This is a genomic window from Shinella sp. M27 (assembly GCF_049199905.1).
GTDB lineage: Bacteria > Pseudomonadota > Alphaproteobacteria > Rhizobiales > Rhizobiaceae > Shinella.
The window spans coordinates 1-57,671 of sequence record NZ_JBLZPK010000019.1 but is presented as its reverse complement, the minus strand read 5'-3'; the positions used below and the strand labels follow the sequence as shown (position 1 = coordinate 57,671).

Below are 57,671 nucleotides of genomic sequence, written 5' to 3'. Positions count from 1 at the left end.
AATCGACGCCCTGCAGGCTGAGATCGCGGAAAGTACCCATGCCGTTGATACCACCGCCGACGATCAGGACCGGGATATGCCCAATCCGGCGCAAGGCCTCCAGCTGGGCTCCACGGGTGGTCACGGTTCCAGTCATGGGGCTGTCTTCTCTTCATGCCGTTTCATGATCGTGTCGATCGCGTCGCAATATCTGCCATAGCCGGTATCAAGTTTCGCGACGGCATCGCCGGGGTGATAGATGCGCAATTGCGGCGTCGTGCGCCGACCCGCCTCCTCCCAACCGCTATAGACGCCCACGGCGATCCCTGCGGCGATGGCTGCCCCAAGCGCACCGGCTTCGGGCATTTCCGGCACCTCGACGCGGCGGTTCAGCGCATCGGCGAAGAGTTGGCCGAAAAAGGGATTGCGGCTGCTTCCGCCCGTCAGACGCACGCGGCCGACCTCCCCCTGCGGGTCGATCAGATCGATGTGATGCCGATGATTGAAGACGATGCCCTCGGCGACAGCGCGCAGCATATGGCCACGTCCATGCCAGCCCCGCAGCCCGAGAAAGGCCGCCGGCACGTCCTCGGCATGCGGAGAGCCGTAGAGATAGGGAAGATAGATGATGTCGGATGGATCATTGGCGATGGCATCCAGTTCGGCTTGCAGCATGGCGAAGGGATCCCCACCCGCCAGCGCGTCCCGTGCAGCTATATGAACGAACCAATCGAGATTGGCGCTGGAAGCGGGCGAAACTGACATGTTCATCCATTGCCCCGGACGCAATCCGTTACGCGCATTCCATCCGATCGAGGTTTTTGGGGCATCGACCAGCATTTCGTTGATCGAATAGGTTCCCGCGATCACCGCGATCGTTCCGGCTTCCGAAACGCCAGACCCGACCGCGCAGGCGGTCACGTCGTGCAGACCCGCCGCAACGGGCGTGCCGACGGCAAGACCCGTGGCTTGCGCAGCCTCTTGGGTGATATGTCCCGCAATGTCACCCGGCATGATGACGTCCGGCAGCGCGGCGGCTATGGCGCCGAGGCCGAAAAGGTCGAGCGCCTCGTCGCTGTAGCGCTGCGTTCGTATATCGGTGAAGGCGACACTGGCTTCGGTGAAATCGGTTGCCACCTTGCCGGTCAGGCAAAAACGCAGCCAATCCTTGCAGGACAGGATGGCGGCGATACGTCCGTACCGTTCCGGCTCCTCTTCCCGCAGATAGGCAAGCAGGGGCGCCGGGGATGACGGAAAGGGACGCTGCCCGGTCAGGTCCAGCGCCCGCGCCGACCCGCCCGTCTCGTCCCAGCGCCGCAGCAATGCCTGCGCCCGACTGTCGAGCGACGTGGCTGCAAGGCCGAGCGGCGCACCGGCGCGGTCGAGCAGGTAGAGCCCGTCGCCATGCCCCGCCACCGAAACGGCGACCGGACGAACCTCGATGCCCTCGCTCGCGCTTGCCCGGTCCAGTGCCTCGCGAATAGCCGCGGCGGAGGCTTTCCAATGGCCTGCCATATCCCGCTCGACATGACGGGGCATGGCCTTGATCTGCGCGATCTCGCGCCGGGCAAGCGCCACGACCGTTCCATCGTCCCGGAAGACCACGGCCTTGGTGACCGTCAGACCGCTATCCAGTCCCAGAAGATACGCCGTCATGTCAGGATTCCAGCCGTGCGTGGCGCAACCTCTCCTGCAGGCTCGCCAGGTAGATCGCCACCAGAAGCACGGCACCGAAGACGACCTGCCGGATCGAGGGCGGCACACCGTGCAGGTTCATGAGGTTTTCGATGATCGAAATCACCAGCACAGCCGCGAAGACGCCACCGACGTTGCCCTTGCCGCCGGTCATGGCCGTACCGCCGAGAATGGTGCCGGCAAAGACCATCATGATATCGCCCTGCCCCATATCGGCCACGACGGATTCCAGACGGCCGACTTCGAGCAGGCCGCCGAGCGAGGCCAGGAAACCGGCGATAACGAAGCAGACGATCTTCGTCCGCTCGATGTTCACGCCGGCCACGAAAGCGGCATGCTCATTGTTGCCGAGCGCGAGAATATCCTTGCCGAGGCGGTGGCGATCGATCAGCAGCCAGGCGACGAGGAAGATCGCGATCCAGACCAGCACGGCCACCGGCAGGATGCCGAACAGCTTTGCCGAGCCGAGATAGACATAACCCTCGGGCAGATAATAGATCCCCTCCGGGATCAGGTAGACCACGATGCCGCGCATCAGCAGCATCGTGCCGAGGCTGACGAGGAAGGAGCTAACGCGAAGCTTGACGGAAAAGACGCCGTTCACCAGTCCTGCCAGCGCGCCAAACAGCAGCGTAGCGAGCACGGCGAGGATGGGGTAGCTCTCCAGGGAGAGGCTCTGGAAGAACAGGACGATCGCCAGTGCCGGCGCCAATGCGAAGGTCGATTCAAGCGACAGGTCCACATTCGCGGTCAGGAGGACAAAGAACAGTCCGAGCACCATGCAGCCGAGCGGGGCTGCCGCCCACATGACGTTCAGAATGTTGCGCGCCGACAGAAAGCCCGGAACCGCCAGCCCGGCCAGACACAACAGCGCAAGCAGGGCCCAGATCAGATGCTTTTCCAGAACGAGAAAAATGAATTTGTTCACCGAAGTCATGCCGGCACCTCAACACCCTGTATCGCCTTGTAGATTGTATCGACATCGAAACCCGGTCTGCCGCGCTTCAATTCCCGAACCACCCGTCCCTGATAGAAGATCAGAATCCTGTCGCAGATCTCGGCCAGCTCTTCCTCGCTTTCCGAGATCATGATGACGCCCGCGTCCCGCGACAGGTCCTCCCGGATCATCTTGAGAATGTCCGGCTTGGCGGAGATATCCACGCCCCGCGTCGGCTCGTTCAGCAGCACCAATCGCGGCGCCGTCAGCGACAGGCGTCCGAGCAGGATCTTCTGCTTGTTGCCGCCCGACAGGCCGTCGATGGGCACGTCGAGACCCGGCGTCTTGACCTTGAGGCGCGTGACGATGGATCGCGCAACGGCTTCGCATTCGGCGCGGCGCACGAAGCCCAGCCGGTTCGTGAGCACGGGAAGCCCGGCGATTATCGCGTTTTCCAGCACCGAGCGGTTCTGGATCACCGCCTGCTCCTCGCGGTGCTTGGGCAGGAAGGAAACGCCGGCCGTCTGTGCTGCCTTGGGGCTCTTCAGATGCACGGCCTTACCGTCCATCGCGATCGATCCGCTATAGTTCGGGACCAATCCGTAGAGCGCCTCGATGGCCGCATCCTTGCCGGAGCCTTCCAGCCCGGCGAAGCCCAGCACCTCACCGCGGTGCAGCTGGAAATCCAGATGCGCGAGCGAGCGCCCGGCCTTCAGCGCCTGCACCGTCAGAACCGGTGCGGCTGAAAATTCGGGCTGGTCGGTATAATTGATCTCGGTGCGGGCAACATCGCCGACGATCCAGTCGGCCAGTTCCCTACCGGTCGTCTTCGCCGTCTCCAGCGTCGCGACACGCTCGCCATCGCGCATCACCGAAACGCGGTCGGTAAATCCCATGACTTCGCTGACATGGTGCGAGATCAGGGTGAAGGACAGGTCGGGCTGGTCGGTGATCAACCGGCGCAGAAGGCGCAGGAGGCTTTCCTTGCGCTCGCTGGTCAGGGACGCGGTGATCTCGTCCAATAGGATGGTGCGCGCCTTTTCGATGAAGACGGCCCGACCGAACGCCAAAAGTTGCTGGGTTTCAAGCGGGAGGTCGCCCATGCGGTCTTCCGGCCGGGCCCGCAGGCCGAGCTGCCCGATCACGTCGGCCGACTGCCGGCGCGTTATGGCGGGTGACAGGAAATTCAGACGACCGCCCGGATGACGGCCCATGAAGAGATTGTCCGCGACCGAAAGGTCAGCAGCAAAGGCCGGTTCCTGGGTGACGAGCGCAATACCGAGTTTCTTGGCTCGCGAGGGCCCGGATTGCGACGGCGTCAGAGCACCCCGATCGGTGACGATCTGCCCCTGGCTCGGTGCGAGCAATCCGGCCACCAGGGAAACGAGCACGGACTTTCCCGCGCCATTCTTGCCGATCAGGCCATGTATCTCGCCCTTACGGACGTCGAGATCAACGGAATCGACGGCCAGAACGCCCGGAAACCGGCGTGTCACACCTTGCACGGCAAAGCTCAGCAAAGGGTCCAGTGTCATGGAAACTCCTGTTGAGAGGACGACTGCGAGCGTCTGCACGCTCGCAGTCTCAACACAGTTACTTGCCGAAGTCGGGCATCTTGCCTGTCTGCTCGACCGTCATCTCATTCGCCCAGTTGCGCGGATCGTCGTAGTTCGCATCACCCGGCACGCTGTAAGCCTGTGTCTGGTACCATGAACCCTCGATCGCGTCGGGCGTCAGCACTTTGACAGGCGCCCAGACCGGCTCCTCGCCCTTGAGCAGCACATTGGCCTCGTCCGGCAATGCCTTGCCCGACATCAGCGTGTAGAGCGTGCGCATCGAGATGATGCCTTCGCCAGTCGCGGGCTGAACGGAGATATGGTCGATCTCACCGCGCGCCATCGACTGGAATTCCGGCACCGTACCGTCGATCGTGGCGACCGGAATATGCTTGGGATCGTCGATCGGGAAAAGCAGCTCCTGCGCCTTGAAGGCCGGCACGGCACCACCGATACCCATCGTGCCGTCGATGCTGGCAATACCCAGGATCTTGTCGGCGCCTTCGCGCGAGATCACGTCGTCGACGATCTTGCGCGCCTTGCCGCCATCGCAGCCTGCTTCCTGCTCGACGATCTTCACGCCGGGATACTTGGCGGCGATCGGATCGAGCGCAGAGCGATAACCGGTATGGCGGGCAATATCGAAGGAGGCGGTGATGATGCAGCGCAATTCGATGAAGACACCGCCCTTCTCGGCCCAGCCCTCGCCGCGCAGCGTGTCGAGACGCTTGATCAGGGCCTCGCCGCCCAGACGGCCTGCCGTCTCGTTGTCGAACGCGACGAAGGTCTGCTTCACGCCGGGAACCCAGGCATTGGTCGTTACGACGGGAATGTTCGCTTCCTGCAGCTGCTTGACGATGCTGCGCATCGCTTCACCGCGCCAGGAGGTCAGAAGGACGCCGTCAACGCCGCTGTCGAACTGCGCCTGAAGCGCCTTCAGCTGCTGTCCGGCATCGTTTGCGCCGAAGACGTTGAAGGTGATCGTATCGCCGCTTTCGGTCTGGATGCGCTTGGCTTCTTGCTGCTGGCCGAGCGCGACGCCGTTGAAATAGATGTCGTTCGGTTCCCAACGGATAACCGCAACCTTGTAGTCCTTGGCCATGGCGGCGCCTGCCATCAGGCAAAGTGCCGATACCGCCGTCAGTCCCTTCAAAAAGCCTCGCATCATATCCTCCTTTAGTGCTGGTGCTTGCTTCACAACCGGATCATCCTGCTGTTGCTCCTCGATGGCGGCTCACGCCGCCTTGTTTTTCTGGTGTTGCGCTCCTCCCGGCTCAAATGACCCGGTCATTGCCGCCATCCACCGGAATCTGCGCCCCCGTGGTTCGGGAAAACGTGCTGTCGGCAAGCGCTGTCACAGCGCGGGCGACATCCTTCGACGTCACCTCCGTCCGCATCAGGTTGCGCGCCTTATATTGCTCTACCGTCAAACCATAGCGCCGCGCCGAAGTGGCCAGCGCCTCCGGTGTCCAGAGGTCGGTATCGAAGACGCCATCGGGGTGAATGACGTTGACACGGATCCCCTCGGGAGCGAGTTCAAGGGCTGCCACGCGCATCAATTGCGTCAGTCCCGCCTTCGATACAGAATAGGCAGCAGCACCGGCACCAGGCGCCGGGACGTTGCGCGAGCCGATGAGAATGACGCTCGGATCGACGCCGTGACGCAGGAACGGGATCGCCTGCTTCAGGAGCTTGCGGTGCGAGGTCAGATTGACGGCCAGCGATGCATCCCAGGCCGCATCCTCCAACACTTCGATATTGGCGCCGGCGCGGAAGATCCCCACATTGGAAACGAGGATGTCGAGGCCGCCATAGTCGGCTACCACCTGTCGGAGAGCAGCGCTTACCTTCGCCTCGTCCGTCAGTTCGACGAGCAAGCTGTCATATCCGGGGCGGTTCATGTGATCCTTCACGGCAGGATTAATATCCAGCCCCACCACGACGGCACCACGGTCGCGTAATGCTTCGGCCGTCGCGCGCCCGATGCCCGTTGCGCAACCACCCACAACCGCAATCTTGCCCGCCAGCGGCGGAAGCGCACCCTGGGCGCGGAGCTTGGCCTGCTCCAGCTCCCAATATTCAAGCGCGCGCAGGTCGCCTTCTTCCAACCCTTGCCAGCCGCCAAGACGGGCGGCGAGCCGCAACGCCCGCAAATTGGCCACCGCCACATCCGCCGAGACCCGCGCGCGTGCCAACGTCGGCCCGAAACTGCGCACGGCACCGTCAGGAAGAATAGCCCAATGCGGATGCGGTGGCAGGGGCGTCAGATCCGCATCGTCACCGCGCGCGACATAGGCCTGATATTCGGCAGCAAAATCATCGAGCGCCTTTTGCGGTTCGTCGTTGATGGCCGCGGGAAAGGGCTTGTTGTGGATGACATGTTCCGGTGTCAGCGTGCCGTGACGTGAAAGGCTGATGACATCGGCGATTTCCGCGACGGGCAAGCCTGCCGCTGGACGCGAAATCATGGCACGTCCGGCAAGGCGGCTCGCTGCGCCGCGCAGCCGGGCAATGATAGCCGGATCGGTTTCGATCGGCGGGGCGGCCGGCAGGGACGGAATACGGCCGGCAAGCCAATCCTCGGCGCGTGCGCAGATCGCCACCATACGGTCATAACTCTGGCGGGCCGTATCGCCCCAGGTAAAGACGCCGTGATGTTCGAGGATGATGGCATCGGCCTCTGCGAATTCCGGCGAAAGGATCGCCAAGCGCATCTGCCGCGCCAGGTCGAAACCCGGCTTTACATAGGGCAGGATCATCACGCGCGGACCGTAGATCTCCCTGAGCAGCGCCGTGCCGTTCAGGCTGTTGGAGACGGTGAGCACGCCGTCCGCATGGGAATGATCGACATAGGCCGCGGGAAACAGCGCATGGACAATGGCTTCGATGGACGCCGCCGCCGCTTGCGGATCGAGGCGCGCACGCTTGACCTCCGCCACCATATCGCTGTCGGACAGCGTTTCGAGTTCAGCCAGGGCGAGCACGGCGGGAAGGTCGAGCGCGGTGAAGCCCTCTACCCCCATCGTGCCCAGATCAAAACCGCTGGCCTTGACCCAGATCACCTGCTGCTCAGCTCCGAAACGGTCGGTGGCGACACCCTTGTAGGACGTATTGCCGCCGCCATGCAGCACCATGGCGGGATCACGCCCGATGAGCCGTGACGAGTAGGCCCGCAACTCCAGGCCGGTTGCGGCCTCGCCTGCCTCGGCCTCGTTCCAGAGATTTTCCATACGTTGATCCTTGATTTCCTGTTGCCGGGCCGCGTGGGCCCGGCTCCCCGCTCATTTACGGTGACGGCGTCAAGCCGCCGCCTTGCCGTGCAGGTCCTGGAAGAGCTCATAGCCTTGCGCGCCAGTGCGCCCCTCGTGGACGACTGCCGCCAGCGCGGTCAGCATTGCCACCGGATCGGTCGACTGAAAGACGTTACGCCCCATATCCACGCCGGCCGCACCTTGGTCGATGGCGCGGTAGGCCATTTCCAGAGCCTCGCGTTCAGGCAATTTCTTGCCGCCGGCAATCACGATCGGGACCGGGCAACCAAGCGTGATGCGCTCGAAGCCCTCGTCGACATAGTAGGACTTGACGAACTGCGCGCCGATTTCGGCCGCGATGCGCGTGGCCAGACCGAAGTAACGGGCATCGCGCGCCATGGCCTTGCCGACGCCGGTGACGGCCATGGTCGGAATGCCGTAACGCGTACCGGCATCGATGAGCTTAACGACGTTGGCGATGGACTTGTGCTCGTACTCCGCGCCGATATAGACCTGCGCGGCCATGGCCGAAGCGCCGAGGCGAATGGCATCGTCGATTTCCACGCTGACAAGCTCGTTGGAAAGCTCCGTCAGGATCGAATTGCCTGCCGAGCAGCGCAGCACGACGGGCTTGAGCGCCTCCGGTGGGATCGAGCTGCGCAGGCCACCACGGGTGCACATCAGCACATCGGCATGGGTGGCGAGCGGAGCGATCGTCAAATCGAGACGTTCAAGGCCGGTGGTCGGCCCTTGGAAATAACCGTGATCGAACGCCAGCATGACCGTGCGCCCGGTATCTGGACGAAATACCTGCGAAAGCCGCGCCTTCATGCCCCAGTCATGATGGGCATTGCCCTTCAGGAAAAAGCGCGACGTGTCCGCCGGCCGGTCGCGGCCCCAATCCTTGCCATCCTTGATATCGTCCAGATCTGCCATGTCATCCTCTCTTGTGCCGCCTTGCGCGGCCGTCTGCTGACGCGCGTTTCCAAGGCCGCGAACCGATAGGCCCGCGCGCTGGAAACATGTTTTTTCGCCTGTGGGCGAAGATTTAGATTTTGCTGGTGGCCTCCCACCCCGATGCTCAATTCCTAGCAGGCCTGATGAGAGATATCAATTATTTTGTTATCTTTATCGGAATTTATGTTGCAATGCGACATTTTTGAAATCTGCAATGTGAGAACCAACATTTACACCGTGAATAAGGATCCGCCGAATTCCAACGCAACACGTTGTAAATAAAGTATTTTCGCCGCATATTTTGAAGATTTTAGAAATCAATAGACAAGGCAGCGAAATTGCTTGATACAGAAAATGTTAAATTCAGCAGGAAGCACGATGGCAGATCATAACAATTTCGATGCCGACGCCGACGCCGCATCCTCAAAGGCGGAACGGCGGCGCACGAAAATCATCCAGGTGCTGATGAGCGGATCATCGACACTCATCCGCGATCTGGCTGAAATGCTCGATGTCAGCCTCATGACGATCCATCGCGACCTTTCCGTGCTGGAAAAGGAAGGTCTCGTCCGACGGTTGCGCGGCTCGGTTTCCGCAGAAAAATCTCTGCTGTTCGAAAGCAGCTACAACTACCGCGGCCGCAAGAACGTGGAGGATAAGAAGCGACTTGCGCGGGCGGCGCTTGCCCATCTGGAGCCCGGCAATGCCGTAATGATCGACGACAGCACGACGACATACCATCTCAGCGAATTCCTGCCCGAGGTCGCGCCGTTGACGGTTGTCACCAATGCGGCGCCAATCTTGGAAAGGCTCCGCCATATGCCCGAGATCGATCTGGTATCGACCGGCGGGCGCTATCACCCCGGCTACAACGGCTACTTCGGCGCCAACTGTGAAAAAGCCATACGCTCCTACCACGTCGACGTGGCGATCCTGTCCACCACAACGATCCAGGGCCTGTCGCTCTACACCCCGGACGAGATCGTGGTTCGCGCCAAACAGGCGATGATGCACGTTGCAAGACGGCGCATCTTGCTGGCCGACGGCACGAAATTCCAGTTCAGCGCGCTGAACTATGTTGCCGAGATCACCGATTTTGACCTCGTCATCCTCACAGGTGACATACCGCCGGACAAACTGGACCTTATTCGCGCCTCAAAGGTGCATGTCGAGATCGTCTGATCTGCTTTTCCGCTTGAAAGGATACGAACCGTCGCGCCAAGCTACCTTTTGATAAAGCACCATTCATTTCCGATTTCCGGCGCAAGCAACCTTTTTGGAGCCAGCTTGCATATCGCCGTTGCGATAGTCGGTACGGCTGTTTCCTCTCGCCAAAATTAGCCGGTGTACGCGCTAGGCGACTAGACACAAATCAGCCGAGCCTCCCGTCGATCGCCGCTTGAAATTGGTCTGCCCCGCGAAGAATGATTCTTTTTGAAGTATGGCTTATGAGCTTCAGAAGGACATTGAAATGGCGGGGAAAAGACACAGGGCAGAAGAGATCGTCACGAGGCTGCGTCAGGTTGACGTGTTGCATGCCAGGGCAATTCGATGGTGGAAGCGATCCGGTCGATAGGCGTGACAGAAGTTACATACTACTGGTGGCGGACCATTCCCGTAAACGTTTAGGCGAATCCAGCACTCAACAGCCCCCAGACCCCCGGGCGTGCGTCGCATGCCGATTGGCCGACTATACCTAGGGGGCCAAGTCATGACGTATTCGTCAAGATGTAGGCCGGCTTTGGGAACCAATTCACGTCGCGGGGCATTGTCAGCAGCCATTCCAGCAATAGCTAATCAAATCGAGGCCGCCGGCATGCAGTCCATCTCGTCGAAGGGCCTTTCTGATAGGTCACTGGTCGCTCTCGCCGTCCTCAATTTTTTTCTCGCCGATGCGCGTGACGGCCTTGGCCCCTTCCTCGACGGTTTCCTCGCGACCAAAGGATGGTCACCGATGACGCTGGGCTTCATCGCGACCTTGGGTGGTGTGCTCGGCATGATCGCGACGCCGCTGTTCGGCGCATGGGTCGACGCATCGAGGCACAAGCGCATGCTGATCATCATACCCGTAGTGCTGGTTACCGCTGCAGCGCTCTGGACCCTTTCGAGCCCGGACAATGCGTCTGTCTTCGGCGGGCAGTCTGCGACAGCGATCGTCGGCGCGGTCATCGGGCCGGCGCTTATGGGGCTGACACTTGGCCTGGTCGGCGAGCAACAGTTTCCCCATCAGGTCTCGCGAAACGAATTCTGGAACCACTTGGGCAACGTTGTGTCGCTTGCCGGAATCTATTTCGCGACGTTGATGTTCGGTCTGACCGGGATCGTCGGACTGATGATCCTGACCGCTGCCGCATCGGTTGTTGCGGTGTTGGCGATAGACCCCAACCGGATCGACCACGCCGTTGCCAGAGGCCTCGGGCACGACGACGGGACGCCTGGACCGTCAGGGTATTCTGTTCTTGTCGGCAGCAAGGGGCTTATCTTGCTTGCCGTCGTGCTCATGATCTTCCACTTCGGTAACGCCCCGATCAGCCGGCTGATCGCCCAGAACTTCTCGATCCAGCTTGGAACCCCGTTTCGTACGACGGCGATCATTACAGGTGTCGCGCAGCTTTCAATGATCGCGATGGCTTTGGCGGCTCCAAATATGATCCGCCGCTTCGGCCTTGCAACGGTGTTCGTGATCGCACTGCTGGCCCTGCCGATCCGCGGAGCGATTGCGGGCTCGTTCACGTCCTATGCATCGATCTTTCCGGTACAGATCCTCGACGGGATCGGTGCGGGGCTTATTGGAATCGCAACCCCCATCGCAGCGGAACGCATCCTGTCGGGTACCGGCCGGTTCAATGTCGGCCTTGCCGCGGTCATGACGGTTCAGGGGATCGGCGCCTCATCAAGCAACGTCGTCGCCGGTTGGCTGACAGATATCGGTGGCTATGGCCTCGCCTATTGGGTTCATGGCGGGATCGCCGCCGTTGCACTCGCAGCGTTCATCGCTGGCCGCAAAAGCATTGCGCCGGATCCTGCGAATGGTACTTCCGAACCTGGCGATGTATCCGTAACGCCCGGTTCGGCTTCAATCTAAAGAGAATATGATGCAGGCATCAACGCTGACCTGGGCAATCGCCGGGATGACCGCATTCGGGGTGATCACCCGGCCCTTTGCCTTACCGGAGGCCATCTGGGCCGTGCTTGGTGCGCTCCTGCTATTGGCTCTTGGGTTGATCGGCCTCCCCGAGGCTTGGGCAGGCGTCGTCAAGGGCCTTGACGTCTACCTTTTTCTGATCGGCATGATGTTGTTGTCGGAGCTCGCCAGGCGAGAGGGGCTTTTCGACTGGCTGGCCTCGGTGGCGACCGCCCATGCAAAGGGATCGCCACGACGCCTGTTCATTCTGATCTATTGTGTCGGCATCGTCGTGACGGTGTTCCTGTCGAACGACGCGACCGCCGTCGTGCTGACGCCCGCCGTCTATGCGGCCTGCCGGGCAGCGCGGGTTAAGGACCCCATGCCGTACCTGCTCATTTGTGCGTTCATCGCCAACGCCGCGAGCTTCGTGCTGCCGATCTCCAATCCGGCAAACCTCGTGATCTTCGGGGGCGGAGCGATGCCATCCCTGTCAAAATGGCTCGCAATGTTCACGCTGCCATCCATCGTTTCAATCGTCGTTACGTTTATTGCGCTTTACTGGACGCAACGGCGCGTCATCGCTGCCGACGCGGTGGCGATGGAAGTGGAGGACATCCGTCTGACGATGACCGCAAAGCTCGCGGCGTTCGGATTGTGCGGAACTGCGCTTGCGCTTCTGGCGGCTTCGGCGCTCGACCTTGACCTGGGACTGCCGACATTCGTGGCGGGTTGCCTGACCACGGCATTGACTCTGCTCGTAACCCGGCAAAATGCTGCTGGCACGCTGAGGGATATCTCCTGGAGTGTACTCCCACTTGTCGCAGGCCTGTTCGTTGTCGTCGAGGCTTTGAATCAAACGGGGATGATCGATAATCTCGCGTACTATCTCTCCGAAAGTGCGACGAGCGCGCCGCTGCAAACTGCGGCAGCCGCCGGTGCGGCGGTGGCGCTGGTGTCCAACCTCGTCAACAACCTACCAGCGGGACTTGTCGCCGGCAGCGCCGTTCAAGCGGCAGACATATCCGACAAGATCGGCGGCGCGGTGCTGATTGGCGTCGATCTCGGTCCCAACCTTTCGATCACCGGATCTCTGGCAACGATATTGTGGCTGACCGCGATGCGGCGCGAAGGCTTGCGCATCGGTGCCTGGAGCTTCTTGAAGATCGGCGTCGTGGTGATGATCCCGGCCCTGATCCTTTCCCTTGCCGTCCTCATCCTTCAGTAAGGCGCCGGTCTTCTTTCAAAGTGGCGCTCAGTTATCCGCCACGCAGCGTCCCAGTAATCAGCCGCCGTTACTTCTTGTGGCATTCCTGCTCATTCACGGTGTTAGGCGTTCCATTAAGAAATCGGGCAGCGCGCCATGCGCTTCGGAGATCAGAGCGAGTTCGCTTTCGGAACTGGTTGCAAGCACGCCCGTGCGAACAAGGCACGACGTAAGGCCCGCGCCGACTGCGCCCGCGATATCGTGTTCGATGCTGTCTCCAATGCAGACAATGCGATCCGCAGCGATGTTGGAGATCAGGGACTGGGCGTGTTGGTATATTGCGGGGTAGGGTTTGCCGAACCAGCGGACGGGGCCGCCGAGTGTCTCATAGGCAAGCGCGATGCTGCCGGCTCCAGGCGCCGTCCCGCCGCCCATTACGAGTTTGTGCCGATCAGGATTCGTACAGTAGCAGAGGACCCCGCGTTCCGCGGCGGGCCTTAGTCGATCACGATAGGTCGAAAACGGAACCCTCTCCGCTTCACTTCCTGAGATGATGACGATATCGGCGCGCGTTGCATCCTCTGTACTTTCAAAGCCGAGCCGTTCGGCAAGATTGCGATCACCCCCGCTTGAAATCGTCAGACATCGCATAGCGCCGGCGTTTCCGCCGGTCTCATTGGCAAGGATGCTGTAGGCGACGTCGCCGGAGGTCAGAAAATGGTCGAAACCTGCCCGGTCGAACCCGAGTTTGACCAAGCGCTCGGCGTTGTATTCGCCACTGCGGCCGGAGTTTGAAAGGATGATGACGGTTTTTCCGAGCGCCTTCAGATGGCGTAGTGCTGCATTGGCGCCGGTATATGCGCCTTCGTCGTCCCGTAGTACGCCGAACTGATCGATGAAGAAAGCGTCATAGCGCGCCGCCAGGGCGGCAAAAGTGATGTGCTGTACGGTCCTCAAAGCCACCGATCCTTTCCGGCAAGAACAAGCGAAGCGGTGCCGACGGAGGCTTCGGCCGAGCGCGCCGAAAGAAAGGGAACCGCAAGCGTATTTTCCCGCATTCGCGTCCAGCCTGGATTGGCTGCGCCCCCGCCGACCGTTCGGACGGACAACAGTTTTGGGCCGCCCAGCTCAGCAAGCCTGTCATAACCCGATTTTTCGATGGTGGTTATTCCCTCGAGAATTGCCTGGAAGAAGATGACATCATCGGCCGGGCGTGGGCTCAGCCGGGGCGGGTAGGTGGGATCGTTGACAGGAAAACGCTCGCCTGCTGTCACCAACGGGTAGTAGTCGAGGCAGCTCGAAACGTCCGGCTGCAGTTTCGGTGTCATGGATTTCAGTTGGTCGTCGTCGAAGAATTTCCGGATGACCGCGCCGCCCGCGTTCGATGCGCCGCCGGCAAGCCAGAAATCGAGGATGCGATGCGAGTAAATTCCAAAGTTGGCAGCATTTATGGGTTGCGCGCATGCGAGCTTCACAACCAGTGTGGAGCCGAGTGCGGTGACGCCGTCGCCGACTGTCGAAGCGCCCGTTGCGAGGAACGAAGCGCAACCGTCTGTGGTCCCTGCGAAATAGCGGCATCCCGGTGGCAGGCCGAGCGCAAGCCCACTCGCTGTGATCGTCGACAGGGGTGAACCGGCTCGTTTGACCGCAGGCAGCAGGGCGATGTCCATTCCACAGGAATCCAGCCAGTCGGGCCAACACTCGGCAGCAAGATCGTAACCGGTCTTGAGTGCGTTGTTCTCGTCACTCGTCGCGCTGGCGAGGCCAAGAGCCATCAGGATCCAGTCGGCCTGGTGCACGATTGCGTGCACGCCAGATCGACGGGAAAGGTGGATCGCGCGCGCGAGCGCGGAGGTCGCCCCTCGCGCCGGACTGTCCGGGGGCGCCTCGGTGTCAATGCGCTCGACAATGGTGCGGTCGGGGCAGGGATCGTTGTACATCATTGCCTCGCCCACCAGCATCCCGCGGGCATCGATCGCGACGACCGTCCCGGACGTGCCGTCAACGGCGACGCCTTCGAGTGACGCGAAGGTGTTGCGCGAGGCAAGCTCGGCAAGGCAAGACTTGGTGCCGCTCCACCAGGTCGAAGGCAATCGCCCGGCTGCGGCGTTCGGGAATGGGTAAGCAGCGATATCAATCAGGTTGCCGTCGTCGGACAGCAAGGCGGCGCGCACTCCGGAGGTGCCAAGGTCGATGCCAAGTGCGACGGCGGGCTTTCTATCGGTACTCATGCCTGTTTGCTTGCCTTGCGGTCGAGCGCCTGACGATATTGTTCAGCCTCCCAGTGGGTCAGTTCATGCTCCTGATCGGGGCTGAGATAGGCCACCGATGCGCCATCTGGAATGCGGGAGACAACTTCTGCCAGGCAGCGCGCCATCACGCGCCCGCCCGTAGTCAGTTCGTTGGCCAGCAGTACCCCGCGGCCGGGTGCAAGCAGTATCTTCGGGACTGGAAGATTGCGTGAGCGGCGTGCTTCCTTGTAGGCATTTACCGTCTCTCCGTCGGCGAGCACTCCGATCTCGGTACCAAGGAAGATGACGTGATCTGGATAGAGTGAACCGCGCGTCGCGAAGGCCACGTTGACCTGGCTGAGTGCGGTCTTGTGGCTGCCGGCATCCTCGGCCACGTGGAAGTCCGAACCGTTCGCGAGAGCTTGCAGCGCAACCTGGTCGACCTGCGCGCCCGCACGCTCCTTGACGGATAGCGCGGCGGTAACGCGGGCGATGCGCTCACGCACCTCCTCCACTGTCTTGCCGGTTACGATAATGCCGTGGTTGTAAAGGATCAGCACGTCCGGTCGGTTATCGGCAACGCGGTCGATTTCGTAAGCAAGTGGCGTGCCCGGACGACGGTATGGAATGGTCGCCCAGGTCAAGTCGGGAAGTTTCGCCATGTGTTCCGCAATAACGGCTTCCCGGTTTTCGAGCACCGAGAGCGCAATCGCGTTGACACAGTGATAGTGGGCAACGACCGCCTGTGGCAGGGCGGCGTGAAAACTGGTCTCGATCGAGGGGCGCAGACCGGAGGCATTCAGTGCCTGAACGATAAAGTCGGTTGCCTTTTCGGCACTTGGGTCGCCGGCCCGGAGCGCCGCGACCAGCGGCGCCACGGTTACGGGCACCATGATGTCGCGCTCACCGGCATGGGCAAGCCAGGTGCCGGACGCCTTTACCCACATCATGTCATCGCGCTTGAATGAGGTGTTGCCGCCAGCACCTTGCGTCTTCAAAACGTCACTGCCGATTTCCCTCGAAAGACCGAGAAACGCGTCGAAGGCCGGAATGTCTTCCGCCCGAATGCCCGAAGCCATGCTGGCCTCCTCCTCTAGAAAAACCTGTCAGCCATCGTCGGCAATTCGCACCATGATGAGCAAACTTTTCTGTAGATCGTATTGATATGATCGAATGTCGTCAACAGTGAAGAAAATACGTCACATATCTTGATCGCATCGTATTAGTGTGATTATCTTCGTTCATCGGCGAGGGAGACGCCGGAGAGGAGCACCCGTGAACGACACCGAGCGCCACAAGGCTATCATCGACCTTTTGCGGGAAACGCCCTTTGCTTCGGTGCGCGATCTTCAGGAGCGTCTCGGCGCATCTCCCGCCACGATCCGTCGTGACATCGACAAGCTTCATGAATTGGGCCGGGCCCGGAAGGTCTATGGCGGGATTTCCGCCAGCGAGGCGGGCGACAGTGGTCGCCTTTCAGCAAGGCCTTACGACGAGAACCGCGACATCGCGGTCGAGGCAAAGCGGGCAATCGCCGCCGCCGCTGCGGATCTCGTGCGCGACGGTGATTCCATCATCGTGCATGCCGGCTCGACATGCTATCAACTGGGCACTCTCCTGGCGCGGCGCAATCTTCGTGTCTGGACCAATTCGATGCCGCTTGCCGCTCATCTTGGCGAGCATGGCACTTGCCAGCTGTCGGTCGCCGGCGGTGAGCTCTACCGTGAGCCGGGCATAATTCACGACCCTTCGGTGGGATCCCCTGGCTTCTTCGCCTCGCGGTTCTTTGTCGGCACGCAGGGCATCAGTAGCAAGGGGCTGCTCGAGTCCCATCCGTTGCTCGTCAAGGTCATCGGCGAGCTCGCGGCCTGCGCGGATGAGATCGTTCTGCTGGCCGACAGCCGGAAGTTTTCGATCCAGCCGCGCAACATTGCCCTGCCTTTGTCGCGCATCGGAACGATCATCACGGATGACGGCTTGACCGATGCCGCCGCCAAGATGATGGAAGATGCCGGCGTCAGCATCGTGATCGCAACCACCGGGGGGGCAAATTGAGCCAGTTCCCCATCGCCGTCTTTGATCTCGGTAAGACGAATTCCAAGCTGTTCATCGTTTCGGCGGAGGGCCGGGTGATCGATGAGGCGCGAACCCGGCCCGTCTGGCGCGAGCACGCGGATCTGCGCGTTCTGGATGATGTCGCTTTCTTTCGCTGGATGGAGGATGAGCTGGCGCGGGCAGTTGCGACGCACGGTGTCGATCGCATGATCTTCTCGGGGCACGGTTGCACATTTGCGCTTGTTGCGGGCGATGCGCTCGTTCACGCAATTCTGGACTATGAGCAGGAGCCGCCCGCCGAGATCGCCAGCCATATCGACGCGATGGCGCCCGAATTCAACGAAACCTATTCGCCGCCGCTGCCGCTGGGTTTCAACTATGGGCGGCATCTGCTGTGGCTGAACGAGCGGGACCCGGGGCTCATCGCCAAGGCTGATGCCATCCTCGCCTATCCGCAGTTCTGGACCTGGAAGTTCTCCGACAGGCTTGTCTCGGAGGTTTCCTATCTCGGCTGCCATTCCAATCTTTGGGCGCCGCTGCAGGACGATTTCAGCAGCCTCGTCCATCGCATGGGCTGGCGCGGCCAGATGCCGGAATTCGCGCGTGCTGGCAGCGTTATTGGCGCGCATACGGTGACGCTCGACGACGGGCGCAGCACGAAGGTCGCGGTGCATAACGGCGTGCATGACAGCAATGCCGCGCTTTACTTCTACCGCTCGCTCGGCTTCTTGGATTTTACGCTTATATCGACCGGCACATGGGTCGTCATCTTCAATACGGCAAGTCCGCTTGAAAAGCTCGACGCCGCGCGCGACATGTTGGCCAACGTCACCGTCGACCATCAGCCGGTCGCGACCATCCGCTTCATGGGCGGTCGGGAATATGATGTGGCAAGCGGGGGCTGGGCACAGCCGGTTTCTCCGGAGGCGGTGGCGACGGTGATCGCCAAGCGTGCTTTTGCCTTGCCATCCTTCGCGCTTGGCGGCCCGATGCCTGGCCATGAGGGACGTTTCGTTGGCCCGGCGGTCGAAGGCGAGGAACAGGCGGCGGTCGCCATGCTCTATGTCGCGCTGATGACGGATCTGTCTCTCGACCTCATCGGCTCGACCAATGCGATCGTCATCGACGGCGGCCTTGTGAAAACGGGACTTTATGCCCCCGTTCTCGCGACGCTTCGCGCGCATCAAACCGTGCACACAAGCGCCAATCCAGAGGGTAGCGCCTTTGGTGCCGCCGCACTTGTCTTCGACGCGATTGGTCGAAATCCCTTCGTCAACGATTGCGTGGTCGCCGAACCTGCACGCATTCCCGGTCTCGACGAATACCGGCGGGAATGGCGGCACCAGGTCGATGCCATGGCATCGGGTGAATGGGCCTCGCGAAAGGAGAAGCGTGCATGACGGCAGCGGCGAACGGGCAGCGCGCGCTCCTAGAGATGCGCGATATCAGCAAGACCTTCGGTGCGTCGAAAGCCTTGTCGCAGGTGAGCCTTGCGGTCCATTCCGGCGAAGTGCACGCTTTGATGGGCGAGAACGGCGCGGGCAAGTCGACGCTGATGAAGATCCTGTCGGGCGCTTACACGGCCGATCCGGGCGGCTCGGTGCTGATCGACGGCGAGACGGTGGCGCTCGGCGACCCGTTGAAGGCCAAGGCCTATGGCATTGCGGTCATCTATCAGGAACTTTCGCTCGCGCCGAACCTGACGGTGGCGCAGAACATGTTTCTCGGAAACGAGCCGTCACGTTTCGGCGTTGCCGATCGCGCGGAAATGCGCCGCCGGGCAGAACCTATTCTCAAGCAGCTAGGCATCGGTTTCGACGCCTCCCGCCGCGTCGCGGAGCTGTCGCTCGGCGAACGGCAGATGGTGGAGATCGCGCGCGCGCTGACCACCAATGCCCGCATCATCGTCATGGACGAGCCGACGACGTCGCTGACAAGCCGCGAGACCGACAGGCTGTTCGACGTCATTGCCCGTCTCAAAGCCGATGGCATCGCCATCATCTATATCAGCCACCGCATGGAGGAGATCTATCAGCTCTCCGACCGGGTGAGTGTGCTGCGTGACGGCGCCTATGTCGGCACCCTCGACCGTGCGGATCTTTCCGCCAGCAAGCTCGTCTCGATGATGGTCGGCCGGGATCTCTCATCCTTCTACAAGAAGGAGCATCGGCAAGGCGCCGGCGAACGCTCGGCGGTGCTTTCGGTCGAAAAGGTCGGCGACGGCAGCAAGGTGCATGATTGCTCGTTCGAGGTGCGCGCCGGCGAAGTACTCGGCATTGCGGGCCTCGTCGGCTCGGGGCGCACGGAACTGGCGCGCCTCGTCTACGGCGCCGACAACCGGACGTCCGGCGAAGTGATGCTGAATGGCAAGCCGCTTGCGATCAGCTCGCCACGTGACGCGCTGGATGCGGGTATCGCCTACCTCACGGAGGATCGCAAGGCGCTCGGCCTGTTCCTAGACATGTCGATCAGCGACAACATCAATATCGGTGTGATTGCCGATGATGCGAAGGCAGCCGGGGTGCGCAACTTTGCGCGAGCGCAAGAACGGGCATCACATTCGGTGAAGTCGCTCTCGATCCGCACAGCCAGTACGCAAATCAATGTCGGTGCTCTGTCCGGGGGAAACCAGCAGAAGGTGCTGCTTGCGCGTCTGCTCGAGACAAGGCCCAAGGCCATCATCCTCGACGAACCGACACGCGGCGTCGATGTGGGCGCCAAGTCGGAAATCTACCGGATCATCGACGACCTCGCACAGAACGGCATCGCGATCGTCGTCATCTCCAGCGATCTGCCGGAAATCCTCGGTATTGCCGATCGTGTGCTGGTCATGCGTGAGGGGCGGATCGCCGGTGAAGTGACAGGTTCGGCAGAAGTGCCGATCGAGCAGGAGGCGATCATGGCGCTTGCGACCGGCTCAGCCGGCCATGCAGCCTGATTGCGAAGACAGAAACGAAGAAGACGGGACGAAACCATGAGTGCGAGCGAAACCGAACAGGGCCGGATGGAAAAGCTGAAACTGCGCTCGACGCTGACGGCGCTCGGCATGCTGCCGGTGCTTGTACTGTTGGCCATCGGCTTCCATGTGCTCAGCGGCCGGTTCCTTTCGGTCAACAACCTGTCGATCGTCATGCAGCAGGCATCGATCAACACGGTGCTGGCCGCCGGCATGACCTTCGTCATCCTGACGGGCGGTATCGACCTCTCCGTCGGCTCGATCCTTGCCGCCTCCGCCATGATCGCGGTCATCGTCTCGCTGGTGCCGGATCTCGGCATGCTCGGTATTCCCGCGGCGATCGTGGCCGGGTTGGCCTGCGGTTTCCTCAACGGCGCGATCATCGCCTGGCTGCAGCTGCCGCCCTTCATCGTGACGCTCGGCTCGCTCACCGCCATCCGCGGCGTGGCGCGCCTGCTCGGCGGCGACACGACCGTCTTCAACCCGGACCTGCCGTTCGACTTCATCGGCAACGGCTCGCTGTTCGGTGTGCCGTGGCTCGCCGTCATCGCGATTGCCACGATCATCTTGTCCTGGTTCATCCTGAAGCGCACCGTGCTGGGCACCTGGATCTATGCCGTTGGCGGCAATTCCGAGGCCGCGCGGCTGACCGGCATCAAGGTGCCGCTGGTGCTGCTCTTCGTCTACTCGATGTCCGGCCTGCTTTCCGGTGTTGGCGGCGCCATGTCGGCAGCCCGCCTCTATGCGGCCAACGGCCTGCAGCTCGGTCAGGCGTACGAACTCGATGCGATCGCCGCCGTTATCCTCGGTGGCACCAGCTTTGTCGGCGGTGTCGGTTCCATCTGGGGCACTCTTATCGGCGCGCTGATCATCGCGGTTCTCTCCAACGGCCTCATTCTGGTCGGGGTTTCGGACATCTGGCAGTACATCATCAAGGGCCTCGTCATCATCGTCGCCGTCGGCCTCGATCGCTACAGGCTCAAAGGGCTTAGCCGGACGTGAGGTCCGGCTGAACGAACCGGTCGCAACCGGAGACAACGGCGCGACAAGCGCCACCAAAGGAGGAAAACATGCGTCTTATGTCAAAGTTGCTCGTCGGCACCGCCATGGCTGCCGCGCTCGCCATGCCCGCAGCCGCCAAAGACCTGAACAAGATCGGCATTTCGGTCGGTCTGCTCGGCAATCCGTTCTTCGTCGCCACGATCAAGGGCATCGAGGACCGCGCCAAGGAGATCAATCCGAATGTCGAAGTCATCTCCGTCTCGGCCGACTATGACCTCAACAAGCAGGTCTCGCAGATCGACAGCTTTATTGCCGCCGGCGTCGATATCATCATGCTGAATGCCGTCGATGCGAAGGCAATCGCACCCGCCGTGAAGAAGGCGCAGGCCGCCGGCGTCGTCGTTGCCGCATTCGACGTCTCCGCGCCGGGCGCCGACGTCACCGTCATGACCAACAACGTCAAGGCCGGCGAAGAGGCCTGCAACTACATCGCTGAAAAGCTTGGCAACAAGGGCGATGTCATCATCATCAACGGCCCGGCTTCCTCGTCGATCCTCGAACGCGTTCAGGGTTGCAAGGATGCGCTCGGCAAGCATGCCGACATCAAGATTCTGTCCGACGACCAGAATGGCCAGGGTTCGCGCGATGGTGGCCTTGCCGTCATGCAGGGCCTGCTGACCCGGTTCGACAAGATCGATGCCGTCTTCGCGATCAACGACCCGACAGCGATCGGCGCCGAGCTTGCCGCTAAGCAGCTAAACCGCAGCGAATTCTTCTTCACCGCGGTCGATGGCGCGCCGGATATCGAAACGTCGCTCGCCAGCGGCAATTCGATGATCAAGGCGTCGGCATCGCAGGACCCCTATGTCATGGCCGGCCAGGCATTGAAGCTCGGCGTCGAGGTTCTGAACGGCACCAAGCCGGCTGAGCCGGTCGTGCTGCTCGATCCGCAGCTCATCACGGCAGAAAACGTCAAGGATTACAAGGGCTGGACCGCAGCCCGCTAACTCTTCCTCCCAGATGGACGGGCACGCAGGCGAAAGCGGCGTGCCCGTCCGACCTTCTTCCAATCGATTTCAGAAAGTAGCCGGGATCATGTCGAAAATCGGTGTCCATTCCTTTGTCTGGAGCGCAGGCTCTTCACGCGAGGAGCTTGAAAAGGCGCTCGAGAACACGCACCGGTTGGGCTACAAGCTCATTGAGTTTTCTTATCTTGATCCGCAACAGGTCGATGTGAAGTGGCTTGCCGGCCGCATCCGGGAACTCGGCCTCGACGTGGCGATTAGCATGGGGCTTCCGCCGGAAGGTGACATTTCTAGCGATGATCTCTCGGTCGTCTCAAACGGCGTCGACATCCTAGACCGTGCGGTCGCACTGGTGCGCGATCTCGGCGGCACGAAATTGGCGGGTATTCTCAGTTCCGCTCATGGCAAGCTGGAGCGTAGTCTCACCCGGAAGAACTGGGACACGAGCGTCTCAACCTTGTCGAAGGTTGCCGACCGGGCAAAGACTGCAGGCGTTACGCTCAACCTCGAAATCGTCAATCGCTTCGAGAGCAATATGCTGAATACTGCAGCTCAAGGTCTTGCGTATATCAACGACACTGGCGCTTCGAACGTGTTTCTGCATCTCGACACGTTCCATATGAACATCGAGGAGGCCGATGTTGGCCTAGCCATCCGCCATGCCGCTGACAAGATCGGCTATATCCATATCGGCGAGAGCCATCGTGGCTATCTCGGCACTGGTACAATCGACTTTGCGACGATCTTCGATGCGCTGGTCGCCATCGGCTGGGACGATTACGTCACCTTTGAATCTTTCTCTACGACCATTGTAGACAAGGACCTTTCGCTGAAAACGGCCATCTGGCGCAATCTTTGGGATGACAACGTCGCGCTTGCCCGGCACGCGCATCGTTTCATCGAACTCGGCATGGATACAGCTCGCCTTAAGAGCAAGCTTGTTAGCACGCCTCATCTTCCCGCCTAGCCGCGCCTCGGTGGTGTTCGAGCTTACGGCTGAGAACCATGTTCTCAAGACGGCAATGGCTTCGGCGTACCACCTGCGCGGTGATGGATGCCAAGTCCGGAGGCATGCAGAGCATCGGAAGCGAGAGTGCTCACACGGCAATATGTGAAGTCGAAGGATGCGACACAAAACTGTTTTGCATCATTTCCACTAGCGAATGGCTTGTACCTCCTCGATCAGCCAATCCCGGAATCGTGCGAGAGCGGGATTGCCGTTCATGCTCTCTTTGGTGCAGATGAATTTGTAAGATTCTTCCGGCTGAAACATATCCTCGGAGAGGATGCAGAGCGTACCCCGCGCGACGTCCGCCTCCACGAAGGCGCGATGCGAGAAGCCGATGCCGTGGCCGGACCGGGCGGCAGCGAGCAGTGTGTGCTGGTCGTCGAAGAAGAGGTTAGCGATCGTGCGCGTTTCCTGCAGGTTGTTGTGAGCGAACCAATTTTTCCAGTCGCTCGCATCACGATAGTGAAGGCGCGCGACGTTTTGGCTAAATAGAATGTCGGTGTCGGGTTCGACGCTCGCCAGCAGGGCTGGGCTGCACACTGGCACAAGGCGCTCGCGCAGCACCTCAATCGCATGTTGGCCCGCCGGCGGGTTGAGGCAGTACTTTATCTGCGCGTCCTCGCGCTCTTGGCCGCCGCTTCGTTCTTCCAGGTTAATGAGATGGAGCTGAATGCCGGGGTTCTGGGCAAGAAAAGCTGCCATACGGGGCACGAGCACCTCCATTGCGAAGAACGGGCCGGTCCGGATGCGCAGTATCCTCGTATCGTTCTCCTGACCAATAAGCGACAGGGCGTTGGCGATTTCCTCAAAGGCACGCGCGCAGACATCGAGCAGGAGGCTGCCTTCCGAGGTGAGGCTGACGCCGCGCGCATTGCGCTCCAGTAAGCGCCGGCCCAGCCGCTCTTCGAGGTGCTTGATCTGGTGGCTCACGGCGCCCTGGCTGACGGCAAGTTCGTTCGCCGCCGCCGTGAAGCTTCGGTGGTGACCCACAGCCTCGAAGGCGCGGAGGGCGCGCAGGTTAGCGAGCTGCTTTCGGCGTTGGCGTTCGGTCATTGGACATGAGAAAAACTAATGATCAAGAATATATCTTTTGCATTGTTGCGCCGCTATCTCAACAGTAATTCTATGGGGGCAGAATGAAAATGGACTGGATGCCCCATTTCTGCGCGCCTCTGAAATTTCAATGTTTTATTTCCGACTTCGGTGCCTGGCGTGCCGGGTGGAGCGCGTGTGGCAGGCAATCCGGCAGCAAAGAAGAACGAGGGAACGATGATGAAAAAAATGAAGCTTTATGCATGCGCAGCGATGGCGCTCGTGCTGACCGGCGCGCTTTCGGCGAAGGCAGAGACAATCCGCATGGGAGCAGAGGGCGCTTACCCGCCCTTCAACTATGTCGCCGAGGATGGCCAGCTAAAGGGCTTCGACATCGATCTCGGCAACGCGATCTGCGCCGAGCTGAAGGCTGAGTGCGAATGGAGCGTCAACGAGTGGAGTGGCATCATTCCAGCACTCCAGGCCAGCAAGTTCGACATCATCGCCTCCTCCATGGCCATCACCGACGCGCGCATGGAAAAGGTCAGCTTCTCCGACCCCTACTACTTCAACACCATGCGTTTTGTAGCGCTAAAGGAGCTTGGTCTTGCCGACGTCAAGCCGGCCGCGGCGAAGGACCTCGTAATCGGTACGCAATCCGGCTCGATTGCCGTCGACATGCTCAAGCAGTTTTTCCCCGACAACGAGGTGAAGCTTTATCCGACGCTCGGTGAGGCCTTCCTTGATATGAAGAGCAGCCGCCTGGACCTTCTGGTTGAATCCAAGATCGCCAGTGCCGACTGGCTGGCGCAGGACGAGGATTGCTGTGTTTTCGTGGGCGAAGAGTTCCTGCAGGACGGCACGCTGGGAGCTGGCCTTGCTTTCCGCAAAGATGACGATGCCCTGCGCGAACGTGTGAACGCCGCCCTCGCCGAACTCGTGAGCAATGGCACCTACGACACGATCCGCAAGAAGTATTTCGACTTCGACATCCGTCAGAAGCCGAAGAATGCGAGCGAGCTCTTCGGCAAGTAACCCGATCCAGACAGGCGTAAACTATGGCAAGGCCCGGCTGCGGGCTTTGTCTGCCGTCAGCACGTGCCGAGACAGGTCATGGACATATTATCCCTTCTAGTCATCGGGCCTGGCGGCTGGGGTGACGAGATTTTGTGGGGTCTCTGCGTCACCCTCGCCCTCGCCCTTGCAACCTTTCCGGTGGCCATCGTGCTGTCCTTCGCGATCCATTGTGCGCGCTCCTCGTCGCTGGCGCCGGTGCGGATCGTCGGGCAGGCCTATGCGACCGTTTTCAAAAGCCTGCCGGAAATTCTGACGCTCCTTATTCTCTACTATCAGGCGCAGGCCGTGCTGAGCTGGCTGGTGCGACGTTTCCTTCCGCAGGCCGACCTTTCCATCAGTCCCTTCTTTGCCGGACTCGTGGCGCTGAGCCTTGTGATCAGCGCCTATGGCAGCGAGGTCGTGCGTGCGGCGATGAACGCCGTCGGCAACGGACAATTCGAGGCTGCGGCTGCACTCGGTCTCTCGCGAGCAAGATCCTTCCACAAGGTGATCCTGCCGCAGCTCTGGCGCCATGCGCTGCCCGGCTTCGGCAATCTCTGGGTCATCCTTCTCAAGGATACCTCCCTCGTTTCCGTCATCGCGCTGAGCGATCTCACCCATGTCGCGGTCATCGCGATCAATACGACGCGCGAGCCGTTCCTGTTCTATCTGGCCATCGGCACAATCTATGTCGGGCTGGTGACGCTGTCCTCTCTGGTGCAGAAGGTACTCGAAGGGCGGGCTTCGCGTGGGTTCACTGCCGCAGGGGGCCAGCATGCTTGACCTTTGGCTGGACAACTGGACGCTCTGGCGCGATGGACTCTTCACCACGATCGGCCTCACGGCATCCGCCATCGTTCTCGGCTTCTTCCTGGCGGTGCCGATCGGCGTGGCGCGCTCGCGCGCAACGGGCCTCCTGGGGTTTCTGGCACTCGGCTACGTCAATGTCCTGCGCGGATTGCCCATGCTGGTGCTGCTCTTCCTGATCTACTACGGTGCCGGACAATTCAGCGGCGAACTGCGGCAGGCGGGGCTCTGGTGGTTCTTCCGCGACGCCTATTATTGCGGCCTGCTCGCGCTTATCCTGAACACTGCCGCCTATCAGGCGGAGATCATCCGCGGCAGCCTCGATACGATCTCCCGCTCCATTCTGGAAACCAATGCCGCGCTCAACCTTACCCGCTGGGTGGCCTTCCGGCGTGTGCTCTTGCCGATCGCCCTTTCCAAGGCCCTCCCGGCACTCGGCAATGAAGTGATCCTGCTGCTGAAATCCACATCGCTTCTGGCTGTCATCACGGTGTTCGATCTGATGGGCCAGGCGCGCTTCATCTTTTCGAAGACCTTCGATCTCAGCGTCTACTACGTTGCAGCTGCCCATTATCTCGTCGTCGTGCTCTTCATTGAATGGGGTGTGCGGCGGATCGAGACCCGCACCCCCTGGGTCGCTCGGTAGGAGAGAAGTCATGGAAGAGCTGCCCGCCGTCCGCTTCGAAAAGCTCAACAAGTTCTATGGTGCATTCCATGCGCTGAAGGATATCGAGCTTGCGATTTCCCCTGGAGAACGCATCGTCCTGTGTGGGCAGTCCGGCTCGGGCAAATCGACGCTCATCCGTTGCGTCAACCGGCTCGAAGCCCACCAGTCAGGTGCGCTGACGGTGGACGGCATCGTGCTCGACGACCGGCCGGCGACCGTACGGGCCGTGCGAAACCGCGTCGGCATGTGCTTTCAGCATTTCAACCTCATCCCGCATCTCTCCGTGCTCGGCAACTGCACCCTCTCGCCCATCCATACCCATGGGGTCGCACGGGCGGAGGCCGAGGCGTTTGCCATGGAACTGCTTGCCAGCGTGCGCATGGACGGGCACGCCGGCAAGTTCCCCTACCAGCTTTCAGGTGGTCAGCAGCAGCGGGTTGCCATAGCCCGCAGCCTCTGCCTCAAGCCCCAGGTCATGCTGTTCGATGAGCCGACCTCAGCGCTTGATCCCGAGTCGATTACCGAAGTGCTCGAGGTCATGGCCAAGCTCGCCGCGAATGGAATGACGATGCTGTGCGTGACCCACGAAATGGGATTTGCGCGCCGCATCGCCGACCGTATTGTTTTCATGGAAGGGGGCGAGATCGTCGAGGCCGTTGCTCCCGACACTTTCTTCAGTCCAAAGGCCGCGCTCCGTTCTCGTCGTTTCCTCAGCCGCATCGCGCATTGAGGTTCGCCATGGAGCGCCCGACACCAAACTCATTCGTTTCGTCATTGTCTGCCGCGTAACGGCAGGGAAGGGTTTTCATGTCCTATCGTGTCGCTATCATCGAGTTTATCAACGAATCTAATACCTTCACTTTGAACCGGACCGGTATCGAAGATTTTCACGCGTCGCATTATTTCAAGGGTGAGGAAATCCCGCACAATTTCGAGGGCACGGGTTCGGAGGTCGGCGGAGCAATCGAGATTGCGCGGGAAAAAGGCTGGACGCCGGTCTACATCGTCGCGGCACATGCTGAGCCGAATGGTATCATCCGCGAGGAGGCGCGCGCCGAGATAACGCAGGAATGCCTGTACCGACTGCGCGAAAGCGGCCCTTTCGACGGGATATTCGTCGCGCTGCATGGCGCCATGGTCACCGAGACGGACGAGGATGGCGACTGTCAGTTCCTTCGGGAGGTTCGTTCCGTCGTGGGTGACGACATCCCGGTGGCCATTACACTCGATCTCCACGCCAATGTGTTCGACGACCTTGCGGCGCTCGTGCAGATTTCCATCTCGTTTCGAACCTATCCGCATGTCGATATGCGGGAAGTCGGCGTCAGGGCTTGCGTTCTGCTGCACGACGCGATGGCTGGCGAGATTGTACCGAAACTCGCCATCGCCCGCCCGCCCATGCTGCTCGGCTGCGACGACGGGCGCACCACCGACAACGGTCCGATGTGCCGCCTTCTTGAAAGGGCTGATGCCGAAGCTGCGGCACCAGGCATCCTCAATGTCTCGGTCAATGCCGGCTTTACGGATGCCGATGTCTGGGCCGCCGGGCCAAGCGTCGTCGTTACATATGATAGTGCGGTTGCGCAGACGGAGGTGGCAGAGCGTGTTGGCGAGCGCCTTTGCGCCGCCATCTGGTCCTACCGTCACGAATGGGCGCAGCCGGTGCCGCTTGTCGAATGTATCGCGGCGCTGAAGGATGCCGACCCTGCGGATGGCATTGTTGTGGTGGCGGACTTTTCCGACAATCCGGGCTCGGGCGCCTACAGCGATTGCACCGCACTGATCGCGGCCATGCTGCAAGCGAAACTATCCAATGCCGCCGCCGGAGCATTGCTCGATCCAGAGGCTGTCGCGGAGATCGCCGCAACCGGTGTCGGGGATGACATAACCGTGACGATCGGTGGGCGAAAGGACCCTACAGTCGGGGGAGGCCCGCTGACGGTATCAGGCAGGGTGATGGCCATCAGCGATGGCCGTTTCGTATTCGAGGGACCTATGTTTACCGGGCTGCCGGGTACCTGTGGCCGGAGCGTTTGCCTGCGTGTCGACGGCATCGATATAATGATCGTTTCGGAGCGCATGCAGATGCTGGACAAGAACATCTTCCGCGCGGTGGGCATCGAGCCAACGGAAAAAGCGATCCTTGCGGTGAAGTCAATGCAGCATTTCAAGGGCGCCTTTGGCCCGATCGCGGCCCGCATGATCGTCATGGATGCCGGCGGACTCAGCTCACCGGATCTTGCTCGGCGAAGCTATGTTCACGTTCGACGGCCTGTCTATCCGCTGGATCTAAAATGAACACCGTCAAGGTAATGCGGCCGCGCGCGTTGACAAAGTGACCTCGCGTTACAGACGGAGCGAGCTGTCGTTTCCTGACTTCAAAGTGGTACACCTAACCGTCCATAACACGCCGAACCTTTTCAGCTAGTTGCTCCAGACTGAAAGGCTTTTGAAGCAACTGGGTGCCCGCATCCAAGATGCCGTTATGAACGACGGCGTTGCGGGTATAGCCGGTGGTGTAGAGCACCTTCAACTCACCTAACTTTTTCGTTGCGAGCGTTGCGAGTTCGCGGCCCGTCATCTCCGGCATGACGATATCAGTAAAGAGGAGCGCGGGCTTGAGACCCGTTCCCAAGAGGGCAAGCGCTGCCGCGCCGCTTTCGGCCTCCATCACTGTGTAACCAAGTTCACGCAGCGCCTCCACCGAGAAGTTGCGCACCCGTTCGTCATCCTCCACCACCAACACGAGTTCACCGTGTGCGCCGCGAGCAGGCTCAGCATTCTGCGGCGAAACCTCTCTGGTTTCCGTCTCACCGTAATGACGGGGTAGGTATAGTTTCACGGTGGTACCGTGGCCCGGTTCGGAGTAGATCTTCACGTGTCCGCCGGACTGGCGCACGAAGCCAAAAACTTGGCTCAGGCCGAGGCCGGACCCCTTGCCGACTTCCTTTGTCGTGAAGAAGGGATCGAAGGCTTTCGCGAGGGTGTCGCCGCTCATCCCTGTTCCGGTATCGGTGACCGCAATCATCACATACTGGCCGGGCGACATCGAATGTTCCTGGGCATAGTCCTCGGATACGAAGGTGTTTGCCGTTTCGACGGTGAGCCGGCCGCCGTTCGGCATCGCATCGCGGCCGTTCACGGCAAGATTCAGGATCGCATTCTCAAGCTGGCTGACATCCGCACTTATGCGCCATAGTCCAGCGGCGAGCACGGTTTCAACCTGGACTTGCTCCCCGAGAGCCCTCGTCAGCAGGTCGCTCATGCCCGCAACCATGCGGTTCGGTTCGATTATCTCAGGCTGCAGTGGCTGGCGGCGGGAAAAGGCGAGCAGACGTTGGGTGAGAGCTGCTGCACGGTTTGCACCGTCCTTGGCGGCTTCGATATAACGCCCAAGATCGGTTTCCCCGCGCGCGAGGCGCCTTTCGAGCAGATTCATGGCGCCCAGAATGACGGCGAGCATATTATTGAAATCGTGGGCGACACCGCCGGTGAGCTGCCCGACCGCCTCCATCTTTTGTGCCTGCCGTAACTGCGCTTCCGCCTCCAACAGCCGGACTGTACGTTCTTGCACCGCCTTTTCAAGCTCCTCACGAGATCGGGCGAGAACCTCCCGTGCGTCGACGATGTCCTGAATGTCCGTGCAAGATCCGAACCAGCGGGTGATTGCACCATGTTCGTTGCACACAGGTTGCGCGCGGCCCAGCACCCAGCGATATTTTCCGCTTCGATGACGGAGCCGATACTCGATGTGATAAGGCTCTCCTGTCTCCAGGCTATGCCGCCAGACCGACCAAGCACGGTCCTGATCCTCGGGGTGGAACATTCCGGCCCAGCCCTCGCCATCGGTCGAGCCTGGCGGAACGCCGGTGAAATCGTACCAGCGCTGATTATAGTAGTCGTGGAATCCGTCTGGTGTGGTCGACCAGATCATCTGGTCGATGGAGTTGGTGATGGCCCGGAATCGCTCCTCACTGTCGCGCAGTGCCGCCTCGGCAGTTTTGCGGTTGGTTATGTCGAAGCTGATGCCGGGGAAACGCAGAGGCGTTCCGTCGGGTGCGAGCGTTGGTCGGCCTTCGGCGATGACCCATTTATGGGTGCCGTCCGGCTGATAGAGGCGGTATTCCTGGGAGAAGATACCGCCGTCTTTCAATGCCGCAGCGATTGCCTTTTCCACGCAGGGGAGATCGTCGGGATGAATAGCCGTGAAGAAGTCGGTGATAGGCGCGCCAGAGGCGGCCTTCTCGCGGGGCACGCCGTAAAGCTTCGCGAAGCGCGCATCGGCGATCACCCGGTCATTGGGAACATCCCAGTCCCAGGTGCCTACCGTATCCGATGCACGCAGAGCGTACTCCAGCCGCTCCTCACTGGCGCGCAACGCGCGTTCGGCCGATAGGCGCGCCGTCGTTTCGTTGCCTTGGTTGAATATGCCGAGGACCTTGCCGTTCGGCCCGAAGATCGGCGCGAAGCTATAATCCCAATGGGTCTGCTGTATGCGGCCGCCGCGCTTCATGGGCAGCATCTGATCGGCGACCGAAAATCCCTGGCCGGTCTGCAGTACCGCGAGGAGTTGGGGCTCGATCACATGCCAGATATCGGCCCAGACCTCGCGAGCCGGACGCCCCAGCGCCCATGGATGTTTTTCCCCGGCAATTGGCGCCCAGGCGTCATTATAGAGGAGGCGGAGGTCGTCGCCCCAGTAAAGGGCTGTCGGAATCGCAGTGGTGAGGCATAGGCTCAATGCCATCCTCAGTTCCTGCGGCCAGTCGGCTTCGCCACCAAAGGACGTTTTCTCCCAGTCGATCGCCCGGATACGTTGGTCCATTTCGCTGATTGCGTTGGGAGTAAAAGTCATTTTGCCGTTTCTCAAGATGTCTCGGGCTTATATGGTGACGTCCGCGGAATTGGAAAGCGTGGTAAATCTGTGAAATTTTTGAAAAAATGGAAAGGAACATAAGAGGGACAGTGTGCGCCCACGCGGTCCAAGGCTGCCGAGCGCGCCTCGATGCTAGGAACGCATACGGCTGGCAGGCAGGGAGGCGTCTTTCGCCGCTATTTGATTGTCGAGTTCGGCGATCACATTGACGAGGCTATAGGGCTTCGCGAAAATCCGGACCGCTGCCGGCAACGCCGCTTTTTCCAGATCGCCCCTGCCTGAAACGACGATCCTGGCAGCTTCAGGCCGGCAATTGCTGAACAGTTCCAGCAGATCGAGGCCGCTCAGCCCACCGGGCAGATCGACGTCCGTCACCAGACCGTCGATTTCGGCGTGCCTTGCCATGTGTCCGATGGCTTCCAAGACATTGGACGCTGCCAATACCCTATAACCCTCGCCCTCCAAAGCTTCGATCAGGATAAGGCGAATGAGCGGTTCGTCCTCGACGACGAGAATGGTGGACTGCGACACGGCCATCGGTATCTCCAATTCGCTGGTTTACACACAACGTGCACCCCTGGAATTTCGCCCGTCCCCAAGAGCAGTCTTTGCGAACAATCTTAATAAAATGCAAACAGCGTTTTTTCTATTGGGGCTTACATCCTTGAAATTAGAAATATCTAGGTTCGCACGGCTATTTGCGCCAGCGGAAGAGCTGCCTGACTTGGATGCCGGCCGCGCAGGCAACCTTCAAGATCGCTCCATCAGGCTGGCCTGCCCCCTGCAAAGTGATCCTTCATGACGTATGGCTTATAAGCCTCAGAAGGACATTGAAATGGCAGCGAAAAGACACAAGGCAGATGAGATCGTCACGAAGCTTCGTCAGGTTGACGTGCTGAATGCACAGGGAAAGTCGATGGCGGAAGCGATCCGGTCGATAGGCGTGACGGAAGTTACATATTACCGGTGGCGGTCTGAATACGGCGGCCTGAAGGGCGACCAGGTGAAGCGGCTGAAGGAACTGGAGGCCGAGAATGCCCGGCTTCGGCGTGCAGTTTGCGATCTCACGCTTGACAAGACGATCCTTGCCAAGGCCGCCAAAGGGAAACTTCTGAGCCCCGCCCGCCGCGCTTGCGTTGATGATGCCATCGAGGAACTTGGGCGTGTCCGAACGCCGGGCATGCCGGGTTGTCGGCCAGCATCGTTCGACGCAGCTGCAAGATCGCAAAGACCCCGGATGACGAAGCAGCGTTGACCGCCGACATCACGGCGCTCGCTCTCCAGTATGGCCGCTATGGCTATCGGCGCATCACTGCGATGCTGCATCGGGCTGGCTGGATGGTGAACGTCAAGCGGGTCGAGCGTATCTGTTGGCGGGAGGGGCTGGAGGTGCCTCACAAGCAACCCAAGCGTGGACGGTTATGGTTGAACAACAGCTCGTGTATCCGGCTTCGACCGGAATACCCCAACCATGTCTGGTTCTACGACTTCGTCGAGGATCGCACGCACAAAATCCGCTCAACGTTATCGACGAATTGACGTGGGAATGCATCGCCATCAGGGTCGAGAGAAAGCTGAAGTCAATGTCATCGACGTGCTTTCCGACCTCTTCATCCTGCGCGCCGAAAGACACCCTTATTCGTTCGGACAATGGCCCGGACTTCATCGCCAAGGCGCGACGGGAGTGGATCGCGACAGTGGGTGCCAAGACAGCCTACATCATGCCGGGCAGTCCATGGGAGAACGGTTATTGCAAGAGTTTCCACTCGAAACTCCGCGATGAGTTGCTACGGAGAAATCTTCTACACGCTCAAGGGTGAGACGGAAATCAATCGATCCAGTGAAACGATTGCCTATCGAACAAGATCATCATCGAAAACTGGAGACAGCATTACAACACCGTGTGGCCCCACTAATCGCTGGGCTACAAGCCACCGGCACCCGAAGCAGCCGTCTTGCCTTGCCAGAACGGACCGGCGTCAACAACGGCAGTGGCCAGCAGGCCGAGCTGCAATAAAATTCCAAACGGATCACCATACGGGGCAGATCAATTTGGCGTTGATGTCACCACGTCGCAGCCAAGTGGGGTGATGCGACGAAGCTCCCTGGCAACGCTGTGACCGGCGGCGGTGTACACACGCTTTCCTGCAGGTAGACCAGAGCGTTCATAAACCCATGGCGAGAAAACGGCTTGGGTATTACGCCGTGAGCACCGGCGAAGTCCTCCGGAATTTTCTTGGGATTAGCCGTCACGAATATGATGATGGTGTGTTCCCAGCGCTGCCGGATATATGCGCACACCTCAAGGCCATTGGTGTTGCGAGCAAGCTGCATATCGACGAAAGCGATGTTGGGCGCGCTCCGGATATTCAAAGCCTCAACGTCATAGAGCGATGCGGCCGCCCCGACGACAGTATGTCCTGCATCCTCCACCATCATTTCAACGTCCATGACAAGGAGAGGCTCATCTTCTACGATGAGAATGCTCAAAGGTGGTTTCGGCCTGTCCATTATGAATTCCGATCATTCAATGTGAGCGTAACGCGTGTTCCCTGCGGTAGGTTTGACCAGGCGACTGTAGAATTTGTCTGAGCGGCAAGTCGGTTGATGAGCGTCTGGCCGAGGCCGACAGGTGGTTGGCTCTGCATGCCTTTCCCGTCGTCGTCCACCACAACCGTCGCGGTGTCTCCATTCGATACTCCGGTAATCGCGATTGTGCCGGCTCTGCCATCAGCCAAGCCGTGCTTGATGGCATTCGTGAGAATTTCGTTCAAAACCAGTCCAAGGGAGGACGCCTTGTCGGCGGCGACCAATATGGGTTCCACATTCGATGTGAGCAAAATATTGCCGCGCCCACTCGAGCCGATCACATCTTCGGCGAGCTTGGCCGCGAATTCTCCGATATCGAACTTTGTTACATCGTCTGACTGATAAAGCGTGCGATGAACCGTCGCGAGAGCATCGATGCGTTCCATCATATTCTCGAGCTTCGACGCGATCACGGGGTCACCGATTGCCCGTGACTGGAGCCGCAAAAGCGATCCAATCATGGTGAGATTGTTTTTGACGCGGTGATCGACCTCATGCAGCAGCAGTGTCTTTGCCTCAAGTGCGGCCTCGAGCTCCGCAGTGCGCAGTTTCACCTGCTCTTCGACAATCGATTTCTGCTCGCTGACAATTTCGTTGGCTTTTACGTGCTTGCTCACGTCGAGTTGTGAGGCAAAGAAAAACTGGATTGTGCCGTCATCATTTCGTACCGGGCTGAGGTAGAGGGCGTTCCAAAACGTCGAGCCATCTTTGCGATAGTTCAACAAGTCTATGGAGAGGCTGACACCATTGGAGATAGCGTCCCGGATTTTTGAAACCGCGGCTTTATCCGTCTCAGGTCCCTGGAGAAAGCGACAGTTTCTTCCAAGCACCTCGTCTTGACCGTAACCGGTCAGCAACTGGAACGCCTCGTTGCAGAAGACGATTGGATTGTCGGGCTGGGAGGGGTCGGTGATCACCATTGGCATGCGTGTCGCACGTACAGCCGCGGCAAACGGATCGCCCCTTCCATGCGAGTAATGAAGCCTATCCGTCAGGTGCCAATCATCTCGCTGCTCCAAGGTTGCTCCAATCATTGATGCGTTGCGATTTTGCGTTGCGGAAAACGGCTTGGACAGCGAATTTGTTCCGCAGCGATAGTCACCCTAAACACCTCGTGACATCTGTTGACACAGTCATGGTGAGCTGCCACTGACGGCCATGATCAGTCGCCAGTCACGCAATGTATCGCTTACCCCCGAACTCGAGGGTTTCATCAACGATAGCCTGGCATCAGGCGACTACGCCAATGCCAGCGAGGTCGTCCGTGCGGCCCTTCGCTCGCTCCGTGACGGCGGATATGCGACCTCGGCCGCACGCTTGTCTGGCTGGCCGATAGGAGGCGGTGAGTGCGGCGCTCTCATACGCGAAATGGACTGGCACAAGAGCGGTCTGGGCTCTGTGGATACCTGGTCCTATGAGTTGCGCGCGACGGTCGGCAATATCGTTAACTCCCCGGTTGCCAAAGTGCTGATGTGGGGTCCCAAGCATGTGATGCTTTACAACGATGCATACCGGGAAATCGCAGGCGATCGTCATCCCATGGCGATGGGGTCTCCGGTCGCGATAGCGTTTCCTGATGTCTGGGATTGGAACCGTCCAATTCTCGAAACGGGACTGAAAGGCGAGACCACCTTTCACCGAGATCAGCCTATCGTCTTCGAGCGGCCAGACGGTCCTCAAACGATGTTCCTCGATCTCTTCTATACGCCGGTCTATGATGCGGGCGGCGACGTTGGCGGCGTCATGTGCACGATCGTCGATAACAGTGCCCGCATCTCGCTTGAGACAAAGCTTGCCGCCAGAGAAGCAGAAATGCGGCGGGTCACCGACGCCGTTCCCATGCTGGTTTCCTATGTCGATCGCGATCACATCTATCGCTTTGCAAATGCTGCGTATCGCGATTGGTTTGCGGTTGACCCTGCGACCATGATCGGCCGGCATGTGAAGGAGATGATTGGAGACGCCGCCTATCAGGATCGGCGTGCCTCGATCGATCGGGGATTGTCGGGGGAAGCCTTTACCTCCGAGACGAACATGCCGCGCGGCGACGGATCGGTCCGGCGCCTGGAGGTTCGCTATGTCCCCCATATCGAGCCTGACGGTTCAATTCCCGGCGTCCACATTCTCGGCATCGATGTGCAGGAGAGAGCGCTCCGCGAGGCCGCGCTGGAAATCAGCAACGCACGCTTTCGTACCGCGATGGATGCTGTTCACGGCATACTCTGGACCAATAGCGCAGACGGTCGGATGGTTGGTGAGCAACCAGGCTGGGCGGCGCTGACGGGACAGTCGCCTGATGAGTATCAAGGATACGGCTGGGCGACCGCCGTTCATCCGGACGATTCCGCCGCAAGCGTCGCTGCCTGGAATTCGGCTGTCTCCAGTAAGAGCATGTTCGTTCATGAACACCGGGTTCGTCGCCACGACGGTGCCTGGCGTCAGTTTGCCATCAGGGCCCTGCCGATTGTCGGTCCGGCCGGTGAGATTGCTGAGTGGGTCGGAGTTCACAGCGACATCACCCACCAGCGCGCGGCCGAGGCCGCTTTGCGAGAGCAGGCAGAAGCGCTCGCGCGCCAGGTCACACACCGCCTGCGCGCCGAAGAGCAGTTGCGCCAACTCAACGAAACGCTTGAAGCGCGCGTCATCTCCGAGATCAACGAACGCCGCCAGGCCGAGGCCAAGCTGGCTCAGTCTCAGAAATTGGAGACGATCGGAAAACTGACCGGCGGCGTGGCACACGACTTCAACAACCTCTTGCAAGTCGTGTCGGGAAACCTCGCCCTTCTTGCCAGGGATATAGCCGGCAACGAGCGCGCCGAACGGCGTGTCTCGAATGCACTGGCGGGCGTAAGCCGTGGCGCGAAACTGGCAAGCCAGCTTCTCGCCTTCGGCCGACGTCAGGCGCTCGAACCGAAGGTCGTCAATGTCAGCCGGTTCGTGCACGGCATGGACGATATGCTTCGGCGCGCTATCGGTGAAGCGGTCGAAGTCGAGACGATCGTGGCAGGAGGTCTGTGGAACACCTTCATCGATCCGGCGCAAATCGAGAATGCCCTTCTCAATCTGGCGATCAATGCGCGAGATGCGATGGATGGCCGGGGAAAGCTGACGATCGAGCTTTCCAATGCCCACCTCGACGACGCCTATGCGCTCACGCATGACGAGGTAACGCCGGGCCAGTACGTGCTGCTCGCCGTGACGGACACCGGATCTGGAATTGCCCCTGAAATCATCGAAAAAGTGTTTGAGCCATTCTTCTCCACGAAGGCTGAAGGCAAGGGCTCAGGCCTCGGTCTGTCGATGGTTTATGGCTTCGTAAAGCAATCCGGCGGCCATGTGAAAATCTACTCCGAACTCGGCCACGGAACGACAATCAAGCTCTATCTGCCCCGCGCTATGCAAACCGAGGACATCGAGGTTGCAGTCGACCATGGACCCATCGCTGGCGGGACGGAAACGGTTCTCGTCGTTGAGGACGACGAAGACGTCCGCGAAACCGTGGTCGCTTTGCTGGCCGACCTCGGCTATCGCGTTCTTAAGGCGGTCGATGCGGCAAGCGCGCTCAGTGTCCTCGACAGCGGTATTTCCATCGACATCCTGTTCACCGACGTCGTTATGCCCGGCGACTTGAAAAGTCCCGAACTCGCACGAAAGGCGCGCGAGAGGCTACCCGAAATCGCGGTTTTGTTCACATCCGGCTACACGGAAAATTCTATCGTGCATGGTGGCAAGCTCGATGCGGGGGTGGAGCTCCTATCTAAGCCCTACACGCGCGACGCGCTGGCCCGAAAGTTTCGACATGTGCTCAACAATCAGCGGCAACGCAATCAAGCCCGCCAACCGGATCCCCTGCCCCATAAACAAACGCGACCGGAGCTGGAGGAGCCAAAATTACAGCTCACCATTCTCCTCGTGGAGGATGACCCGCTTATCCGAATGAGCACCGCTGATATTCTTCAAGATGCCGGCAATATCGTTGTAGAGGCCGGCAGTGCAGAAGAAGCGATGGCTGCTCTCGAAACAGTACCCTTTGATGTGATGGTAACGGACGTCAATCTACCAGGCGCCTCGGGACAGGTGCTAGCCGAGCGCGCGCGTCTCCTGAGGCCTTCGGCGGCAATCGTATTTGCAACCGGCGACACATCACTTGTCAAAGATGAGTTGGGAGCAACCATTCTCAGCAAACCCTATGATACGCCTCAGTTGCTGGCGGCCGTGGCCACTGAGGTACCAAAACGGCTGGAGACCGAACGATAGTCGCTTTGCTCCCGTGGCGATCTGTGCGTGAAGAACGAGAAACGTCGTTTCGCCTGCCTTTATCGCCGACTGATCGAGCGTCAGTGTCATCGGCCACCACCTTCCCAGCCGTCGATCACCTTGACGGTGGTCGCGGTAGATGCCGACGATGTGAATGTGATGAGAGTAAATGCGGGAAGCGCGTTCCGAAAGAGAAAGGAACCGTCGGAAAGGCATTGCATTTCTTGGTGTAGCGAAGGGTGTTGGCGTAAAAGATCGGGAGGCGCGCATCTCATATATCGATGCTTCCTGCAAGCTGCTCGGCCGCCGGGCTCCTGCCCGACGGTCTATCTCGCAATTAAACGGCGATCAGGCGTGCGTGATCTTCGTGCCGAGCACGTTAAGGCACTCGCGCATAAAGGCGGCAAGCCCGGTCCAGCCCTTGGCCGAAACCATATTACCGTCAACGAAAGCTTCCGTCGGCTTCACGTCGATATAGATGCCGCCGACGGCCGTCACTTCGGGCTCGCAGGCACCCAGGCCGGCGACCTTTCGACCCTTGAGCACACCGGGAACGGCCATAAGGATCTGCACGCCATGGCAGATCGTGAAAATCGGCTTGCCGGTCTCGTGGAAATGGCGAACCATGTCCTGGATACGCTTGTCGGTGCGGATGTATTCGGGGCCGCGACCGCCTGCGGCATAGACCGCGTCGTATTCTTCGACCCGAACCTCGGAGAACGTCTTGTTGATGTCGGCATAGTGGCCGAGCTTTTCCGTATAGGTCTGGTCGCCTTCGAAATCGTGCAGCGACGTCTTGATACGGTCTCCGGCCTTCTTGTCCGGGCAGATGACGTGGACCGTGTGGCCCACCGCTTCCATCCCCTGCTGGAAGACGAAAATCTCGTATTCCTCGGTGAACTCGCCGGTCAGCATGAGGATCTTCTTGCCGCTCATGTCATATCTCCTGTTGTCAATGATGGGACGATGCCCGGACTGGCCGGGCATCGCTAAGGGTCAGAACGGGGAATCGGGGAAGTAGAACTGGTCGGCGTTGTCCGGCGTGATCAGCGGAGCTCCGAGCAGGAAGGAACCGCGCACTGGCGCCTGCCCGTTGAACTGGGCCGCAGTCATGTAGATGGCGGACTTGATCATCGACGGCGGATACGGCGTCGAAATCGGCGTGCGCTCGTTCTTCTCCTTCACCATCTCAATGACCTGCTTCATACCGTTGCCGCCGAGAGCGTATTTGATGTCCTTGCGACCGGCATTGTCGACGGCCTCGATGACGCCAAGCAGCATGTCGTCGTCGTTTGCCCAGACGGCATCGATCTTCGGATACTTCGCAAGATAGTCCTGCATCAGCTTGAAGGCTTCGTCCTGGTTCCAGTTGGCATACTGGATATCGAGGATCTTGATGTTCGTCTTGGCGATGACATCAGAGAAGCCCTTGATGCGCTCGTCGTCGATCACGGTCGGAATGCCGCGCAGCACGACGATCTGCCCCTCGCCGCCGAGCTTGTCGGCGAGCCAGTGTGCCGTGTTGGCGCCGACCGCGATATTGTCGCCGGCTACATAGAGATCCTGGACCGAAGGATCCGTGAGGCCACGATCGACCACGGAGATGAAGGTGCCCTTCTGCTTGATCTGCTCGACCGGACCGGTCAGTTCTTCCGACGTGAAGGGCAGAATGACCAGCGCATCGAGCTTGCGGCTTGCCGAGAGGTCTTCCAGTGCGGAAACCTGCGCGGGAGCAGAAGAAGCGGTGGACAGGACGACATCGATATTGGGGAATGCCGCCTCGATTTCCTTTTCGGCCTGCTCGGCGTGATAGACGACCCCCCCGGTCCATCCGTGCGTCGCCGCAGGAATAGAGACGGCAATGGTGACCTTCTCCCCTTCAGCCCGTGCGCTGCCGAGCGGCAGAGCGAGGACAAGTGCGGCAGTCGACAACAACAGACCGGCTTTCTGCATAATAGACTTCATTTTCTCCTCCTTTGAAGTCAGTGCTGTTTTCAGCGGTTGGCGGTAAAACGATGCGCCAGCATGGCGATGATGATGATCGCGCCCTGCACGGCGGCGACGAGGTATTCCGAAACCATGTCCGACAGGACCATGACGTTGGCGATGACCTCGAGAATGAGCGCGCCGGCCACGGTGCCGCCGATGCGTCCCCGTCCACCCCGCAGAAGGGTGCCGCCGATCACGACGGCGGTGATGACTTGCAGCTCCCAAAGCTGACCGGTCGTCGGCGTCGCCGCACCGAGGCGCGGCACGTAGCAGATCGCCGCGACGGCGACGCAGATACCCTGGATGACATAGGCAACAGTGCGGACGCCAGCGACATTGACGCCGGAAAAGCGTGCCACCTCGACATTCGAACCTGCTGACGTCAGGCGGCGACCGAACTTCGTCTTGTAGAGCAGGAACGCGCCCAGCATCACCACGACGAAGGTGATCAGGACCGGATAGGGAATGCCGAAAAGGCTGCCGAAATAGACCGGCCGATAGGCTTCACGCAGGCTCCGGTCGATCGGCAACGATCCGCCGTCCGTCATGAAGGTGATGAACGCCCGGAAGATGCCCATCGTGCCGAGCGTCACGATGAAGGGCTCTATTTTCCCGACGGTCACGATGAGCCCGTTGAAAAGCCCGCACAGCGCACCGACGACAAGCGCCACTCCTGCCCCCATCGGAAGAGCCCACGTCCCGAATGCCGGCGCGAGATGGTTCATCACCATGATCATGATGCCCGTGACGAAGGCCATCATGGAGCCGACGGAAAGGTCGAGGCCACCGGATGAAATGACGAAAGTCGCTCCGACCGCGATGATCGCGACGAAGGCGCTGCGCGTGATGACATTGATCAGGTTTGCCGGCGCAACGAAGTTGGAATTTACCAACGCACCCAGCAAAACGATCACGGCCAGAGCGATGAACGGCGCAAGGTCTGCCCAGCGGATGCGGCTTCCTTCGTCAGTGGGGGTTATGGTTGCGGTCGCTGCGGTCATGTTCGTCCTCCCGGTCATCTGCGCGCCCGCCAACGGTGGCTGCGTAGACGACGTTTTCCTCATTGATTTCTGCGCCGCGAAGTTCGGCGACGATCTTGCCGGCCCTCATCACCAGAACACGGTCGGCGAGCCCCACCAACTCCGGCATTTCCGACGAGATGACGATGCAAGCCTTGCCTGCCCGCACCATGGCGTCGATAAAGTCGTAGATCTGGCTCTTGTTGCCGATGTCGATGCCGCGTGTCGGCTCATCGATGATCACCACCGAGGGATCGGCCAGCATGACCTTGGCGAGCAGCAGCTTCTGCTGGTTCCCCCCCGATAGTTTCCCCGCTTCGAGGCGAAGAGAACGGACGCGGATATCGTAGTCCGCCACCGTTTTCTCAAGCCGGGCAAGCTCTCCCCGCTTGTCCAGAACAGAACCCGGATTGACGGCATCGAGCGCCTGAAGCGTCAGGTTCGGGCCAAGCTTCTCTTCCAGAAGCAGGCCCTTTCCCTTTCGATCTTCGGTCAGATAGACGAGACCGGCTTCCATCATCGTGCGGACCGAGCGGTGCTTGATCTCCTTGCCGTTGAGAACGACACTGCGCGCCTGCGAGGGACGAAGGCCCATCAGCCCTTCGATGAGTTCGGTGCGCCCCGCGCCGATCATGCCGCCGATACCGAGCACCTCGCCCGGCCGGACGTCGAAGCTGACCCCATCGGAACCATGATCAACCGCCAAATCCGCAACGGAGAGGATCGGCGTGTCTTCGGTCGGAGGGCGCTTGTGGGGATAGAGCATCTCCAGTTCGCGCCCGACCATCAGCTCGGCCATTTCACGCTGGCTGAGGCCTGCGGCTGGCCAGGTGCCGATCATCCGGCCATCACGCAGAACGGTGATGCGGTCGGCAAGCGCCTGCACCTCGTCGAGACGATGAGAAATATAGAGCACCGCCACCCCGTGATCGCGCAGCATCCGCACGATGTCGAGCAGCGCCGCGACCTCATCATTGGCCAGAACCGCCGTCGGCTCGTCCAAGATGACCACTTTTCGCTCATCAAGGAGTGCGCGTGCGATCTGCACAAGCTGGCGTTGGGCAAGCGGCAGCTCACCGACACGATCTCGCGGACGCGCCGTCGAGCCGACTTTCGCAAGTAGTTCGGCGGTCCGGCGGTTCATCCCGCGATCATCGACCATCAGGCCGCGGCCCATTTCACGTCCCAGAAACAAGTTCTCTGCGACAGTCAGATCCGGTGCCAGCAGAATTTCCTGGTGCACCAAAACGATGCCGGCCTGTTCCGCCTCCACCGCGTTTCGAAATTCGATCGGCCTGCCGTCCAAGAGTAGCCGGCCTTCCGTCGGCGCGACGTGACCGGACAACAACTTCATGAGCGTCGATTTGCCGGCACCGTTTTCACCAATGATGGCGTGAACCTCTGCGGTACGTACATCAAGGGTGACGTCAGAAAGGACGGTGATCTGGCCGTAAGCCTTGCCCAGTTTCTCGGTCCGAAGGGCGGCAGCCGCCGTATCCACCGGCGGCGCGAGGGATTGAGGAGAGAGGACCGCGTTCATTCGAAAGCCGAAAGCAGCCGGTCGCGCGAACGGTCGATATGAATGCGCATGGCATCAAACGCCGCCTGCGGATCACCCGATCGAAATGCTGCGAGCAGGTTTTCGTGCTCCTCAAGAGCCTCCTGGGTCACCCGCGTGTGGAACATCAGCCGGAAGATGTGCAAGTGAACATGCTGGTTCGACAGCGTGTTGCGAATGACCTCATTTCCCGCGATCTTGAGGATCGCATCATGAAAATGCGCGTCGGCGCGGGCAAAGCGCGAGTACCGCGTGTTGCGATCGACGGGTGCCGCACCATTGCCCATGTCCGCAGCAGAGCTTTCAAGCTGCCGCAGTGCATCGGGAGTCATGTTGATCGCTGCCAGTCTTGCGGCCTCCGGCTCGACCAGCAGACGGAAAACGTAGAGATCCTCGAACTGCTTCCTGGTCCACTGGGGCGCCGCGCTATAACCGACAAGGTGCTCTTTGCGTACAAGACCTTCGCGCTCCAGACGGCTCAAGGCCTCGCGTATCGGCGTCTGGGAAACGCCGATTTCACGGGCGAGCACGTCGATCGGAATCCGGGCGCCGGGCGCAATCTCCAGAGACATCAGCCGGTGGTAGATGTTGTCATAGACGCCATCGACCACACTGCTCGGTCGAAGGCTTGCCCCTCGGGCTTCCCGTTCCGCTGCAAATGCCACTTACGTTCTCCGGCTGCTTCTTGACATGCCGGCATTTGTTGCAAATAAGATATCGCATGTCAAATACAATATCGTATATGATCTGATATAGGATTTAAAAATGAACCTCGCACCGGCACGGCTCCGGGGAATGGCGAGCGCGCTCCTCGAAGCACGCAACGTCCCTTCCGCCCATGCTCGCCTTCAGGCTGATCTTCTTCTGGAAGCAGAGTTGCGCGGCCTGCCTTCCCATGGCCTGCAACGGCTGCCTCTCATCCTTTCACGGCTGGACAAGGGCCTGGCCGATGGACAGGCACGCGGAAGCGGAACATGGCGCAGGCGCTCATTTCTTAGCGTCAATGGTGAGCGCGGCCTTGGGCCGGTGGTGGTCATGCAGGCCTTGAAAGCAATGCGCCCCGTCGTTGGCGAGACAGGGATCGCCATCGCCGCAATCCACAATGCCAACCATATCGGCATGCTCGCCTACTACGCGGAGGCGGCGGCGAGGAGTGGCCTGATCGGCGTCGTCATGTCGACCAGCGAGGCGCTCGTTCACCCCTTCGGAGGAACGCAGGCAATGCTGGGCACCAATCCCGTCGCCATCGGAATCCCTTCTGGCGATCAGCCCTTCGTCCTGGATCTTGCGACGAGCGTCGTCTCAATGGGCAAGATCAACCATCACGCAATGCGTGGTATGCCCATCCCACCCGGCTGGGCCGTGGACGCAGAGGGTCGGCCGACAACGGATGCGAACGCTGCGAGGACGGGTGCCATCGCCCCGTTCGGCGGCGCCAAAGGATATGGGCTGGGCCTTGCGATCGAGCTTCTGGTCGCCGCCTTGGCCGGCTCAGACCTCGCACCCGATGTACGCGGCACGCTCGACGATATCCACGCCGCCAACAAGGGCGATCTCCTCATTCTCATCGATGCGGCAGCGGGAGACGGCAGTGTCCGGTCGCTTGCATCCTATCTCGACCGTCTGCGCGGCTCTCACCCGTCCGATCCCGCAAGCCCAGTGGCCGTTCCCGGCGATGGCGCGCGCCAGCGCCGCGCCGCGACGGAACGCTCGGGAATAGAGCTGCCCCAACCGCTTTTGGAACACCTTTTGGCCCTTGAAGCCGCCTGAATTATCGGAGGAGAAACGGAATGAACCTTTTCGGCACATTGAGAGCGCCGCGCGAACTGCTGTTTGGCGCGGGGCAGCGACATGCTCTCGGCAGCATCGCTGCAAGGCTCGGTCGGCGTGCGCTTGTCATCACAGATACACGCCTTGCCGCGGATGCCGATTTCCTCATGCTCGTCAGGCAGCTCAAGGAAGCCGACATAGCGGTTGCCGTCGACAGCTCGACCCTACCGGACGTTCCCGTCGAATCCGCCGTACAAAGCGCGGAAAATGCCCAAAACTTCTCGCCCGACCTCATCATCGGTATCGGCGGGGGCTCTTGCCTCGACATGGCCAAATGCGTGGCGCTGCTTCTCACGCATGGCGGGCGACCACAGGACTATTACGGCGAGCATACCGTGCCCGGCCCGGTCATGCCGCTGATCGCTATTCCCACCACCGCAGGTACCGGTTCGGAAGTAACACCCGTCGCCGTGCTTTCCGATGCCGAACGAAGCTTGAAGGTCGGCATTTCAAGCCCGCATCTCATTCCGACCGTCTCCATCTGCGACCCGGAGCTTACCCTCTCCTGCCCACCCGCACTGACCGCAATCGCCGGAGCCGATGCATTGACGCATGCGCTCGAGGCCTTCACCGCAATCCGCCGCGACCCCGTTCCCGGCATCGCACAACAGCGCGTCTTCGTCGGCAAGAACGAGCTCTCCGATCAGTTCGCGCTCAGCGCCATCTCGCTGCTCTGGCAGGGCTTGGAACTAGCATGTACGAATGGCGGCGACCGTGCGGCGCGCGAAAAGGTCATGCTTGGCGCGACACTGGCAGGGTTGGCCTTCGGCGTGGCGGGAACCGCCGCAGCCCATGCAATCCAGTATCCTGTCGGCGCCCTCACCCATACCGCGCATGGTCTCGGCGTCGCCTGCCTCATGCCCTATGTCATGACATGGAACGCACCCGTCATCCGCGACGAGCTTGCCAAGATAGCGCAGGCCGCGGAGCTGTCAGGACCTGACGATGTCATTCCCGCGCTCGCTTCCCTCTTCGCCCGGATCGGCATCCCGTCGACGCTGCAAGACCTTGGGCTTGAAGAAAGCCGGCTTCCCTGGGTGGCTGAACAGAGCATCGGCATCGCGCGCCTCATCCAGAACAATCCCCGTCCGTTGAACCTCGACGAAATGCGAAACCTTGTCACCGCCGCCTACCATGGCGACCGTTCGTGCCTGAATTGAAAAGGATTCCCACGATGACCTTCCATGCCAAGATCACAGGCTATGCCGATCCCGCCCTGCACGCCGCCGGCCTTTATATCGGCGGCAAATGGCGCAAGGGCGACGGAATAGCGGTCATGAATCCGTCCACGGGTGAAAAACTGGCCGAGGTTGCGGATGCCTCCGTCGAGGATGCGATGCGCGCCGTCGATGCCGCAGAGGCCGCAGCCTCCGGGTGGCGGGCCACGCCGGCCCGGCAACGTTCGGAAATCCTGCGCCGCTGGTTCCAGCTTATGACGCAGCACGCCGAGGAGCTGGCCACGCTTATCGCGCTGGAGAACGGCAAGGCGCTGCCCGACGCACGCGGCGAAGTCGCCTATGCCGCCGAGTTCTTCCGCTGGTATGCCGAAGAGGCAGTCCGTGTGCCCGGCGAATACCGCCACACGCCCTCCGGCTCGCACCACATCCTCGTCGATCACGAGCCGATCGGTATCGCCGTCTTGATCACGCCCTGGAATTTTCCGGCCGCCATGGCTACCCGCAAGATCGGCCCTGCGCTGGCGGCCGGCTGCACGGTGATCCTTAAGCCGGCATCCGAAACGCCGCTGACGGCCTACGCCATGGCACGCCTCGGCGAGGAGGCGGGCGTGCCGCCGGGCGTCGTCAACGTACTCACGACGAGCAAACCGGGTGCGGTCACAAACGCCATGCTCGCCGATCCACGTGTGCGCAAGCTTTCGTTCACGGGCTCGACGGGTGTTGGCCGGACGCTTCTCGCAGAAGCCGCAAAATCGGTCGTCAGTTGTTCGATGGAACTCGGCGGCAACGCTCCCTTCCTCGTTTTCGACGACGCCGATCTGGAGGCCGCTCTCGACGGCGCGATGATTGCCAAGATGCGCAACGCCGGCGAAGCATGCACCGCTGCCAACCGCTTCTACGTCCAGGCAGGCATACACGGCGCTTTCGTCGCGGGCCTGACGGCACGCATGGCCGCGCTGAAGGTGGGGCCGGGATATGATCCCGCCACGCAATGCGGCCCCATGATCACCACGAACGCCGTCCGCAAGATCGACAGGCTCGTCACCGATGCGATCGCACTGGGCGCACGCGTGACCACCGGCGGCAAGCCTCTGGCAGAAAACGGCTATTTTTACCCACCGACAGTCCTCGAAAACGTGCCCACCGACGCGGCGATCGCGCGTGAGGAAATCTTCGGGCCCGTCGCGCCGGTCTATCGGTTCGAAAGTGAAGAGGACGCCATCCGGCTTGCCAACGACACCGAATACGGCCTCGCCGCCTACATATACAGCCAGGACCTGAAACGGGCCATGAGGGTTGGAAGACAGCTCGAAACAGGCATGCTCGGCATCAACAGGGGGCTGATGTCGGACCCGGCAGCTCCCTTCGGCGGCGTCAAGCAGAGCGGCCTCGGCCGTGAAGGGGGCGTCACCGGCATACTGGAATTCATGGAGGCCAAGTATTACGCAGTGGATTACTAACTGTGAGGGAAACCACCATGACGTCTCAGGACCTCTATCGGATTCGTGACTTCGTTCCCGACTTCGATGCCATTGCCGCCGAATTTGCAGAACGCAGCCGGAGGCTTGCGGAAACGGCGGAGGTTTTGGCCGATATCCGGTACGGCGCGCGTGACAGGGAGGTCCTGGACATCATTCTGCCTCCGCGCCTCAGAGCCGGCGCGCCCCTGCATGTGTTCGTCCACGGCGGTTACTGGCGTTCCGGTGAAAAGGAAAACTATCACCTCGTCGCTGCGCCGGTCCTTGCGGCCGGAGGTGTTGCCGCGATAGTCGAATATGACCTGATGCCCGGCCAGCGCCTTCAGGTGCTGGTCGACCAGGTGCGGCGATCCGTGCTCTGGCTCGAGAAACACGCCGGCGATTTTGGCGCAGACGCTCGCAGGCTCACGGTCAGCGGCCATTCGGCTGGCGCACACCTGGCTTCTTTTCTCGCGGCAAGAGGCCCGCAGGAGACGGCGAAGTCATCCCTCCCCTCTATCAGAGGGCTTCTGCTCGTCAGCGGGATCTACGATCTAGCGGGAATTCCACATAGTTTTCTGCGGGACGAAGCCCAGATGACGGCGGCGGAAGCAACGGCCTGGTCACCTCTGACGTCAAACCAGCTTGCTTGCCCTCAACGGATCATCGCGTTCGGCGGAGATGAAACACCTCCGTTCCACAAACAGGCGACTGCTCTATGTGAGAAGCTAAGCGCTGAGAACACCGCCTCGGAACTGCTGCCGGTGCGCGGTCTCAACCACATGAACGTCGTGCTGGATTTAGCGGACCCTGAGGGTCAGTTGGGACGCCGCGTAGCGGATATGACCTCATTGAGCTGATGGTGTTCACGATGACGACGGTGAGGAAAGCGGCCAGGGCCAAGGCAAGACGCCAGTCTTCAATAAATGCCGCGCAAGTCGCGCTGGGATGTCCGTAGCGAGATTGAACGCCAGCGCTCCGGCTGTTACGGCTTGTGAAAATGTCCCATATGTGAAGTCGAGCGGGCTGCTCTGACTATCAAAAATTGGACAATTCATAACTGGATTTTTCCGCGGTAATTTCCCGGCCGGGAGAAGGAGCGGAAGCATAAAGAAATCTAAGGTTTCGGACGCCCAGAAGGCGCTTATATTGAAGCAGGGCTACGAGGGTGTGCTGGTGGCTGACATATACCGGAAGGCCGGGATCAGCCACGCGACGCATTTTACTTTGCGCAAGAAATATGCGGGTCTGCTACCCGACGAGATGCGCCGATTGAAGGCTCGGCTGCTACGATAAAGCGCAGTTGAATTGAGAAATTAGTTGCCGCGCGTTTTAAGAAGCTGGCGCGCCTGATAGGTGCGGGCGCTTATGAACAACTCCCAAAGACGGCGGGTGGTGTTCTGCGATTTGCGGCTGCCGGTCGAGCGCATCGTCTTGTCCTCGTTTTCCTGGCAGGACTTTACAGCTTGGCATGCCACCGATGCTGTGCAGATTGCGCATTGCTGCCTTGACGACTGCTCGGTGCTTGGCGGGATGGACGACAGGTGGTTTAAGAAAGCGACTCTTCTGCGGACAATCCCCGATGCACATACCCATCAAGCCGATCTTCGTCTTCCATACAGCCGCTCGCGCCGGCAGCATTTCGCGTGCTGCCAAGGAACTCAGCGTCACACCATCGGCCGTCAGCCAGCAGATTCAGGCACTTGAACTGCAGCTCGGCGTTTCGTTGCTGGCCAAAGCGGGCCGCGGTATCGTGTTGACGGAAGCGGGAGAGCGCTATTTCTCGATGATCGCCGATCAGGTCGAGCACATTGCCGAGGCGACGGCCACGATCAAGGGGTTCCGATCGGTGACAAGCCTCATCGTCCGGGCGACGCCGACGCTTTCCAACAAGTGGCTTCTTCCAAGACTGGGGGTTTTTCTCGACCAGCAGCCTGACCTGGAAGTCCGGCTGGACGGCACCAACGAGCCAACAGACTTCAACCAGGAGATCGTCGACATCGAGTTGCGGCATGGCGATGGCCGATGGCCGGGGCTATTTGTCGAAGGCGTTGCGGAGGAGGAATTCATACCCGTCTGTGCACCGCACTATGCGGCCGCCGGCAGCCTCACTCCCGAAGACCTCCCGAATTTTCGCCTCATCCATTCCGCCAAGTCCCAGGCGCAATGGACGACATGGTTTCCGCTGGCGGGTGTCACGTCTACCGATCGCTGGCAGCGCGTGCTGTTCGACCGTAGCCATATGGCGATCGACGCGGCGGCCCGCGGGATGGGCATTGCGCTTGAAAGCACGCTAATGATGGAGGAAGAGTTGGCCTCGGGTCGGCTTGTCTGCCCCGTCGCCTCCTATCCGGCACTCCGGCTGGTGACCCAATGGATCGTCTGCCCATTCGATCACCTGCGGCGAAAGAAGGTCCGCATCTTCCTCGATTGGCTGCGCCAAGAACGCGACGCCTGGGCGGTGAAAGGCTGAGGATCAGCCGCCGGCCGCAGTACGGCCATCGAGGCGGGCAAGCGCGGCCGCGACGATGGCATCGGGCGGCAAGCGGATATCGAGGTGCACGACATCCTCGTCGTCCGCCGGCGCCTCCAAAGTTTGCAACTGGCTTTCGAGCAGCGAGCCGCCGGCAAAGTGGTTCCGGCGATGGGCGAGGCGTTCGCCGATCATCTCCGGGGAGCCGGTGAGATAGAGGATCGGGAACGCTCCAATCCGCGCGCGGAGGAAGTCGCGATAGCTACGCCTGAGGGCCGAGCAGGCGACGATCGCAGGCGAGGCTTCCGCGCCGAGCGCGGCATCTGCAACGGCTGCCAGCCACGGCCAACGGTCTTCATCCGTCAGACCGACGCCTCGGCTCATACGGTCGACGTTCCCAGGGCTGTGATAAATGTCCGCTTCGATGAAGATGCCGCCGAGCGCAGCGGCAAGCCGGCTGGCGGTCACGCTCTTTCCCGTGCCGGCAATGCCCATCACGAGGATATGTCTAACCTGCGCCCTTTTGGAGCGCAGGTTTTGAACCGCATCGGTCATCGTCAATACATCCCGAGCAATCGGATAGGGCCGAGTGTGAGGATCGGGAAAAGCACCAGCGCGAAAATGGCGAGCGTCAGCACCGCCATCGGCGCCAGCGAACCGCGGATGACGTCCTCGACCTTCATGTTGGCAACCTGCGCGGCTGCGAAAAGGCAGACGCCGACGGGCGGGGTCACCAGTCCGAGCGTCAGCGTCATGACGGTGACGATCAGGAAGTGGATCGGGTCGATGCCCAGTGCCTGCACCGGCGGCATCAGCACGGGGATGAGGATGAACATGGCTGGGATCGCCTCCATGAAGATGCCGATGATCAGCAGGAAGACGAAGATCACCAGCATGCCCGTGAGCGGACCGAGGCTCATCGCCTGCAGGAGGTCGGCTACCTTCTCGGGCAGGCCATCGTAGGTGAATATCCAGGCGGCAAGCTGCGAGGTCGCGGCGATGAAGAGGATCGTGCCGGAAATGCGCGCCGTCGAGATAAGGATTTCCGGGATCTCGCGGATCGGAAGGGTCCTGTAGACCAGAAGCCCGAGCACGGCGACATAGACGACAGCTATTGCCGCTGCCTCGGTGGGCGTGAACAGTCCGCTGGCGATGCCGATGATAAGGATCAGCGGGGTCAGCATCGGCAGGATGGCACGCAGGCCCGTCACCACGACAAGCCGGAAGTTGAACGGCGTTGGCGGATTGTAGCCGTAATAGACCGAATAGAAGTGGTTGAAGACCAGGAAGGCGAAGGCGATGAACATGCCCGGCACCAGGCCGGCGACCAGCAGGGTACCGATGGAGACGTTGGCAATCGAGCCGGCGATGACGACAAGGATGGAGGGCGGGATGATAGAGGAGAGCGTCGCCGTGCAGAGCGTCATGCCGACGGCATAGCCCTTCGGAAACCCATGCCGCTCCATCGCCTTGATCTCGATGGCTCCCACCGACGCGATATCGGCGACCGAGGAGCCGGACACGCCTGAAAAGATCACCGACGAGATCACGTTGACATGGCCAAGACCGCCCGGAAGCCAGCCGACGATCGCCTCCGCGAAGTCGAAGATGCGTTCGGCGACCCGGCCGCGCTCCATCACGGTGCCGACCAGGATGAAAAGCGGTACCGCCACCAGCAGGAAGGAGTTCATCGAGGAGAACATCGTCTGTGAAAGCAGGTCCATCGGCATGGATGTGTAGAGCCAGAGCGTCGCGACACCGGCGAGCGCCAGCGCAACGGCGAGCGGTATGCCGAGCATGCTCAGCCCGAAGAAGGAGAAGAGGAGAAAGAGCGACATAGATCAATGTCCCGATGAGATGGAGATGTCAGCATGGGCGCTTTCGCCCGCCGGCAAACCGAGTTCAGGAAGCGCGATGAGGTCGCGGCGGCTGCGCAGAGAATCGAAGATTGCAAGGATCGCGATGACCGCGGAAACCGGCATCACCATACCGATCATCCACATGGGAATGGGCAGCGTCGCGGCCGTCTCGCTCATCATGATCTGCTGGCGCACCAGCGTCAGGCCGGTCCAGCCCATCATCCCGAAAAAGAAGACCGAAGACAGGATATAGATCGGCACGGCGAGATGCTGGAAGAGCCGGCGCGCCATGACGAGGAAGACGACGACGCGCGCGCTTTCGACCGTCCTGAAACCGGCCGCGAGGCCGAGGAATACCATCCAGATGAAGAGAAAGCGCGTCGCTTCCTCGGTCCAGGGAAACGGATGCCCGGCAAGGCGGCCGACGACCTGGACCAGTACGACGATCAGGATGCCGGCGCACGCCGCACCCGCCGCGACATCGGCGATGATCTTCACGAAGGTACCGAGTGGGGAACGCAAGGGAGCACGCATGGGAATGCCTTTCCGCAGGAATGAGACCGAAGCCGGATAAGACGGCACCCTGTCCGAAAACAAGGTGCCGGTCGGGGCATCAGTTCGTCTTAGCGAAGGACTGAGTGCGATCGAAGAAGGACTGGTCCTTCACGAGAGCAGCGAATTTCTCCGACAGTCCGGCGGCGACCGCAACGAAGGCCTGGCGCTGTTCCTCGGTCAGCTCGTTGACCTCCATGCCGTTCGCCTTTAGCGTTTCGAGCGACTTCGCGATATCCGCGGCGTCGTTCTGGGCCTTCCAGGCCTCAGCTTCCTTGGCAGCTTCCTGCAAGGCGGCCTTGAAGGCATCGCTGAGGCCCTCGTAGCGCGCCGGATTCATGCCGAGCACCCAGGCATCGGCGATGTGATTGCTGATCGTCGCGTATTTCTGCACTTCGAACAGGCGGGCGCTGACCGGAACGTTGAGCGGGTTCTCCTGCCCGTCGACGACCTTCAGCTGCAGGGCGTTATAAACTTCCGCGAAGGCCATCGGCGTCGGAGCCGCGCCCATCGCGCCAAAGAATTCCACCCAGAGCGGATTGTTCGGCACGCGCAGCTTCATGCCCTTGAGGTCCGCCGGCGCGGTGATCGCCAGCTTCGAATTGGTGATCTGGCGCAGCGGGCGAGACCAGAGGTCGAGCCCGAGAATGCCGATATTGCTGAGATCGCCCTGCAATTCCTTGCCGAGGTCGCTGTCGAGATAGGCGCGCAGCTGCTCGATATCGCGGAACTGGTAGGGAATGGCGATGGCCGTGAACTTGGGATTGAAGGTGGCATAGAGCGAGGTCGAGTTCAGCAGCATGTCCAGCGAGCCGCCCGCGAGCTGCTTGACGCCCGCCGACGGATCGCCGCCATAGAGCGTGCCGTTCGCAAACACCTTTATGGTGAGCTCGCCGTTCGTCTTGGCCGAGACCAACTCGGCGAACTTGTTGGCGGCAAGGGTGATTTCCGATGTATCGGCATCCGGCGTCGAGAGCGTCAGGGTTTCGGCCGCGGCGAACGAGGCCGAGAATAGGGTTGCTGCCGCGACGAGGCCGCGAATGGTCATGCGTTTCATGTCAAATCCTCCCAAAAGTTGATGTCAGGCACAAGCCGTCGGTTGCGCGGTTTCGTTCATGCGCCGAAGTTCAAGAATGATTCCGCTATGATCCAGATCGCCATCGCCGTTGTCGACCATGGCCTGGTAGAGCCGGTCGACCTCCTCGCCGACCGGCAGTCGCAATCCCCGGCTATGGGCAAAGGCCAAAGCCGTCGATGTGTCCTTAACCTGGTATTTCGCTGGCCCGCCGGGGCGAAAATCGCCCGTCACCATCCGCAGCCCGTGTTGGCGGAAGATGGTGGAGTCAGCAAAGCCGCCAAGCAACGCCTCGCGCACGCGGGCGGGGTTCGCCCCGCCTCGTTCGGCGAGGGTCAAGGCCTCGGCAACCGCGCAGATCGTCGAGGCGACGATGAGCTGGTTGGCAAGCTTCGTCAGCGTGCCGCTGCCGGCGGGGCCGACTTGCGTCACCCGGCCAAGACAGGCGAAGACGGCGGAAAGCGCCATGACATCGGCCTCGACGCCGCCCGCCATAATGGCGAGCGTGCCTTCCCGCGCGCCCTTCTCGCCACCGGAAACCGGGGCGTCGCTATAGGCCAGGCCTCGTTCGACGGCCCGTTTGCCTATGAGCACCGCCGTTTCCACCGGAATGGAACTCATTACGACGAGCGCGGAACCGGACTTCATCGTGGCCACCACGCCGTCGCTGCCGAGAAGCACGTCCTCACAGACGAGACCGGAGCTGAGCATGCAGATCACAACGTCGGCCCCGACGGCGGCTTCCGCCGCCGATCCCACGGAAACGACGCCGCGGGACGACAGCGCATCCGCTTTGTCCCGGGTCCGATTCCACGCGATTACCTGAAAACCGGCATCGGCGAGCCGCCCGGCCATCGGGCCGCCCATGATGCCGGTCCCGATGACGGCAATCCGTTTCACAGCTTCGGCCATGGTGCCCCCCCTTCACGGATAGTGACGTTGCAAGAAACGGACGGGCCGCTCCTCCAGGATGAGGGGCGGGAACGCTGTGCGGAACCGGTCTAGATGCGGCGTCTGCAGATGGGCGTCGAAGGCCTCGCGGCTGTCATAGACCTCGTAGAAGACGACAGTGCCGTCTTTTCCTTCGGGCTGTATGACGTCGAACTGTCGACATCCCGGCTCATCCGCCACCGAATGGTCAGCATCGTCGCGGGCGGCCACCAGAAATTCCGCAAGCCTTTCCGGCCGCACGCGAAACTCGGCTATGACGACGAAGGCTTCCATCTTCCCTTTCCCTTCCCGCGCCATCAGGCCGCCGCATCCTGGCCGGGGCGGAAGCGTTCTTCCATTTCCTGGCGCAGAGTCACGACATCGAGGTCGTTGACGATCTCAACATCGTCGAAGCTGACGATCTGATCTTTCTTGATCGGCCGCTTCAGTTTGACGTTATGGGCAAGGCCGATCGGCAGCGCCTTCAGGTCGAGGCTACGGGTCGCCGGGATGGCGTTCGCCCAGACGGCGTAACCGCCCTCGCCGTCCAGCATCTCGCCGGGCTGCATGTCCTTCTTTGCGGTAGCCACCGCATCGCCGCGGAACTCCTTCGAGCAACCCGTCGGCTCGTTGCGAAGCACGGCGGACAGGACGCTGACTGAGGTCTCGAGGCCGATGATGTGGAACGGGCGCCACATGGAGGCATACCAGCCAGACGGATCGGTCAGGAGGCCGTACTGCTTGAAGCAGGCGCGAGCATATTCGTTGTGCGCCTTGAAGGTGACGAAGACGCCGTAGCGGATGTTGTTGAAGACCTCGCGGCCGTCCGGCTCCTGGCTGGCCGCGATGTCGACAAGGCCGGACCGGGCCATGCGGCCGCCGTCGCTCGCGGGACGGAAGACGCGCGCCAGATCGTGCAGGCCGGCCGGCGGGAAGGCAAGGCCGTCATCCGGGCAATCGAGGCCTGTACCGTTGGCAACAGCCGCCATCTCGATCGCCGCCTTTGTGCCGTCGGTGAAGGAATTGTAAAGCTTCGGATTGAGGTTGTCTGCGGCGACCTGTTCCTCAGTCCAACCGAACAGCCCCCATACCGTGTCCGGCGTAGAATAGCGGTAGCGCGGCTCGAAATTCATGCCCTTGCCGGCGGCGGTCACCTCGAAGCCGGTAGCGCGCGCCCAGTCGACGAGTTCGCAGATCAGCGCTGGCTGATCGCCATAGGCCATGGAATAGATGACGCCGGCGGCGCGGGCCTTTTCCGCCAGGATCGGGCCGACCATCACGTCGGCCTCGACATTGACCATGATGACATGCTTGCGGCTCTCGATGGCGCCGAGCGCGTGGCGCGTACCGGCGATCGGGTGGCCGGTCGCCTCGATGACGCATTCGATCTCGTCGCAATCGAAGATCGCATTGACGTCGTCGGTCACGAAGGTCTGGCCGGTCTTCAGCGCGTCGCCGCAGCTCTGCGCTTGGTAGCGCTCCTTGGCCCAGCCGACACGCTGCATGGATTCGCGTGCCTTGGCGACATCGAGGTCGGCCACCGCTACCATATGCAAGCCGGCGATGCGCTGGGCCTGTGCCAGGACCATCGAACCGAATTTGCCGGCGCCGATCAGCGCCACACGAACGGGACGGCCGTTGGCCGCGCGCAGGGAAAGAAGGGAATAAAGGTTCATCGACAGGTCCTCAGCTAGGGGATGATTGTGAGGAGTGTCCCGCTGAAGTGGGCGCATCGACGAGCGCGCGGCAGCGCCAAGCGCTCCATCGGTCGCAGTCATCATAATGAGCCTTGTCTCCTCCGGGGAAGGCGAACCCGCCGCCACTCCCAGCCGCCTCCCGAGCAGCTTGGAGAGGAAGGTATGCCCGTTGAGGGCTTAGCTCAATTTAGAAAGTCGAACAAAATTGTTAGATTTTCTAATCGTTTTCTGTCGAGCGAACGCTGGCGATCTGCTTCCCTAGGCGCGGGTTGCGGTGCGGAGCCATTTCGGCTGCGTAGCACTGCGTCACAGGGGCACCGGTTGCTCGCGACTGGAGCCGCAATTAGTGTCTTTCCCTCAAGCGCGCCCTCGATCTCCGCGGTGCGCAGGTTCACCTGCTCTTCGACAATCGACTTCTGCTGGCTGACGATTTCATTTGCTTTTAAGTGCGTGCTTTCACCGAACTGTGAGGCGAAGAAAAACTGGATGGCGCCGTCACCATGCCGATTAAGTGTAGAGCCTGTTCAGGCTCGATATGATATGGTTTGCCAGAACGTCGGCATGAGGATTGCATCCGGCGACGTTCCTGCCGAGTGATGGCTCGTGCCCCCGCGAGTTTTCGGCCCTCGAGGGCCATTTCCATGTCAACCGAACCGATCGTCCATTTCGAAGCGGCCAGTACCCTTGCCGTTGTCGTTTCATCGAACGAGCCGCTGCTTTTCCTCTCCAAGGACCTGACGGTCATTGCAGCGAGCACATCGTTCTGCCGGACATTCGAAATCGATCCGGCGACAATTCCCGGCAGACCGCTCGCTTCGCTCGGAAACGGTGAATGGGCGATGCCCAAGCTCGCCTCGCTCCTGAAGGCGACCGCTTCCGGAAGCGCGCGGATCGCGGCCTACGAAATCGACCTCCAGCGGCCGAACCGGAAACCACGGCAGTTGATCGTCAATGCGCAGCTCCTCGACGACGGCGACACGGCGCATGTCCGGCTTCTGCTGGCCATCACCGACGTGACGGACGCGCGCGCCGAAGCGAAGCTGAAAGATGAGCTTATCCGGGAGAAGGCCATCCTGATGCAGGAGGTTCAGCACCGGGTCGCAAACAGCCTTCAGATCATTGCCAGCGTCCTCATGCAGAGCGCACGCCAGGTGCAATCGGAGGAAGCGCGCGGCCACCTTCGCAACGCCCATCACCGGGTCATGTCGATTGCGGCCGTGCAACGGCAGCTTTCCACGTCCAGCACTGGCAATGTCGAACTGCACACCTATTTCACGCAGCTTTGCGAAAGCCTCGGCGCGTCGATGATCGCCGACGACGACCGGCTTTCGATATCGGTGAACGTCGATGACAGCTTGGTGGAAGCCGGCGTTTCCGTCAGCCTTGGGCTCATCGTGACCGAATTGGTGATCAACGCGCTCAAGCACGCCTTTCCGGGTCAACAGACCGGCACGATCGTCATCGACTATTGCTCGACGGGCAGCGACTGGACGCTTTCCGTCACCGACGACGGCATCGGCATGCCGACCGGCGATCTTGCCCCCAGGTCTGGCCTGGGGACCGGCATCATCGAAGCGCTTGCCCGGAACCTGGAGGGCGAAATCCAGGTGAGCGATGCAAATCCCGGCACCGCCGTGACCATCAGGCACCGGGGAGACGCCGATTGCCAGATCAAGCCTCCAGCCGCCGCCTAGAGTTTGTCAGGGAAAAGTGGGAACCGGTTTTCCCGAAAAGACAAACGAAAACAAAAGAATCTAGCGTCTGTCCGGTTCAGACTGAACCGGAC

The 57,671-nt window shown here is 60.8% G+C and carries 48 protein-coding genes and 3 pseudogenes (1 of these 51 running past the window's edge); 24 read left to right on the top strand and 27 right to left on the bottom strand.

Annotated features, from left to right (window positions below; all coding sequences use genetic code 11):
• From ACOZK4_RS07550 to lsrF, 7 genes are all read right to left on the bottom strand, one after another.
• Positions 1–136, bottom strand: the beginning of a protein-coding gene (locus ACOZK4_RS07550) for a glycerol-3-phosphate dehydrogenase/oxidase (protein ID WP_421591348.1). The gene continues 1,598 nt to the left of window position 1, outside the view; the window shows 136 of its 1,734 coding nt (coding positions 1–136); it begins with the start codon at positions 134–136; its stop codon lies off the left edge, out of view.
• A complete protein-coding gene (locus ACOZK4_RS07545; protein WP_421591346.1) occupies positions 133–1,635 on the bottom strand; it encodes an FGGY-family carbohydrate kinase in 1,503 nt (500 codons plus the stop codon). Before ACOZK4_RS07545 ends, ACOZK4_RS07550 begins: the two co-directional genes overlap by 4 nt.
• Before the next feature lies 1 nt (position 1,636).
• A complete protein-coding gene (locus tag ACOZK4_RS07540) occupies positions 1,637–2,611 on the bottom strand; it encodes an ABC transporter permease (RefSeq protein WP_313526066.1) in 975 nt (324 codons plus the stop codon).
• Positions 2,608–4,146, bottom strand: coding sequence for a sugar ABC transporter ATP-binding protein (locus ACOZK4_RS07535; RefSeq protein WP_421591345.1), 1,539 nt, complete (start codon positions 4,144–4,146; stop codon positions 2,608–2,610). The genes ACOZK4_RS07540 and ACOZK4_RS07535 overlap by 4 nt, the downstream gene beginning before the upstream one ends.
• A 58-nt stretch (positions 4,147–4,204) precedes the next feature.
• Complete coding sequence (locus ACOZK4_RS07530; RefSeq protein ID WP_421591344.1) at positions 4,205–5,332, bottom strand: sugar ABC transporter substrate-binding protein; 1,128 nt, start codon at positions 5,330–5,332, stop codon at positions 4,205–4,207.
• A gap of 109 nt (positions 5,333–5,441) precedes the next feature.
• Positions 5,442–7,397 carry an SDR family oxidoreductase gene (locus ACOZK4_RS07525; RefSeq protein ID WP_421591343.1) on the bottom strand — a complete coding sequence of 652 codons (1,956 nt, stop codon included), beginning with the start codon at positions 7,395–7,397 and terminating at the stop codon, positions 5,442–5,444.
• Positions 7,398–7,466: 69 nt separating this feature from the next.
• Positions 7,467–8,354, bottom strand: coding sequence for a 3-hydroxy-5-phosphonooxypentane-2,4-dione thiolase (lsrF, locus tag ACOZK4_RS07520; RefSeq protein WP_421591342.1), 888 nt, complete (start codon positions 8,352–8,354; stop codon positions 7,467–7,469).
• Positions 8,355–8,753: 399 nt separating this feature from the next.
• Here lsrF and ACOZK4_RS07515 point away from each other — a divergent pair, with 399 nt between their 5' ends.
• The 4 genes and pseudogenes from ACOZK4_RS07515 (at position 8,754) to ACOZK4_RS07500 (ending at position 12,727) form a co-directional block, all read left to right on the top strand.
• On the top strand, positions 8,754–9,557 hold the full coding sequence (locus ACOZK4_RS07515; protein ID WP_421591341.1) for a DeoR/GlpR family DNA-binding transcription regulator: 804 nt from the start codon (positions 8,754–8,756) through the stop codon (positions 9,555–9,557).
• Between the two features lie 289 nt (positions 9,558–9,846).
• Positions 9,847–9,983 (top strand): annotated as a pseudogene (locus ACOZK4_RS07510) (IS3 family transposase); the annotation flags it as partial.
• Between the two features lie 208 nt (positions 9,984–10,191).
• Entirely contained in the window at positions 10,192–11,460 is a 1,269-nt protein-coding gene (locus ACOZK4_RS07505; RefSeq protein ID WP_421591340.1) for an MFS transporter, read from the top strand.
• A 10-nt stretch (positions 11,461–11,470) separates the two neighbouring features.
• Positions 11,471–12,727, top strand: a complete 1,257-nt coding sequence (locus tag ACOZK4_RS07500) for an arsenic transporter (protein WP_421591339.1) — start codon at positions 11,471–11,473, stop codon at positions 12,725–12,727.
• A gap of 93 nt (positions 12,728–12,820) precedes the next feature.
• Here ACOZK4_RS07500 and ACOZK4_RS07495 read toward each other — a convergent pair whose 3' ends face one another.
• Genes ACOZK4_RS07495 through ACOZK4_RS07485 form a run of 3 tightly spaced genes read right to left on the bottom strand, consistent with a single transcriptional unit; the run spans position 12,821 to position 16,016 of the window.
• A complete protein-coding gene (locus ACOZK4_RS07495) occupies positions 12,821–13,663 on the bottom strand; it encodes a TIGR01459 family HAD-type hydrolase (RefSeq protein WP_421591381.1) in 843 nt (280 codons plus the stop codon).
• A complete protein-coding gene (locus ACOZK4_RS07490) occupies positions 13,660–14,937 on the bottom strand; it encodes an FGGY-family carbohydrate kinase (RefSeq protein WP_421591337.1) in 1,278 nt (425 codons plus the stop codon). The genes ACOZK4_RS07495 and ACOZK4_RS07490 overlap by 4 nt, the downstream gene beginning before the upstream one ends.
• Positions 14,934–16,016 carry a class II aldolase/adducin family protein gene (locus ACOZK4_RS07485; protein WP_421591336.1) on the bottom strand — a complete coding sequence of 361 codons (1,083 nt, stop codon included), beginning with the start codon at positions 16,014–16,016 and terminating at the stop codon, positions 14,934–14,936. Before ACOZK4_RS07485 ends, ACOZK4_RS07490 begins: the two co-directional genes overlap by 4 nt.
• 196 nt (positions 16,017–16,212) lie before the next feature.
• Between ACOZK4_RS07485 and ACOZK4_RS07480 the strand changes: the two genes are divergently transcribed.
• The 6 genes from ACOZK4_RS07480 to ACOZK4_RS07455 all read left to right on the top strand — a co-directional run bounded on the left by ACOZK4_RS07480 (position 16,213) and on the right by ACOZK4_RS07455 (position 22,942).
• Entirely contained in the window at positions 16,213–16,992 is a 780-nt protein-coding gene (locus tag ACOZK4_RS07480) for a DeoR/GlpR family DNA-binding transcription regulator (RefSeq protein WP_313526036.1), read from the top strand.
• The gene (locus ACOZK4_RS07475; RefSeq protein ID WP_421591334.1) at positions 16,989–18,392 is read left to right on the top strand and encodes an FGGY-family carbohydrate kinase; all 1,404 of its coding nucleotides are present in this window, start codon (positions 16,989–16,991) and stop codon (positions 18,390–18,392) included. The genes ACOZK4_RS07480 and ACOZK4_RS07475 overlap by 4 nt, the downstream gene beginning before the upstream one ends.
• On the top strand, positions 18,389–19,930 hold the full coding sequence (locus ACOZK4_RS07470) for a sugar ABC transporter ATP-binding protein (RefSeq protein ID WP_421591333.1): 1,542 nt from the start codon (positions 18,389–18,391) through the stop codon (positions 19,928–19,930). Before ACOZK4_RS07475 ends, ACOZK4_RS07470 begins: the two co-directional genes overlap by 4 nt.
• 36 nt (positions 19,931–19,966) lie before the next feature.
• Complete coding sequence (locus ACOZK4_RS07465; RefSeq protein ID WP_421591332.1) at positions 19,967–20,950, top strand: ABC transporter permease subunit; 984 nt, start codon at positions 19,967–19,969, stop codon at positions 20,948–20,950.
• Positions 20,951–21,018: 68 nt separating this feature from the next.
• On the top strand, positions 21,019–21,957 hold the full coding sequence (locus tag ACOZK4_RS07460) for an ABC transporter substrate-binding protein (protein WP_313526024.1): 939 nt from the start codon (positions 21,019–21,021) through the stop codon (positions 21,955–21,957).
• 88 nt (positions 21,958–22,045) lie between these two features.
• The gene (locus ACOZK4_RS07455; RefSeq protein WP_421591330.1) at positions 22,046–22,942 is read left to right on the top strand and encodes a sugar phosphate isomerase/epimerase family protein; all 897 of its coding nucleotides are present in this window, start codon (positions 22,046–22,048) and stop codon (positions 22,940–22,942) included.
• Between the two features lie 189 nt (positions 22,943–23,131).
• Here the strand turns inward: ACOZK4_RS07455 and ACOZK4_RS07450 are convergent, their stop codons facing one another.
• Positions 23,132–24,037 (bottom strand): LysR family transcriptional regulator, encoded by a 906-nt coding sequence (locus ACOZK4_RS07450; RefSeq protein WP_313526018.1) that lies wholly within the window; start codon positions 24,035–24,037, stop codon positions 23,132–23,134.
• Between the two features lie 228 nt (positions 24,038–24,265).
• On the opposite strand from ACOZK4_RS07450, the gene ACOZK4_RS07445 reads away from it, so the two are divergent.
• The 5 genes from ACOZK4_RS07445 (at position 24,266) to ACOZK4_RS07425 (ending at position 28,844) form a co-directional block, all read left to right on the top strand.
• Positions 24,266–25,051 carry a transporter substrate-binding domain-containing protein gene (locus ACOZK4_RS07445; RefSeq protein WP_421591328.1) on the top strand — a complete coding sequence of 262 codons (786 nt, stop codon included), beginning with the start codon at positions 24,266–24,268 and terminating at the stop codon, positions 25,049–25,051.
• 78 nt (positions 25,052–25,129) lie between these two features.
• Complete coding sequence (locus tag ACOZK4_RS07440) at positions 25,130–25,855, top strand: ABC transporter permease (RefSeq protein ID WP_421591327.1); 726 nt, start codon at positions 25,130–25,132, stop codon at positions 25,853–25,855.
• Positions 25,848–26,525, top strand: coding sequence for an ABC transporter permease (locus ACOZK4_RS07435; RefSeq protein WP_421591325.1), 678 nt, complete (start codon positions 25,848–25,850; stop codon positions 26,523–26,525). The genes ACOZK4_RS07440 and ACOZK4_RS07435 overlap by 8 nt, the downstream gene beginning before the upstream one ends.
• A gap of 10 nt (positions 26,526–26,535) precedes the next feature.
• Complete coding sequence (locus ACOZK4_RS07430; RefSeq protein WP_421591324.1) at positions 26,536–27,276, top strand: amino acid ABC transporter ATP-binding protein; 741 nt, start codon at positions 26,536–26,538, stop codon at positions 27,274–27,276.
• A 77-nt stretch (positions 27,277–27,353) separates the two neighbouring features.
• On the top strand, positions 27,354–28,844 hold the full coding sequence (locus ACOZK4_RS07425; RefSeq protein WP_421591322.1) for a M81 family metallopeptidase: 1,491 nt from the start codon (positions 27,354–27,356) through the stop codon (positions 28,842–28,844).
• Positions 28,845–28,938: 94 nt separating this feature from the next.
• Here the strand turns inward: ACOZK4_RS07425 and ACOZK4_RS07420 are convergent, their stop codons facing one another.
• Both ACOZK4_RS07420 and ACOZK4_RS07415 read right to left on the bottom strand, forming a co-directional pair.
• The gene (locus tag ACOZK4_RS07420; RefSeq protein ID WP_421591320.1) at positions 28,939–31,401 is read right to left on the bottom strand and encodes a PAS domain-containing protein; all 2,463 of its coding nucleotides are present in this window, start codon (positions 31,399–31,401) and stop codon (positions 28,939–28,941) included.
• Positions 31,402–31,554: 153 nt separating this feature from the next.
• Positions 31,555–31,959 (bottom strand): response regulator, encoded by a 405-nt coding sequence (locus ACOZK4_RS07415; RefSeq protein WP_313525998.1) that lies wholly within the window; start codon positions 31,957–31,959, stop codon positions 31,555–31,557.
• 298 nt (positions 31,960–32,257) lie between these two features.
• On the opposite strand from ACOZK4_RS07415, the pseudogene ACOZK4_RS07410 reads away from it, so the two are divergent.
• Positions 32,258–33,428: pseudogene (locus ACOZK4_RS07410) on the top strand (IS3 family transposase); the annotation flags it as partial.
• Positions 33,429–33,486: 58 nt separating this feature from the next.
• Here the strand turns inward: ACOZK4_RS07410 and ACOZK4_RS07405 are convergent.
• Positions 33,487–33,912: a response regulator gene (locus ACOZK4_RS07405; protein ID WP_313525995.1), complete on the bottom strand. Its 426-nt coding sequence runs from the start codon at positions 33,910–33,912 to the stop codon at positions 33,487–33,489.
• Positions 33,913–33,932: 20 nt separating this feature from the next.
• Entirely contained in the window at positions 33,933–35,045 is a 1,113-nt protein-coding gene (locus tag ACOZK4_RS07400; RefSeq protein ID WP_313525991.1) for a histidine kinase dimerization/phosphoacceptor domain -containing protein, read from the bottom strand.
• Positions 35,046–35,169: 124 nt separating this feature from the next.
• Between ACOZK4_RS07400 and ACOZK4_RS07395 the strand changes: the two genes are divergently transcribed.
• The gene (locus ACOZK4_RS07395) at positions 35,170–38,268 is read left to right on the top strand and encodes a PAS domain-containing protein (RefSeq protein ID WP_421591318.1); all 3,099 of its coding nucleotides are present in this window, start codon (positions 35,170–35,172) and stop codon (positions 38,266–38,268) included.
• 348 nt (positions 38,269–38,616) lie between these two features.
• On the opposite strand, the gene ACOZK4_RS07390 is transcribed toward ACOZK4_RS07395, so the two are convergent.
• From ACOZK4_RS07390 to ACOZK4_RS07370, 5 genes are read right to left on the bottom strand one after another with little or no spacing between them, the layout of a single operon-like run.
• Positions 38,617–39,204, bottom strand: coding sequence for a DJ-1/PfpI family protein (locus tag ACOZK4_RS07390; protein ID WP_421591316.1), 588 nt, complete (start codon positions 39,202–39,204; stop codon positions 38,617–38,619).
• 60 nt (positions 39,205–39,264) lie between these two features.
• Positions 39,265–40,233 carry a substrate-binding domain-containing protein gene (locus ACOZK4_RS07385; protein ID WP_117372189.1) on the bottom strand — a complete coding sequence of 323 codons (969 nt, stop codon included), beginning with the start codon at positions 40,231–40,233 and terminating at the stop codon, positions 39,265–39,267.
• A gap of 29 nt (positions 40,234–40,262) precedes the next feature.
• On the bottom strand, positions 40,263–41,258 hold the full coding sequence (locus ACOZK4_RS07380) for an ABC transporter permease (protein WP_421591315.1): 996 nt from the start codon (positions 41,256–41,258) through the stop codon (positions 40,263–40,265).
• Positions 41,224–42,816: a sugar ABC transporter ATP-binding protein gene (locus ACOZK4_RS07375; protein WP_421591314.1), complete on the bottom strand. Its 1,593-nt coding sequence runs from the start codon at positions 42,814–42,816 to the stop codon at positions 41,224–41,226. The genes ACOZK4_RS07380 and ACOZK4_RS07375 overlap by 35 nt, the downstream gene beginning before the upstream one ends.
• The gene (locus ACOZK4_RS07370; protein ID WP_421591313.1) at positions 42,813–43,499 is read right to left on the bottom strand and encodes a GntR family transcriptional regulator; all 687 of its coding nucleotides are present in this window, start codon (positions 43,497–43,499) and stop codon (positions 42,813–42,815) included. Before ACOZK4_RS07370 ends, ACOZK4_RS07375 begins: the two co-directional genes overlap by 4 nt.
• 100 nt (positions 43,500–43,599) lie before the next feature.
• Here ACOZK4_RS07370 and ACOZK4_RS07365 point away from each other — a divergent pair, with 100 nt between their 5' ends.
• From ACOZK4_RS07365 to ACOZK4_RS07340, 6 genes and pseudogenes are all read left to right on the top strand, one after another.
• Positions 43,600–44,604 carry an Ldh family oxidoreductase gene (locus ACOZK4_RS07365; RefSeq protein WP_421591312.1) on the top strand — a complete coding sequence of 335 codons (1,005 nt, stop codon included), beginning with the start codon at positions 43,600–43,602 and terminating at the stop codon, positions 44,602–44,604.
• 20 nt (positions 44,605–44,624) lie between these two features.
• A complete protein-coding gene (locus ACOZK4_RS07360; RefSeq protein WP_421591310.1) occupies positions 44,625–45,824 on the top strand; it encodes an iron-containing alcohol dehydrogenase in 1,200 nt (399 codons plus the stop codon).
• A gap of 14 nt (positions 45,825–45,838) precedes the next feature.
• Positions 45,839–47,302: an NAD-dependent succinate-semialdehyde dehydrogenase gene (locus ACOZK4_RS07355; RefSeq protein WP_421591309.1), complete on the top strand. Its 1,464-nt coding sequence runs from the start codon at positions 45,839–45,841 to the stop codon at positions 47,300–47,302.
• Positions 47,303–47,319: 17 nt separating this feature from the next.
• Positions 47,320–48,159: an alpha/beta hydrolase gene (locus tag ACOZK4_RS07350; RefSeq protein WP_421591308.1), complete on the top strand. Its 840-nt coding sequence runs from the start codon at positions 47,320–47,322 to the stop codon at positions 48,157–48,159.
• Positions 48,160–48,406: 247 nt separating this feature from the next.
• Positions 48,407–48,577: pseudogene (locus ACOZK4_RS07345) on the top strand (transposase); the annotation flags it as partial.
• Between the two features lie 304 nt (positions 48,578–48,881).
• Positions 48,882–49,772, top strand: a complete 891-nt coding sequence (locus tag ACOZK4_RS07340) for a LysR substrate-binding domain-containing protein (protein WP_421591380.1) — start codon at positions 48,882–48,884, stop codon at positions 49,770–49,772.
• Positions 49,773–49,775: 3 nt separating this feature from the next.
• Here ACOZK4_RS07340 and ACOZK4_RS07335 read toward each other — a convergent pair whose 3' ends face one another.
• The 7 genes from ACOZK4_RS07335 to ACOZK4_RS07305 all read right to left on the bottom strand — a co-directional run bounded on the left by ACOZK4_RS07335 (position 49,776) and on the right by ACOZK4_RS07305 (position 55,864).
• Entirely contained in the window at positions 49,776–50,327 is a 552-nt protein-coding gene (locus ACOZK4_RS07335) for a gluconokinase (protein ID WP_421591306.1), read from the bottom strand.
• 2 nt (positions 50,328–50,329) lie between these two features.
• Positions 50,330–51,610 carry a TRAP transporter large permease gene (locus ACOZK4_RS07330; RefSeq protein ID WP_313525954.1) on the bottom strand — a complete coding sequence of 427 codons (1,281 nt, stop codon included), beginning with the start codon at positions 51,608–51,610 and terminating at the stop codon, positions 50,330–50,332.
• 3 nt (positions 51,611–51,613) lie between these two features.
• On the bottom strand, positions 51,614–52,165 hold the full coding sequence (locus tag ACOZK4_RS07325; RefSeq protein WP_421591305.1) for a TRAP transporter small permease: 552 nt from the start codon (positions 52,163–52,165) through the stop codon (positions 51,614–51,616).
• 79 nt (positions 52,166–52,244) lie between these two features.
• Positions 52,245–53,240 (bottom strand): DctP family TRAP transporter solute-binding subunit, encoded by a 996-nt coding sequence (locus ACOZK4_RS07320; protein WP_421591303.1) that lies wholly within the window; start codon positions 53,238–53,240, stop codon positions 52,245–52,247.
• Positions 53,241–53,264: 24 nt separating this feature from the next.
• On the bottom strand, positions 53,265–54,170 hold the full coding sequence (locus ACOZK4_RS07315; RefSeq protein ID WP_421591302.1) for an NAD(P)-dependent oxidoreductase: 906 nt from the start codon (positions 54,168–54,170) through the stop codon (positions 53,265–53,267).
• 12 nt (positions 54,171–54,182) lie between these two features.
• Complete coding sequence (locus tag ACOZK4_RS07310) at positions 54,183–54,482, bottom strand: putative quinol monooxygenase (RefSeq protein ID WP_313525942.1); 300 nt, start codon at positions 54,480–54,482, stop codon at positions 54,183–54,185.
• Positions 54,483–54,505: 23 nt separating this feature from the next.
• The gene (locus ACOZK4_RS07305) at positions 54,506–55,864 is read right to left on the bottom strand and encodes an NAD(P)H-dependent oxidoreductase (protein ID WP_313525939.1); all 1,359 of its coding nucleotides are present in this window, start codon (positions 55,862–55,864) and stop codon (positions 54,506–54,508) included.
• A 662-nt stretch (positions 55,865–56,526) separates the two neighbouring features.
• Here ACOZK4_RS07305 and ACOZK4_RS07300 point away from each other — a divergent pair.
• Complete coding sequence (locus tag ACOZK4_RS07300; protein WP_421591300.1) at positions 56,527–57,579, top strand: sensor histidine kinase; 1,053 nt, start codon at positions 56,527–56,529, stop codon at positions 57,577–57,579.
• The last annotated feature ends 92 nt before the right edge of the window (positions 57,580–57,671 follow it).

Bases quoted from the DNA above. Each gene is read 5' to 3' on its own strand.
- ACOZK4_RS07460 (WP_313526024.1), top strand. From the start codon at position 21,019: ATGCGTCTTATGTCAAAGTTGCTCGTCGGCACCGCCATGGCTGCCGCG.
- ACOZK4_RS07435 (WP_421591325.1), top strand. From the start codon at position 25,848: ATGCTTGACCTTTGGCTGGACAACTGGACGCTCTGGCGCGATGGACTC.
- ACOZK4_RS07355 (WP_421591309.1), top strand. From the start codon at position 45,839: ATGACCTTCCATGCCAAGATCACAGGCTATGCCGATCCCGCCCTGCAC.
- ACOZK4_RS07470 (WP_421591333.1), top strand. From the start codon at position 18,389: ATGACGGCAGCGGCGAACGGGCAGCGCGCGCTCCTAGAGATGCGCGAT.
- ACOZK4_RS07335 (WP_421591306.1), bottom strand. From the start codon at position 50,327: ATGACCGATGCGGTTCAAAACCTGCGCTCCAAAAGGGCGCAGGTTAGA.
- ACOZK4_RS07350 (WP_421591308.1), top strand. From the start codon at position 47,320: ATGACGTCTCAGGACCTCTATCGGATTCGTGACTTCGTTCCCGACTTC.
- ACOZK4_RS07445 (WP_421591328.1), top strand. From the start codon at position 24,266: ATGAAGCTTTATGCATGCGCAGCGATGGCGCTCGTGCTGACCGGCGCG.
- ACOZK4_RS07430 (WP_421591324.1), top strand. From the start codon at position 26,536: ATGGAAGAGCTGCCCGCCGTCCGCTTCGAAAAGCTCAACAAGTTCTAT.
- ACOZK4_RS07505 (WP_421591340.1), top strand. From the start codon at position 10,192: ATGCAGTCCATCTCGTCGAAGGGCCTTTCTGATAGGTCACTGGTCGCT.
- ACOZK4_RS07450 (WP_313526018.1), bottom strand. From the start codon at position 24,037: ATGACCGAACGCCAACGCCGAAAGCAGCTCGCTAACCTGCGCGCCCTC.
- ACOZK4_RS07385 (WP_117372189.1), bottom strand. From the start codon at position 40,233: ATGAAGTCTATTATGCAGAAAGCCGGTCTGTTGTTGTCGACTGCCGCA.
- ACOZK4_RS07365 (WP_421591312.1), top strand. From the start codon at position 43,600: ATGAACCTCGCACCGGCACGGCTCCGGGGAATGGCGAGCGCGCTCCTC.
- ACOZK4_RS07340 (WP_421591380.1), top strand. From the start codon at position 48,882: ATGCACATACCCATCAAGCCGATCTTCGTCTTCCATACAGCCGCTCGC.
- ACOZK4_RS07420 (WP_421591320.1), bottom strand. From the start codon at position 31,401: ATGACTTTTACTCCCAACGCAATCAGCGAAATGGACCAACGTATCCGG.
- ACOZK4_RS07500 (WP_421591339.1), top strand. From the start codon at position 11,471: ATGCAGGCATCAACGCTGACCTGGGCAATCGCCGGGATGACCGCATTC.
- ACOZK4_RS07375 (WP_421591314.1), bottom strand. From the start codon at position 42,816: ATGAACGCGGTCCTCTCTCCTCAATCCCTCGCGCCGCCGGTGGATACG.
- ACOZK4_RS07440 (WP_421591327.1), top strand. From the start codon at position 25,130: ATGGACATATTATCCCTTCTAGTCATCGGGCCTGGCGGCTGGGGTGAC.
- ACOZK4_RS07425 (WP_421591322.1), top strand. From the start codon at position 27,354: ATGTCCTATCGTGTCGCTATCATCGAGTTTATCAACGAATCTAATACC.
- ACOZK4_RS07315 (WP_421591302.1), bottom strand. From the start codon at position 54,170: ATGGCCGAAGCTGTGAAACGGATTGCCGTCATCGGGACCGGCATCATG.
- ACOZK4_RS07455 (WP_421591330.1), top strand. From the start codon at position 22,046: ATGTCGAAAATCGGTGTCCATTCCTTTGTCTGGAGCGCAGGCTCTTCA.
- ACOZK4_RS07485 (WP_421591336.1), bottom strand. From the start codon at position 16,016: ATGGCTTCGGGCATTCGGGCGGAAGACATTCCGGCCTTCGACGCGTTT.
- ACOZK4_RS07415 (WP_313525998.1), bottom strand. From the start codon at position 31,959: ATGGCCGTGTCGCAGTCCACCATTCTCGTCGTCGAGGACGAACCGCTC.
- ACOZK4_RS07325 (WP_421591305.1), bottom strand. From the start codon at position 52,165: ATGCGTGCTCCCTTGCGTTCCCCACTCGGTACCTTCGTGAAGATCATC.
- ACOZK4_RS07530 (WP_421591344.1), bottom strand. From the start codon at position 5,332: ATGCGAGGCTTTTTGAAGGGACTGACGGCGGTATCGGCACTTTGCCTG.
- ACOZK4_RS07540 (WP_313526066.1), bottom strand. From the start codon at position 2,611: ATGACTTCGGTGAACAAATTCATTTTTCTCGTTCTGGAAAAGCATCTG.
- ACOZK4_RS07525 (WP_421591343.1), bottom strand. From the start codon at position 7,397: ATGGAAAATCTCTGGAACGAGGCCGAGGCAGGCGAGGCCGCAACCGGC.
- ACOZK4_RS07465 (WP_421591332.1), top strand. From the start codon at position 19,967: ATGAGTGCGAGCGAAACCGAACAGGGCCGGATGGAAAAGCTGAAACTG.
- ACOZK4_RS07395 (WP_421591318.1), top strand. From the start codon at position 35,170: ATGATCAGTCGCCAGTCACGCAATGTATCGCTTACCCCCGAACTCGAG.
- ACOZK4_RS07535 (WP_421591345.1), bottom strand. From the start codon at position 4,146: ATGACACTGGACCCTTTGCTGAGCTTTGCCGTGCAAGGTGTGACACGC.
- ACOZK4_RS07305 (WP_313525939.1), bottom strand. From the start codon at position 55,864: ATGAACCTTTATTCCCTTCTTTCCCTGCGCGCGGCCAACGGCCGTCCC.
- ACOZK4_RS07515 (WP_421591341.1), top strand. From the start codon at position 8,754: ATGGCAGATCATAACAATTTCGATGCCGACGCCGACGCCGCATCCTCA.
- ACOZK4_RS07400 (WP_313525991.1), bottom strand. From the start codon at position 35,045: ATGATTGGAGCAACCTTGGAGCAGCGAGATGATTGGCACCTGACGGAT.
- ACOZK4_RS07490 (WP_421591337.1), bottom strand. From the start codon at position 14,937: ATGAGTACCGATAGAAAGCCCGCCGTCGCACTTGGCATCGACCTTGGC.
- lsrF (WP_421591342.1), bottom strand. From the start codon at position 8,354: ATGGCAGATCTGGACGATATCAAGGATGGCAAGGATTGGGGCCGCGAC.
- ACOZK4_RS07300 (WP_421591300.1), top strand. From the start codon at position 56,527: ATGTCAACCGAACCGATCGTCCATTTCGAAGCGGCCAGTACCCTTGCC.
- ACOZK4_RS07380 (WP_421591315.1), bottom strand. From the start codon at position 41,258: ATGACCGCAGCGACCGCAACCATAACCCCCACTGACGAAGGAAGCCGC.
- ACOZK4_RS07390 (WP_421591316.1), bottom strand. From the start codon at position 39,204: ATGAGCGGCAAGAAGATCCTCATGCTGACCGGCGAGTTCACCGAGGAA.
- ACOZK4_RS07320 (WP_421591303.1), bottom strand. From the start codon at position 53,240: ATGAAACGCATGACCATTCGCGGCCTCGTCGCGGCAGCAACCCTATTC.
- ACOZK4_RS07330 (WP_313525954.1), bottom strand. From the start codon at position 51,610: ATGTCGCTCTTTCTCCTCTTCTCCTTCTTCGGGCTGAGCATGCTCGGC.
- ACOZK4_RS07310 (WP_313525942.1), bottom strand. From the start codon at position 54,482: ATGGAAGCCTTCGTCGTCATAGCCGAGTTTCGCGTGCGGCCGGAAAGG.
- ACOZK4_RS07360 (WP_421591310.1), top strand. From the start codon at position 44,625: ATGAACCTTTTCGGCACATTGAGAGCGCCGCGCGAACTGCTGTTTGGC.
- ACOZK4_RS07545 (WP_421591346.1), bottom strand. From the start codon at position 1,635: ATGACGGCGTATCTTCTGGGACTGGATAGCGGTCTGACGGTCACCAAG.